This window comes from Streptomyces sp. 5-10, from assembly GCF_014712245.1.
GTDB classification, from domain to species: domain Bacteria; phylum Actinomycetota; class Actinomycetes; order Streptomycetales; family Streptomycetaceae; genus Streptomyces; species Streptomyces violaceusniger.
The window spans coordinates 1-57671 of the sequence record NZ_JACVYG010000057.1 but is presented as its reverse complement, the minus strand read 5'-3'; the positions used below and the strand labels follow the sequence as shown (position 1 = coordinate 57671).

Here is a 57671-nt window from a genome sequence, read left to right as displayed (position 1 = left end):
GGCCAGATCCGCAGGTCGCCGACGGGGGCCGGCCGGGCCGGGCCGAGTCGCCCGGCGGCGTGGCGGGTCCATGCGACGCCCGGAGCCGCACCGGCGGGCCGCGTGTGCACGGTCACCGATCGGCGACCGTGGTCGTCGGGTACGCCGACGACCACCTGGAGGGTGATGGCGGCGCCGTCGGCCGGGAGCGGCAGTGGCTTCTCCAGTGTCAGTTCCTCGACCCGGTCCAGGCCGGTGTGGTGAGCGGCGGTCAGGGCGAGTTCCACGAAAGCGGTGGCCGGCACGATCACTTGGTCGAAGACCGTGTGGTCGGCGAGCCATGGGTGGTCCGACAGCGAGATCCGGCCCGTGAGAGCGAGAGTGTCGGTGTCGGCCAGGGGGACGACGGCCGCGAGCAGCGGGTGATCGGCCGTCTCCAGCCCCGCCGAGGTCACGTCGGCGTCGCCCGGCCGGGGGGCCTCGAGCCAGAAGCGTTCGCGCTGGAAGGCGTAGGTGGGCAGGTCGGTGCGGCGTGGGCGGTGGGCCGCGAAGCGGGCGTCCCAGTCGACGTCGAGTCCGCGGCAGTGGAGGGCGCCGAGGGCGAGTTCGAGGTCTGCGAGGTCGCCTCCGTCCCGGCGGAGGGACCCGACCACCAGGGTCGGGGCGCCGACCGGTTCGGCCGTCTCCCGCAGCGGCGCCACCAGAACGGGATGGGGGCCGGCCTCCACGAAGAAGCGGTGCCCGTCCGCCATCAGGCTCGTGGCGGCGTCGGCGAAGCGGACCGGCTGCCGCAGATTGCGGTACCAGTAGTGCGCGTCCAGTCCCCCGGTGTGCAGGCGTGTGCCGGTGACGGTCGAGTAGAACGCCACCTCCGACTCGCGGGGTGCCAGATCCGCCAGGGCGGTGGTCAGTTCGTCCTCGATGGTGTCGACCTGGCTGGAGTGCGGGGCGAAGGGGGTGGGCTCGGTGCGCACGGCGGCTCCGGCGTCGGTCAGGTCCCGCACGAGCGCGGTGAGGTCGTCGACCGCCCCGGACACGAGTGTGGAGGTGGGGCCGTTGACACCGGCCAGCGACAGGCGGCCGCCGAAGCGCGCGAGGTGGGTCCGCAGGTCGTTCTCCGGCAGCTCGACGGTGGCCAGCGCGCCCTGTCCCGCCAGTCGCCGCAGAGTGCGGCCGCGCAGCGCCACGATTCTCGCGGCGTCCTCGAGCGACAGGGCACCGGCGACGTGGGCCGCCGCGATCTCGCCCGGTCCGTGGCCCACAACCGCGTCGGGCTCCACGCCCATCGAGCGCCACAGGGCCGCGAGCGCCACCATGACGGCGAACAGCATGTGCTCCGTGACATCCGCGTCGTCCGGGTCCGGGGCGCCCTCGGCGCCTTTCGCCACATCGGTCAGCGACCAGTCCACGTACGGCGCGAACGCTCGCTCGCATGCCCGCAGCCGCTCCCGGAACACCGGGGAGCTGTCCCACAGGGGCAGCGCCGTGCCCGGCCACGACGCTTGGTGCCCCGGGAAGACGAAGACCACCTTGCCGGTGACGTCGCGCCGTCCGGACACGGCCCGGGGCGCGGGGTCGCCCGCGGCGACGGCGCGCAGTTGGTCGCGCAGCGCCGCGAGGTCCCGGTCGACGAGCACGATCCGGTGCTCGAAATGAGAGCGGGTGGTGGCGAGGGAGTACGCCAGATCGGCGAGGCTCGGCCGCGGGTGGGCCTCGAGGTGGGCGTGCAACCGCTTCGCCTGGGCGCGCAGCGCCGCCTCGCTGCGGCCGGACAGCGGTACGGGCAGTGGCACGGACAGCGGTACGGGCAGTGGCGAAGGGGCTGGTGGCGCCTGTGGTTCGGCGGCCACCGCGCCGGGTTCGGGCGGTGCCTCTTCGAGGATCACATGGGCGTTCGTGCCGCTCAGGCCGAACGCGGACACCGCGGCGCGGCGGGGCGTGCCGTCGCCCTCCCAGGCAACCGCCTCGTTGAGCAGCCGGACCGTGCCCGCCGACCAGTCCACGTGCGGTGACGGTTGCGCGGCGTGCAGCGTCGCGGGCAGCAGGCCGTTCCGCAGGGCGAGCACCATCTTGATGACGCCGCCGATGCCGGCTGCCGCCTGGGTGTGGCCGAGGTTCGACTTCAGGCTGCCGAGCCACAGGGGCCTGTCGGGGGTGTGCGCCGCGCCGTACGTGGCGAGCAGCGCCTGTGCTTCGATCGGGTCGCCGAGGGGGGTGCCCGTGCTGTGTGCCTCGATGGCGTCGATGTCCGCGGGTGACAGGCGTGCGGTGGCCAGCGCCTGCCGGATCAGCCGTTGCTGGGAGGGCCCGTTGGGTGCCGTCAGGCCCTGGCTCGCGCCGTCCTGGTTGACGGCGGAGCCGCGTAAGACGGCCAGCACCGGGTGACCGTTGCGCCGGGCGTCGGACAGCCGTTCCAGCAGCACCATTCCGGCGCCCTCGGACCAGCCCGTCCCGTCCGCCTCGGCGGAGAAGGGCTTGCACCGCCCGTCCGGCGCCCTCTCGCCGGCCGGACTCGGCTCGTCGAATGCCGAGGGCGTCGCCATGACGGTCACGCCGCCGGCCAGGGCCAGGGGGCACTCGCCCCGCCGCAGGGCCTGAGCGGCGAGGTGCAGTGCGACCAGCGACGAGCTGCACGCGGTGTCGACGCTGATCGCCGGGCCTTCCAGACCCAGGGTGTACGCGACCCGCCCCGAGGCGGCGCTCGTCAGGCGCCCCGTGCTCAGATAGCCCTTGAGGGGTGCCGGAACGGCATCGGCGTCCCGCCACCCGGGCCCGTAGTCATTGTCGTAGAGGCCGACGAAGACGCCGCTCGCGGAACCGCGCAGCGAGGCCGGCGGGATGGCCGCACGCTCGAGCGTCTCCCAGGCCAGTTCCAGCAGCAGACGCTGCTGCGGATCGATCGCGACCGCCTCACGGGGGCTGATGCCGAAGAACGCGGGATCGAACTGATCGGCGTCGCGGAGAACTCCCCCGGCGTACGGCCGACCGTCAGCCGGGCTGTCCCACCCGCGGTTGTCCGGGAAGGCGGACACGGCGTCGCGACCGTCGAGCAGCAGTGCCCACAGCGCCTCGGGCGTGGTCGCTTCACCGGGGAAGCGGCAACTCATCGACACGATGGCGATCGGTTCAGCATCGGGGTGTGCCGGCACGGGGGCCGTCGTCGTGGATTCGCCGGCGCTGACACCCAGTCGAACGCCCAGCTGTCCGGCGAGCCCTTCGACGGTGGGATGGTCGAACACCAGCGTCTCGGGCAGCCGTGCGCCCACCGCGGCGGCGAGCCCGGCCCGCAGGCGCGCGCCGCGCAGCGAGTCCAGTCCGATCTCCCGCAGCGGACGGTCGGGCTCCACCAGGGCCCCCGGTGGCCGGCCGAGAACGGCACCGACCTCACGGGTGACCAGTTCGCGAAGCTCGCGTTCGGCGTCGGCGGCGGGCAGTGCCGCAAGCCGCCGGGCGAGCGGTGAGTCGCTCGGCGCCCCGTGGCCCTCGCCCGCGTGGCCGCTGTTCCCCACGGCCGCGGCCGCCGCGTCGCCGGGCTCGGGCCGTCGCTCGGTCTGTCGTTCGTCCTGTCGCTCCGCCCGTCGCTCGGGCCAGTGGTACACCTCCGGCAGCTCGTCCCTGCGCAACAGGTCCTGGGTGCGTCGGCGCTGCAGTTTGCCGCTCGTCGTCTTGGGCAGGCCCTTCGGCCGCAGCAGGACCAGTTCGAGAACGCTCACCTCGTGCTCGGCCCAGACCGCCTCGGTGATCGCCTCGGCGACGGCGGTCAGGTCGCCGTGCAGATGGTCGCGCGCCACCTCGGCCACGATGCCGAGGCCCTCCCCGCCGTCCGCGGTCACCGCGAAGGCGACGCTGTACCCCGTGCGGATGGCCGGGTGTGCCTCCACTGTGGTCTCGATGTCCTGCGGATAGTGGTTCCGGCCGAACACGATGATGAGGTCCTTCAGCCGGCCGGCCACGTAAAGCTGGCCGTCCCGGAGGAACCCGAGGTCCCCGGTGCGCAGATAGGTGGTCCCGGGGTCCGTGGGCAACGTCGCGCCGAAGACCTCGGCCGAGGCGTCGGGGTTGTCCCAGTACCCCCGCGCGATGTGCGGCCCGGCGAGCCATATCTCGCCCACCTCGTCGGCCGAGCACTGCCGGCGGGTGTCGGGACGCACGATGGCGACGCGCTGCCCGGTCGCGGGGTTGCCACAGGACACCACCTGACGTGCGGCGGGGTGGCCGGCCGCGGAGGTGAGGACCCGGCCGTGCTCGAAGGCCGCCTTGTCGATCCATATGCCGGCGCTCGTCGACAGGTGGTGCCCCGACGCGAACACCGTCGCCTCGGCGAGCCCGTACCCGGGGAAGAACGCCGACCTGCGGAATCCGGCGGGCGCGAAGGTGCGGCTGAATCTCTCCAGGGTCTGCGGCCGGATCGGCTCGGCCCCGTTGAGAGCCAGCTCGAGCGAGGAGAGGTCCAGCCGCGCCACGTCATCGGGATCCGTCTGCAGGCAGCACAGTTCGTAGCCGAAGTTCGGGGACATCACCACGGTCGCGCGGTAGTCCGAGACGGCCCGCAGCCAGCGCACCGGTTTCTGTACGAACGCCGCCGGTGGCATCAGGACGGTGAACAGCCCCTGCCACAAGGACATCAACAGGCTGGCTATCAGCCCCATGTCGTGATGTACGGGCAGCCAGCTCGCGACCCTCGTGCCGGGGTGGGTGCCGAAGCCGAGCCCCATCATCCGGATGTCGGCCGCCAGGTTCTCGTGTGACAGAACCACCCCCTTCGGCCGGGAGGTGGAGCCCGAGGTGTATTGGAGAAAGGCGATGTCGCCGGGCTCGACCCGCGGAGGCGGCCAGGCGGTGGCCGAGGACCGGATGCCGTCCACCGTCCGCCAGGGCAGGTCCCGCAGCGAGGCCGGGGCGTTCCTCAGGACCTTCTCCATGGCGTCCTCGGTCGTCAGGGCGGCCTTGGCGCCCGAGTCCGAGGCGATGACCATCAGCCGGCCGAGGTCGCGCTCGGTGCGGGGCGCGTACACGGGCACGGCGATCACCCCGGCGTACAGGCAGCCCAGAAAGGCGACCACGAAGTCGAGTCCGGACGGGAAGCAGAGCATCGCGCGGTCACCACGGCGGAGTTCCTGCCGCAGACCGGCGGCGGTGCGCTGTGCCTCCCGGTCGAGGTCGGCGTAGGTCAGTCGCTCGGTTTCGTGGTCACCGTCGGCGAGGAAGGCGACCGCCGCGCGATCAGGGGTCTGCTCGCTCCACCAGCGCACCGCATGGACCAGAGTGGGGAACTGCGGATAGAAGGACTGGGGTTCCGGATCCGGCACGGCTCACTCTCTCCTGCGCTGTCGGCACGAACGTCAAACGGTCCGAGGTCACCGTCGAGTCCGGCGTCACCGACGTGCAGACCGCCGATCCATGCGACCACCCCGGCGCCCCCGCGGTCGGACGCTATCGAGAGGGAAACCAGGACAGCACCCCCTACCGCCGCGCGGACACCACAGGCCTCGGCCGGCGGACACCGCAAGATCCCCGGTGACCTGTGCGAGGGGGTTGGCAAGGGCCGTCGTCTGCCGCTACGTTCGAGGGTTCGGGCCGCTCGGGGGGAACGGTTGAGCGCGGGCTGACGTTCGTCACCAGGTGGAGCTGGGTGACGGCGCGGCGGTCGGTGTCAGGCCGCGCCGCTGTGCCGCGCCGCCAGCGTCCTCATTGTGCGCGCCCTAGCCCTCGACGCGCTTCAGGCCGCGCACGGCCGGGATCGCCAGCAGCAGGGCGCAGGCGACGAGCGCCATCGTCGCGGACACGCACAGCAGCGGCACCGTCCCCGCGACGAGCGCGAGCGGTCCCGCCAGCGCCTGCCCGACCGGCTTCATCACCAGCGAGCCGGCCGCGTCGTACGCGTGCACCCTGCCGAGGACGTCCTGCGGGATGTGCGTCTGCACGCTCGTGTGGAACATGACGATCCAGAACGCCATGCCCACACCGCTCACCCCGTAGCACCCGGCGATGAGCGGCGCGGGAAGGCCGAGAGCGACCCCCAACGGCATGAGCGCCCAAACGATCATGGAGAGGGCGCCGGCCCGGAGCGGATACCGCGGGCGGAACCTGATCGCGACGATCCCGCCCAGCACACTTCCCGCCCCGAGGGACGACATGACCAAGCCGAACGTCGATGCTCCGTAAGAAGATCGCGCTGCCCGCCCCGATCAGGGCCAGCAGCACCAGGATCTGCCACAGCTGCGGCGTATGCCGTTGATCCCGACCAAGGCGACAGTGTCGTGTCCCGGCCGTCCCTCAGTCAACGGAATATGTGCGCCGAGCCGGGAGCTTGCCGCTCAGTCGCATCGGCCGCACGGGTATCCACGCCGCACGGCGGACTGAGACGTGGCCAACCCCGGCACGGGCGCCCACCGGCCGCGGTGTGTGCGGGGCGGCGGCGGACCGTACGGCGACTGCCAGGCAGGCCGCTCGGTACGACCCGAGCGGCCCACGTCGCGACGGAGAACGATCGGCAGGCAGGTGGGCACGACCACCCAGTTCTTGGACACAGAGTTACACCGTTTCCAGTGAGAGGACCGCAGCGAAAAGGAGCACGGCGCACAGGTGCGACGCGCGACGGATCAGCGCTTGGGGGTCTCACTTGGTGTACATCGGCACGTCCTTGACGGGGTGATGGTGGGCGGGAGCACGGTAACCGCATACGGGAGCGCGGCTCCACTGATTTTCGACGGCCCGTTGACCTGCCGTCAGCCCCGGCACCCAGGAGGTCTCCATCAACCCGAACGTCGCTGCCGCCCGACTCAGGTGTCGAGGAGTTCCGGCACGACGATGTCCTCGCAGGTCAGCCGGTGCTTCGACAGGCCCTGCTCGTGGTGGTAGCGCAAGAAGGTGTCGATGGCCTTGCGGTTCGCGCCGATCCCGTAGGGCCACCAGTCGTCGCCGAGCAGCCGACGGTTCTTCTCGAACAGCGCGCTGAACCACGGCGTGACGACGCTCATGTGCTGCTTCGCGGCGTCGACGAGGTACTTCCGCTCGGCGAGCTCCTTGGCTTCCGTGAAGGCGTCGTAGACGGCCCGTGCGAGGCCCCGCCGCTGTGCCAGTTCCCTGCGGATCGCGACGATGTGCATCGGGGGGAAGATCCCGGTGCGGCGGTAGTAGTCGCGCTCGACGGCCTCGTAGTCGGGGAACAGTCGGGCGACCTTCGGCGAGCCGTCCAGCACCGCCTGCGGCACATCGATGGAGATCAGTGCGTCGATCTCGCCGGATTCGAGCATGGCGCCCAGGGTCCGGCCGTCCTCGGCGTGGCGCACATCGACGCCGTCCGGGACGGGCCGCGGGATCCAGTCGCAGGCGGGGATGGGGTGATTGGTGCCGCCGATGACCCAGCGGCACTGGTCGAGGGTCACGCCGTACTCGTCGGCCAGGATGCCCTTCGGCCAGATCCCGGCGTCGTGGCCGTAGAGCGTGAACTCGCCGACGGTCCTGCCGACGAGATCCCGCGGCTTCTCGATCCCGCTGGCGGTGTTCACGAAGATCGCCGAGTGGCGGAAGTTGCGGTTCGGCAGGATCGGCAGCGCCAGGAACGGCGCATCGTCGAGGTCGAAGGTGCGCAGGAAGTAGGTGAGACCGAGCTCGGCAAGGTCGTAGTGCCCCTCGATGGCGCGACGGAAGATGTCCGATACGAGGGGTGCCGTCTCGAACACCGCGTCCACCCCGTCGACCGCGACCCGGCCGTCGAACAGTGCCTCGGTGTGCTCGTAGGCGTATACGCCGATGCTCAGCTTCGTGCTCATCAGTGGATCTCTTCCCTGGGAGTTCGTGGGGAGCCCGCTTTCCGCTTCCGTAAATGACCATTCACTTTTATGGTGGTCCCGGAGCGGCCGAGCCGTCAAGGTGAATGGTCATTCACGATGAAAGGGGTCGTCGCCATGCCGCGCATCACAGCCGAGCGCCGCGAGGCCAAGCGCGCCGAGATCGTCGCGGCGGCCCGCCGCTGCTTCTCCCGCGACGGGTTCCACCAGAGCTCGATGCCGGACATCGCCGCGGAGGCGGGCGTCTCGGCCGGCGCGCCCTACCGCTACTTCGCGAGCAAGGAGGAGATCGTCCTCGCTATCGCGGGCGACGCGTTCCGGCTGATCTTCGAACCGGTTGAGCGGCTGGCCGACAGCACCGACGCCCCGTCCGTCGCGGAACTGGTGGCCGCCGCGCTCGACACGATCAGCGGCGAGACGGTGCGGGACGCGGCGGGGCACCCGGTCGCGGTCGACGAGCTGCTGCGCTGCGTCGTGCAGACGTGGTCGGAGGTGCTGCGCAACGACGAGGTGCGGGGCCCGGCCGCGGAGGGCTTCGAGAAGGTCCGGGCCAGTATCGCCGACGCGCTGCGCCGCGGCCGGGCCGCGGGCTCGGTGCCCGCCGCCGTGGACCCGGACCGCGGAGCCCGCGCGGTGATGGGGCTGCTGCACGGATTCCTGCTCCAGCGCGTGGCCTTCGGACTCGCGGACACGGCGGGCTTGGCGGACGACCTGCGTGCCGGGCTGATCTTGTGATGGGCGATGAGCGCGCCAAGCCGACGCGAAGGACGGCGAAGAGTTCATCGTCACGCGGCGAGCGGCAGCGACGCCGGCCGCCACGGCATTGATCTCCACCGCCGGGATTGACGAACTACCGGTAGGATGACGAGGAGAGGCTGACCCTGATGCGATGGGCCAAGTCGATGGCCGGGATGGCGAGTTCGGGGCCGCAGGGCTGACGGCTCCCGCGGAGTCGTACCGGCCGGGAGCGGGTGTCCGCGGGGGCGGAGACGGTCGCTGGAGGGTGGGTCGGACACGACGGGGGGCTCGCGTTGGATCGCCTGGCCGAAGCGGACACCGGACGCGGTGGGCGTGTGACCGGCCGGGCGGCGCCCGCGGTGCTGCCCCGGTCGCTGTGCGGGTGGCTCGGGCCGATCGCGGCCCTCGCCGCGCTGGTGGTCGGCGTGCTCGGGGTCCTGTACGCCGGTCATAGCGAGCCCGGCAGGGTAGACCGGTGGATCGTCCAGCCGACGGCGGACAGTGTGGGGCCGCCCTGGAGGCGCGTCGCCCTGGCCCTGGACTTCTTGGGGGAACCGGCCGGAGCGGCCACGCTGATCGTGGCCGCCGTGACGGGCTGTCTGCTGCTTCGGCGTCCTCGCGCGGCGGTGCTCGTCGTCGCGGGCGCCGCCATGACCGTCGGGGCGGCGACGCTGCTCAAGCATCTGGTGGGACGCACCATCCACGGCGACGGCAATCTGTCCTATCCGAGCGGGCACACCGCCTTCTTCACCGCACTCGCCGTCATCGTGGCGCTGCTCGCGACCGGCCGGTTCGGCCTCGGCAGGACGGCCGGCACGTCACTCGTGCTCGCCGCGGCGCTCGTGGCCGGCGGCGCGATGGGATGGGCACAGGTCGCCCTGGGCGCGCACTATTCGACCGATGTCCTCGGCGGCTGGTGCACCGCGCTGGCGGCGATTCCGGCGACCGCGTGGCTGGTCGATCGGGTGGCCGACTGGCTGGTCGATCGGATGGCCGACGCCCGTCGGCGCGACCGTCGCTGACGTCACATCACGTCACGTCGTCACGTCATGCCAAGCGGCGGAATACGGGCTTCACCGGTCGTCCGCCCAGCCAGGGGGTGGGGTCAGCGGCCTCCAGCGCCTTCCGGTACACCCCACATGCCTGGGCCACCACGGCCACGGTGTGATCGATGTCTGCGTCGCTGAGCGCGCTGCTCACCACGAACGACGGGGCGAGCACCCCGCCCGCGAGGAGCCGGCGCAGGAACAGGGTGCGGTACCGCTGCGACGGCTGCCCGTTCTCGTCGAGGGTGGCGAACACCAGGTTGCTGGCCCGGCCCCGGACGACGATGTGATCGCTCACGCCCATGCTCGCCGCCGCCTCGCGGACACCGGCGGCCAACTTCTCGCCGAGGGCGTGCAGCCGCGCGCTGACGCCCTCTTCGGCGTAGATGGTCTGCACGGCCATCGCGGCGGCCAGCGAATGCGTTTCCGCACCGTGCGTGGTGGACAGCAGGAACACCCGGTCGCCGGAGTGGCGCAAGCCCCCCAGCTCCATCAGATCGCGGCGCCCGGCCAGCGCGGAGACGGCGAATCCGTTACCCAGGGCCTTGCCGAACGTGGAGAGGTCGGGGACGACGCCGTACAGGCCCTGAGCGCCCGCCTCGGACCAGCGGAAGCCGGTGATCATCTCATCGAAGACCAGTACGCAGCCGTGCCGGTCGGCCAGCTCGCGCAGACCGGCGAGGTAGCCGGGCGGAGGCTCGGTGTGGGTGGCGGGTTCGAGGATCAGGCAGGCGACCTCGTCCTGGTACCGGGCGAGCAGTTCCTCCGTGGCGGCCAGGTCCCCGTAAGGGAACGCCACGGTGAGCTCGGTGGTCGCCGCCGGAACACCGGCGGACATCGGCGTGGTGCCGATGAACCAGTCGTCGATGGAGAAGAACGGATGGTCGGCGCAGATGGCCACCCGTGGGCGCCCGGTGGCGGCGCGGGCGAGGCGCACCGCGGCGGTGGTGGCGTCGGAGCCGTTCTTCGCGAACTTCACCATCTCGGCGGTCGGCACCGTGGCCAGGAAGCGTTCCGCGGCTTCGACCTCCACGATGGACGGCCGGACGAAGTTGCCGCCGCGGTCGAGTTCCCGCCGCACCGCCTCGAGCACGCGTGGGTGGGCGTGGCCGAGGCTGACCGACCGCAGGCCGGACCCGTACTCGACGTAGCGGTTGCCGTCGATGTCCCACACGTGGGCACCGCGGCCGTGGCTGATGACCGGGGCCAGGTTCTGGGGGTACTGGTCGTCGCCCTTGGCGTAGGTGTGCGCGCCCCCGGGGATCATGGCGTGCAGCCGCTCGTTCGCCAGCCGCGACCGGGGCAGGCGGAACTCCGCGGTTCCTTCGGTGGATCCGGTGTCCAAGCCGACTTCACCCTTCCTTGTGCTTCAGCACCTCGTGCTTCAGGACCTCGTGCTTCAGGACCTCGTGCTTCAGGACCTCGGCGAGGCTCGGCGCCTCCCGGTCCCGCTGGGACATCGATGTGACCGGCAGCGGCCAGTCAATGGCGAGTTCCGGGTCGTCGAAGGCGATCGTCACGTCCTCGGACGGATCGTGCGGACGGTCGATCCGGTACGAGGTGTCGGCGGTTTCGGTCAGCGCCTGGAAGCCGTGCGCGCACCCCGCCGGGATGTACAGGGTCGCCTGCGTCTCTCCGGACAGTTCGAAGGAGACCCGGCCCAGGTAGGTCGGCGAGTCCGGGCGCAGGTCCACGACGACGTCGAAGATCCTCCCGTACGAGCACCGCACCAGCTTGGCCTCGCCGGCGCCGGAGCGCAGGTGCAGGCCGCGCAGCACGCCCCGGACCGAGCGGGACACGCTGTCCTGGACGAAGGCGTGCGGGTCGAGGCCCACCGAGCGGACCACGTCGGCGTCGAAGGTGCGGCAGAAGAAGCCGCGCTCGTCGGCGTACGGCGTCGGCTCGAACAGATACACGCCGGCGATCTCCGGGACTTCGGTCGCTTTCACGGTGCCTCCCGATGCGCGTGGGCGTGTGCGTGGTCTGTCGTCGGGAACAGGGCGGCGGTCAACGCGGCGAACTGGTGGGCGAGTTGCCGTGCGGCGTCCCGGTTCCGCTCGGTGAGGGTCCGCCGCAGCTCGGCCGAGTGCTTCTCCAGGTCCCGGAACTGTTCGAGCAGCCGGTCGGCGTCGACCTCGCGTGCCGGGTGGCAGTACGCGCCGAGGCCCATCCGGTCCATGAGCGCGTCGCTCTTCGCCGCATAGCAGAGGGCGAGCACGGGCGTTCCGGTCTTCAGCGCGCAGATCAGGTTGTGGTACCGGACGGCCACCACGGCGTCGGCGGCCGCCATCTCGTTCATCAGGTCGGCCAGTGAGGCCGGTTCGGCAGCGCTGACCAGTGGCGAGTCCACCGCGTCGAGGATCGCGGCGACCACCGACAGATCGCACTGGTCGCCGGTGAGCAGCCGGACCGGTCTGCCCTCCTCGACCAGCGCGCGGACGAACCGGATCGTCCCGTCGAGGTAGCGCCGGTATATCTCGTCGGCCCGGGCGCGGTCGTCGTTGCCGCCGTGGAAGTCCATGACGCCGAGGCAGACGGGACCCGGCGTGCCGGTGGGGGTGCTCGCCGGTGGTGTCGGCAGGGAGAACGCGAGATCCGGGTAGACCTCGTCACGCGTGGTGTTCACGCCCATCGCCCGCATGGCGTCGCGGGACTGGGCGTCCCGGTACGACCGGTACGCGGCCAGCCGCGCCGACCAGCGCACCAGGGCCCGGGTCGGCCGGTTGCGGATCTCGGCGGCGCCGACGCTGACCAGCGCGACCCGGGTGCGCAGCAGCCGGCCGCTCGCGCAGAGCAGGAACAGCGAGTACGGGAAGCCCCACGGCCGCAGCGGCAGGGTGGCCTCCAGGACGCCCATGCCCGGCACGATCACGACGTCGTGCCGGCGCACCCAGGCGGCGGTGCGGAAGACGTCGACGAGTTTGCCCAGGCCCTTCGCCGCGATGGCGCCCGCCCGGGACGCGGTCCGGTACTCCGCGCGATTCCAGTGCAGCCGCGTCGCGGGGATCCCGAACGTGGCCGTCACCGCCTCAGGTCCGCCGCACAGCGCGTCCACGACCGCGTCCGGGTGCTCGGCGCGGAGATAGCCGAGCACGGCCTCGAGCGACCCGTCGTTGCCGAGGTTGCCGGAGCCGAGCAGGCCGAACACCCCCACACGTGGCGACGTCCTCATGCCCGCCTCCCTTCCCGCCCGGCGACGAGGGCGTCGACGGAGACCGTGAGCAGCGCCGGGTCGACCGGGGCGCGGTCCTCGACCCGCTCACCGGCGCCCGGCCGGACCCGGCTGGTCAGCCAGGCGGCCAGGTGGCGGTAGCAGGCGCGCCGGTCGGCCGGGGACAACGGGGCCCGCCGGATCGCCGAGGCGAAACCCCAGACGTACTCGGCGAGCAGCCGGGGCGTCGGGTGCAGCGGGCCCGCCCGGCGCGGGTCCAGGTTGACGCACCGGGAGCGCTTGGACGGGTTCGCCCGCTCGGCGCGGGTGGGGTGGTCGCGGCGGAAGTAGAGGAGTTCCGGCACCTGGTGGAAGCGCCCGTGCAGGGCGATCTCGGCGACGAACGTGCGGTCCGCGTGGTGGTAGCTGTCCATCGGCCTCACCCGGCGCAGCGCGGCGGCCCGGATCACCCCGTAGAAGTCGTCACCGCCGGGCTCGAACAGCATGGAGCGGAAGCGCTCCGGCGGGTGCGGTGAGTCGGTGGCGAGCGTGTACTCGTACGGGACCTTCACCTGGCCGTCGCCGTCGATGACCGCCTGGTCGGCGTGTGCGAGGATCACGTCCGGCCGCTCGTCCAGCGCCTGGACGCAAGCCCGCAGCAGATCGCGGGCGTAGAGGTCGTCGTGCGAGGCCCACTTGAACAGCTCGCCGCGGCACTGGGTGAACACGTAGTTGTGGTTCGGCGTGGCGCCGACGTTCCGGGGCAGCCGGAGGTACCGGACGCGCGCGTCCATGGCGGCGTACGTGCGGCAGATGTCCTCGGTCCCGTCGGTCGAGGCGTTGTCGGAGATGACCAGTTCGAAGTCCTCGTAGGTCTGGCCGAGCAGCGCGTCGAGCGACTCGGCCAGGTACTCCTCGCCGTTGTACACGGGCAGGCCGATGCTCAGCCTGGGTTGGGCGGTCATGGCGTCCTCACTTCGGGGATGGAGTCTTGGTGGTGCTCGCGCAGGGCGGACCGCAGGTGCAGCCACCACACGGCCGAGCCGCTGACGGTCGCGGCGGCGACACCCCAGGCCGAGCCGACCGTGCCGGCCACGGCCGCGCCGCCGAGCCCGCCGCCGACGTAAGCGGCGGAGGCGAACAACTGGGAGCGCAGGCTGCGCCGGGCCGCGCCGAGCGCGCGCAGCCCGGCCGCCGCGCCGGTGCCGAGGCCCGCGCCCGCGACACTGAAGGTGATGGCCGCGATGAGCTGCGAGGCGGAGTGCCAGACGTCGCCGAGCACCAGATCGCCGAGCCGGTTCGGCAGCAGGAGCAGCGACCCGCCCCACAGCAGCGCGGCGGCGGCCTGTCCGCCGCCCAGCAGGAGACAGAACTTGCCGAGGCGGTGCGGGGACTGCCGCAGCACCCGTGCCGCCTCCGGGACGGTGACCAGCGAAAGGCCCATCAGTACGGCGAGGAAGGGGCCCATCAGGAGCTCGGCACCCCGCACCGCGCCCACCGCCCCGACCCCGACGATCGCGCCGAGCCCGTAGGCCCGCAGCTGGCTGGCGCCGCTGAGGCTGACGTTTTCGACCAGGTACCGGTAGCCGAGATCGCGCTGCTCGCGCAGCCACCCGCGCGCCTCGGTCATCCGGGGCCGGATGCCGGACTGGAGGCAGCCGTACGCGGCGGCCACCGCGGCGGACGCGCCCCAGGCAAGCACGAACGAGGCCACACTGCCCACGCGGGCCGCCACGATCATGGCCGGGACGAGTGCCACGCACCACACGACGTCGTTGAGGAAGGCCTTGCGCCCGTTGCCCGCAGCGAAGAACGAGAACCGCCAGGCGTCCTGCAGCAGCAGCCCCGGCAGCATGACGCCGAGGCAGACGAACGCGGGCCCCACGCGGCCGCCGAGGGCCGGCCCGACCACCAGACACGCCGCGCCGATGGCCGCGCCCACACCGAGCGCGGTACCCGTCGACCGGGCCACCGCCCCGCGCCAGGACGCGTCCGGCACGCCGCTGAAGCGCACCACGAGCGGATCGGTGGCCAGCCCGCGGGAGACGTTGAGCACCACGCCGTACGTCACCCAGGCGAGGCTGAACACGCCGAACGCGGTCACCCCCAGCGAGCGGGCCACGTAGATGCCCACCGCGAAGTTGGAGATGCTGGAGGCCGCCTGGTCGGCCAGTCCCCAGGACAGCCGGCCGACGAGGGCCCGCTTGGCGGATCCGGCCGGTGGCGCCGTTGGCTGCGGATTCCCTCCCTCGGTGGGCATCGGCGTCATGCCTTGATCAGCCCGGCGCCGTGCAGGGCGCCGGCCGCGTCGGCGACGGTGTCGAACGGCAGCCCGGACCGCTCGGCGACATCGAGCAGACTGTGCTCGCCGTCGGAGAGGTTGAGCACCCACAGCATGGCCATCTGGGCCTGCTTGGTGTCGCTGCGGCCGCCGAGCGCGTCGTACAACCCGCGTCGGCCCAGCTGTGGTTCGCCGTAGGGGCTGAGGTTGAGGTACCGCCGGTTGCGGTCGAGGACGGCGAACGCCTCGCGGCAGACGGCAAGGGTGTCCGCCATCGCCTCCGGGGAGACGAAGTCCAGGTTGTCCGCCGAGGTGTGGTACTCGGGGTAGCCCGCGTACGGGGTCCGGGTGAGCGAGCCCACGCCGAGATCGAACCCGGGCGAGCAGTACTGCCGCTCGTCGTAGCCGTACGGGGTGAACTCGGCAACGGTGTGGGGGCGTTCGGAGGCGGCCAGCACGTGCCGCATCACCCGGTCGATCTCCGCGTCGCCGCGCCTGCTCTGCTTGTACGTCAGTGAGCCGGGGTCGCCGGCGCAGGCCAGCACCAGGCCGTGCTTGACCCGGTCCACCCGCTCCGCGTTGTGGGCCAGCCAGGTGATGGCCCCGATGGTGCCGGGGGCGAAGATGAACCGGTAGGTGTAGTACGGCGTTTTCGCCGCCAGCTCCCGGGCCAGGAACGTCGCCACCGCGACGCCGGCCATGTTGTCGTTGGCCAGCGACGGGTGGCAGACGTGGCAGGAGACGATCACCTCGTCGGCGATCTGCCCGGGGACGATGTGCTCGGCGTAGGTGAGGTGGCCGTCGGCGAGTGTGGAGTCGACGCACACCTCGTACTCGCCGTCCGGCATCGCGTCCAGGGTCTCCTGGGCCAGGCAGAACCCCCACTCCGGTGTGTAGTAGCTGGTGCGGTACGGCACCCAGGACGGGTGGTCCGGCAGGGTGTGCAGGTGGGCGCGGAGTTCGGCCAGCGGCATGGTCCGCGACACCGGCACGCTGTAGCCGAGCACGTGCAGGCTGGACGCGGCGAAGTCGACGACCCGGTTGCCGGCCGTGTCGGCGATGTACGCGTCCCGGATGTTCCACTCCTGCGGCACCGTCCAGTCGAGCACCTGGGTCCCGGTCGGCACCTCGTGCACCTGCAGCGGGATGTACTCGCCGACGATCTTCAAGGTGGCGCGCACACCGTCGCCGGTGATGCTCCGGCAGAGCGGGTACAGCCGCTCCACCAGCGCGTACATCTCCTCGCCGCGCTCGGTCACCGGCGCCACCGCAGGGTGTCGTCGACGGTGCCGGCCTCGGACGCCGCGCGCAGCACGGCGAGCCGGGTGAAGCGCCGGTCGAAGTCCTCCCGGGTCAGGTCGAACTTCCGGTAGGCGTCGGCGAGTTCGAGCGCGCCCCGCTTCACCGTCCACTCGCAGTCGAAGCCGGGGATCGCGGCGCGGAACCGGGAGAAGTCCACCCGGTACGACCGTGGGTCGGCGCCGTTCTCCCCGGTGATCCTCACCTTCGCGCCGGGCACCGCCTCGGCGACCTGCTCGGCGATCTCGGCGACCGTGACGTTGTTGGTCTCGCTGCCGATGTTGAACGCCCGGTCGTGCACCGCGTCGCGCGGCGCGGTCAGCGCGGCCGTGAAGGCGCGTGCGATGTCGACGGCGTGCACCAGCGGGCGCCAGGGGGTGCCGTCGGAGAGCACCAGCACCTCGCCGGACAGCAGCGCGTGGCCCACCAGGTTGTTCAGCACGATGTCGGCGCGCAGCCGGGGCGAGTAGCCGAAGGCGGTGGCGTTGCGCATGAACACCGGGGTGAAGTCGCCGTCGGCGAGCTCGTGCAGGTCGTCCTCGACGCGCACCTTGGACTCCGCGTACGGCGTCACCGGGCGCAGCGGGGCGTCCTCGGCCACCAGCTCGTCGCCGCCGGCGGCGCCGTAGACCGAGCAGGTCGACGCGTACAGGAAGCGCCGCACTCCGGCGTCGCGGGCCAGCCGGGCCAGCCGCACGGACGCGTGGTGGTTGATGTCGTAGGTGAGTTCCGGCGCCAGCGATCCCAGCGGGTCGTTGGAGAGCGCGGCCAGGTGGATCACGGCGTCGACCCCGGCCACGTGTTCGGCCGTGACGTCGCGCAGGTCCACCCGGTGCCCCGGCCGGTCGGCGGGTGTCGGGCCGAGGACACTGTCGGCGAACAGGCCGGAGTCGAGGCCGACGACATCGTGCCCGGCGGCGGCGAGGACCGGGGCCATGACGGTGCCCAGATAGCCCTGGTGTCCGGTCAGCAGTACGCGCAAGGTTCAACCCCCCAGGTTGAGCGTGAGTTTGGTGACGGCGAACGCTTCGGCGTATCGCTCGTGGCATTCGATGCCGCGGATCCGCGCGAGGCCGAGGAAGGCCTCCCGGTCGTACCAGGGCCGGTGGCGCTGCGAGGGGTAGTGCTCCCGCAGCAGCCGCACCTTCTCCTCGGCGATCTCCGGCGACAGTGGCTGGTACGCGGCCATCCGGCCGAGGTCGCCGTCCCATTTGACGATCTCGTAGCCGAGGACCAGGTGGTCGCGGAAGGCGGTGGGGATCAGCCGCGCCAGGCCGCGGTGGTCCTGGTGGGCGTCGTCGGTGCGCGGCGCCAGGATCAGGTCCGGGTCGGTCCGCGCGCGCAGTTCCTCGACCGCGGCCTTGGCCTCTTCCCAGTGCGCGGGCAGCCGGCCGTCGGGGAGCTTGTGCACGGTCAGCCGCAGGTCGGCGCCCGGGCAGAAGGCGGCGAGGGCGGCCTGCTCCTCCTGCTCCCGCTCGCTGCCGCCGCCGGAGAGCACCAAGGCGTCGACGCGCAGCCCCGGCCGTGCGAGGCACATCGCGAGCAGCGTGCCGCCCGCGCCGATGGCGATGTCGTCGCAGTGCGCGCCCACCGCGACGATCCGGTCCGGGGGCCCGGCCCCGAGCCGGATCACGCCCGTGCTCCGGCGCTGTCCCGCTCCCACACCGCCCACGGGCGGTCGCCCCGGGCGTAGGCGGCGTCGAGCGCGGCCCGCTCCTTCACGGTGTCGGTCGGCTTCCAGAAGCCGCGGTGCTGGTGCGCCACCAACCGGCCCCGCTTGGCCAGTTGGGCACATCCGTCGGCCACCAGGTCCCCGTTCTCGGGGATGTGGTCGAAGACCTCCTGGCGGAGCACGAAGTAGCCGCCGTTCTCCCACAGTGGCAGTTCGCTCACCGCGGTGATGCCCCCCACCAGGCCGTCCTCGCCCAGGTCCACGCAGTGGAACGAGGACTGCGGCGGCACCACCATCATCGACGCACCGGCGTCGCGCCGCGCGAAGGAGTCGATCATCTCCGGCAGCGGGGCGTCGGTGAGCACGTCGGCGTAGTTGGCGAGGAACATCTCGTCGCCGTCCAGGTGGTGCCGCACCCGGCGCAGTCGCTCCCCGATCGGCGACTCGACGCCGGTCTGCGCGAACGTGATCGTCCAATCCGAGATGTCGGTGGACAGCAGCTCGGTCCGACCGCCTCGCAGCACGAAGTCGTTGGACGTCGTCTCCTCGTAGTTGAGGAAGAAGTCCTTGATGTGATGGGCCCCGTATCCGAGGCAGAGGATGAACTCCGTGTGCCCGAAATGCGCGTAGTAGCGCATGACGTGCCAAATCAGCGGCCTGGGGCCGACCATCGCCATCGGCTTGGGCACGTCGTCCGCGGCACCGCTGCGCATCCGCATCCCGTAACCGCCGCAGAACAGAACGACCTTCATGCTGTGCCCTTTCACGACGCGACCTGGACAATGCTCAGTTCGGGGATGGGAAAGACCAGTCGGCCGCCCCAGTCGTGCACGAAGGACAGCTGCTCGACCAGCTCGGCCCGCAGGTTCCACGGGAGGACGAGCACGTAGTCCGGCTTGTCGGCGGCTATCCGCTCGGGCGGCAGGATCGGGATGCGGGTGCCCGGGGTGAACCTGCCGTGCTTGTAGGGGTTGCGGTCGACCGTGTACGGGAGCAGGTCGGGCCGGATGCCGCAGTGGTTGAGCAGGGTGTTGCCCTTGCCCGGGGCGCCGTAGCCGACGACCGTCTCGCCGCGCTCGGCCGCTGTGATGAGGAACCGCAGCAGGTCCCGGCGCACCTTGGCCACGCGGTCGGAGAACTCGGTGTACCCCGACAGCTCCCGCAGCCCGGCGGCCTTCTCCCGGGCCAGCACGTCCGCCACCCGGCCGGTCGGCTCGCCGGCCACCTCTACCGGCCGGGCCCACAGCCGGATGGAACCGCCGTGCGTGGGCAGCAGCTCGACGTCCACGAGGGCGAGTCCGCCACTCGCCAGCGCCCGGATCGCGGACGCGACCGTGTAGTACTGGAAGTGCTCGTGGTAGATCGTGTCGTACTGGTTCTCCTCGATCAGGGTCAGCAGGTGCTGCACCTCGATGGAGACCCAGCCGTCGTCGGCGACCAGGGCGCGCAGCCCCCGGGTGAAGCCGACCACGTCGGGGATGTGCGCATACACGTTGTTGGCCACGACCAGGTTTGCCGGGCCGTGCTCTTCGCGGACGGCCGAGCCGGTGTCCGGGCTCAGGAACGCCGTGAGCGTGGGCACACCCGCCTCCCGCGCCGCGGCGCCGACGTTCACCGACGGCTCGATGCCGAGGCAGCGGATCCCGCGGTCCACCACGTGCCTCAGCAGGTACCCGTCGTTGCTCGCGACCTCGACCACGAAGGCGTCGGCGCCGAGGCCAAGGCGCTGTACCGCGTCGGTGACGAACGTGCGCGCGTGCTCCACCCAGGACGTCGAGTAGGAGGAGAAGTACGCGTACTCGCTGAACGTGTCCTCCGGCGTGATCAGCGGAGGGATCTGCGCGAGCCAGCAGTCGGTGCAGACCCGCAGGTGCAGCGGGTACGCGGGCTCCGGCTCGTCCAGTTGGTCCGCGGCGAGAAAGCTCTCACATGGCGGCGTCGCCCCGAGGTCGACGACGCTCGCCATCGCTTCCGAGCCGCAGAGTCGGCATCGTGTCATCTACTGTCCCCATCCCCCCTGCTCGCGCGGGAGTCCCCGCCGCGAGCCAGTGCTGACCGACCCGCGATCGCGGTGCGGTACTCCTCCAGCAGGCGCTCCAGCCCGACGGCCGGGCTGAAACCCTGTTCGTAACGGAGCCGGGCCGCCTGGCCCATCTCCCGGCCCAGGGCCGGCTCGGCCGCGATCCGGCGTATGCGGGACGCGAGCGAGGCGGCCTCGCCCGGCCGGTGCAGCAGCCCGGTCACGCCGTCCTCGACGAGTTCGACGAAGGCGCCGTGGCCGGCGGCGACGACCGGGACCCCGGCCGCCATCGCCTCCACGGCCACCAGGCCGAACGCCTCCAGCCATGTCGAGGGAGCCACCACGGCGACCGATCGCGCGATGGCCTTGGCGCACTCCGCCGGGTCCAACAGGCCGACGTAAGCCACGTCGTCCCGGCCCGCCGCCCAGGCGGTCACCTCTGGCTCCAGTGGCCCCGCACCGGCGATCACGAGCGGTACGCCCACACCGCCGCCCGCCGCGAGCCCGTCCCACGCGGCCATGAGCAGCCGTACCCCCTTGGCCTCCGCGAGCCGGCCGAGATAGAGCAGATGCTCTCCCCCGCCCACTCGGCGGGCGCCCGGGTCGGGCACGAAGTTGTGCTTCACCGCCAGCCGCTCGGCCGGCATACCGGCCCGCACCAGGACGTCGCGCTGCGCCGCGGAGATGCAGAAGAACCGCTCCACACCGGACCACCACCGCCGCCGGTTGACCGACAGGCTGACCGCGAGCGGCACCGTCGCGAGGCGGGACTTGCGGTAGCAGCCGTGCCGGACGGCGGGCAGCGGCACCTTCGACCCGACGCACTCGGCGCACGGCCGACCATCCCGCTGCAGCGTGCCGGGCGGGCAGACCTGGGCGTAGTTGTGCAGCGTGGCGACGGCGGGCACGCCGGCGTCGGCGCAGGCGGCAACCACCGCGGGCGACAGGAGCGGGAAGACGTTGTGGATGTGGACCACGTCCGGCCGCTCGGCGCGCAGCCGGGCGGCGAGCTCCGCGCGGACCGCCGGGTTCCACGGCACCCGCAGGGGCACCGCGGCCTTGGCGAGCAGGGACATGGCGGCGATGTCGTCGCTGCGCCGCTCGAACACCCCCACCTGATGGCCGGCCGCGCGCAGCAGCTCCACCTCCTGGTCGACGACCTTGTTCTCCCCGCTCGGCTGGGCCGAGGCGTAGCGGTTGTGCACCACGAGGACGCGCATGCTCAAGGAACCTCCGATCTCCGGGCCCAGCGCGGGATGTGCCGTCGAGGGACGTCGGGCGTCGCGAGGGGCGCGGCCTCGGCGGGTGCCGCCAACAGCGAGGCGGCCAGGGCCAGATGCAGCAGATACGGGGAGGCGTCGCCCAGACCGGCCTCGGTGTACGACGCGATCGCGCAGTAGCTGATCAGAAAGATCGCGCAGGCCCTCTGCAGCGACGGCGGCCGCAGCAACGCGACGCCGCCCAGCACGATGATGATCGCCGCGACAAGGGTGACGCCGACCAGACCCTGCTCGTTGTAAACGGCCAGCCAGCTGTTGTCGATCGGCAGCCCGCCGAACGACTTGTCGCCCAGGCCCATGCCGAACCACCTCTCCCCGGTGGTCCGGGGCGCGGCCAGCAGGGCGTCCCAGACCTTGGCCCGGCCGGTGAGGCTGGAGAAGTTCTCCTTGCTCTGCCCGCGCAGGAACCACGCCTGGAGCAGGGAGGCGAACCCCACCGCGGCCACCGTGGCGCACAGCACCGCCCAGCTGAAGAAGCGGCGGGCCGCGCCGCTGGTGAGGAGGAGGGAGCCGATCGCCAACACCAGCCCGAGCAGCAGGCCGAGCGTGGCCGTCCGGGTATGGGTCAGCGCGAGCAGGACGAGTGACGGCACGATGACCACCACCGCACTGGTCCTGTCGGTCCGGCGGCCCAGTACGAGCAGCACGGTGAGCCCGGTGATCACCGCGGCGTACTGTCCGATCTGCGGCGGGGTGAGCGGCCACAACGCGCCGACCAGCCGTCCGCCGTAGAGGTCGGGCAGGGCCGCGCCCGGTGAGGCGACCAGGCCGGCGGCCACCGACCCGAGCACCGCGAAGTACATCCGGATGTGGTGCCGTACGAACGCCAGGCCGCCGTCCCACCAGCGGCTGAGCAGCCACAGCGTGGAGACGAAGAGGGCCAGCCGGAAGCAGCGGAACAGCGCGCCGAACCCGGACTCCAGGTTCACGCTGGAGATCACGCTCGTCACCAGCAGCAGGGTGAGCAGGAACACGTACGCACTGGCTCGGATGCGCAGCCCTCGGATGCGCAGCCGGGGATTGATCAGGAGCGCCAGCGCGAACGCGGCGACCAGCGCCCCCATGGTGACCATCTGGATGAGGGAGCGGGGCAGCGGGACGATGGTCTTCGCCCCGGCGGAGCCGAGCGTGTTGAGGACCAGCAGCCCCCAGACCGCCCCAACGATCTTCGGTGTGTGCCCCTCGCCCATCTCAACCACCGTCCCGTGCGCGGAAGGTGCTGCCCGCGTCCTGCCGGTACGGCGTGGCCTGCCACTGCCCGAAGTCGAGCACCCGGCTCGGGTCGTGGGCGACGAATTGCCATGGCCCGACGTAGACGTTGTCGTGCCAGCGGTTGTGCTGTTCGGTGGTGATGGCGTCGGCCACGCGCTCGCCCTGGTACGGCGACCAGTCCGGATAGGTGCCGTAGTTGGCCAGCACCGCCATGCGGTCGCACTTCACCGTGCACTTGACGACGGAGGTGTCCAGCACGAAGCGGTTGTCGTGGATGTCCACCCGCTGGGTCTTCCACCGGCAGCCGGCGTAGAGCGGTGGCTTGGCGATCGCCGGCTTCGCGCAGCGGTCGGTGTCCCGGACCAGCAGGGTGCAGACACCGGACGAGGTGTTGGCCGGGCTGTTGCAGAACCGGTCGGCGTTTTCCCACAGGGTGATCCCGGACCAGTTGTTCTCCAGTACGTTCCGGTAGATCTCGATCTTGTCGGTGCGGGCTTTGACCCGTGGTTCGCCGCCGGACTCGGACACGTAGACCGTCGGATACGGGAAGCTGTCGCCGCGGTCGGCTTCCCTGCGGCCCTCGACCCAGTTGTTCCGCCGGATCGTGTTGTTCCGGATGACCGCGTTGTAGCTGGTCTCGTAGATCAGCGCGGCACCGTCGTTGTCCTCGAGCACGTTGTTCTCGATGCGGAAGTCGTTGTTGTTGGTGTCCGCCCACAACCCGGTTCCACGGTTGTCGTGCACCCAGTTTCCGCGTACGTCGGCGCCGTTGACGGCCCAGAACTTGATGCCCCCGGTGCAGCCGCAGCCCTTCCGCCGCCGCTCCCAGTCGCCGGTGTTGTTGCCCACGATCTCGTTGCCCTCGACCACCAGGCCGCTGATACGGCCTTTGGCCTTGTACGCGTTCACGCCGTACTGGCCGTTGTCGCGCAGACAGCTGGCGCGGACCCGCTGGCGGGCGCCGGCCATCAGCCCGGCGCCGGAGTTGTCCTGGATCGTCGCGTGCTCGATCACCCACCCGTCGGCCGAGTCATGGTTGACCACGCCCTCGTCCGGCGGCGCCACGAAACGTCGCACGGTCAGGTAGCGGATGGTGACGTCGCGGGCGGTGCCGCCGAACGCGTACTGGTTCTTCTTCCGGCCGTCGAGCACCGCGCCCGGCGCGCCGAGGTAGCGGTTCCCCTCCTTGGGGATGACCTGGGCGTAGCGGTCCGGGTCGAGCCTGTGCTTGCCCGGTCGAAGCCAGAACGTGGTGTTCGGGGGGCTGCTCTTGGTCTTCGCCGCCAGGTCACCGACCACCGCGGGGTCGACCGTCACCGCGCCCTTCGGCGCCTTCGCCGGCCCGGCCGCGGGATGGGCGCACACCCGGGCCACGGACCGGGCCGCGGACATGGACGGCACGGCGGTCGGCTCCGCCGCCGGGGCGTCCGACGTGCTCACACAGCCGGTCGCCGCCAGCAGGGCGAGCGCCGACGCCGCCACCGGTAACGCCCAGCTCCGCCACTTGATCACCACGCGTGCCCCCCCTAGCCGCGGAACCTGAGTACGGTGGTGAACCCCTGCGCGCCGTCGGCGAAGCCGGTGCCGACCAGTGTGGTGGTGGGTTCCTTGCGTCCGAAGCCGGCGGAGTACCAGCCCAGCGGCGGTCCGGTCTCGCCGCGATGGGCCCGCCAGGACAGCTGCCCGGGCAGGTCGAGCACCGCGGAGCGGTCCTCGCCGTCCCGGGTCCAGGTGAGCTGTGCCCGGTTGTCCACCAGGTCCGCGGCGATCGCCGGGCCGAGGTGGAACGCCAGGTGCACGTCCCGGCGCGGGCCGCGCACCTCGTCCACCACCCTCAGCTCCTTGAGCGCGGCCGTCAGTTCCACCCGGCGGCGGTGCACGGAGCCCTGGTAGCCGTCGTGCTCGGCACACCAGCGGGCCACGCCCTCGCCCGATGTGTGCGCGGCCAGGACACGGCTGCGGGCATGACGGGTCCACAGGAACGGGCCGCCGGAGACGGACTGGTCAGCGCCGTCCAATTGCAGGGTGTTGTGGCCGAGGGTCGACCGGAAGTACTGCCGCCACTCGGGCTGCCCGTGGTAGCAGTACGTCCCCGGGTCGGCGAGCACGTCGACCCCGTCGTGCCGGACCTCCACGGACAGCGCGTCCGCGTGAGCGTGCGCGGCGATGGACAGGAAGCCGTGCGGACCCCCGTCGCAGCGGCACCAGATCTCTCCCGGGCCGCGCAGGATCGTGAGCCCCGCGTCGGCGAAGTGGGCCGGTCGGCTTGGCGGGCGGGTCACCGACGGTTCAGTGGGTTTGATGAACGCGGCCAGCAGCGGGGTGCGCACATCGGTGCCGGTCACCGCCGGCCACCAGGCGAGCCGGCCGAACACGGCGTCCCCGGTGGCCAGCAGCGAGGCCCAGCGGTCGGTGCCCGCGCCGTCCACGACCAGACCGTGCCCGTCGTCGGCGTCCCCCTGGCGCGGCGGCCGCAGCCGGCTGTCCACGATGGCCGCGAGCGCGTCGGTCATCCGCAGCAGCACCAGCCGGATCGACGCGGGGACCGGCACGCCCGCGGCATCGGCCTCGGCCACCGCGGCCAGGCCGAGCTCCAGCACCAGTCCGTGATATTCGGTGGCCAGCTCGCGGTTGAGGCCGGAGCCGAAGGTGTTGCCGCGCAGATGCCGATCCAGCGACCGCAGCGCGTCGGCGCGCCAGCGCGCCGAGGAGGGGAACCACCCGAACGCGCAGGCCGCCGCGAACTGCCCGGCGGCCTCGGCGATGGCGTGGTTGTTCGCCGAGGACCCCCGGCTGGGGAAGGCGGCCAGCCAGCGCTGGTGGTGCCAGATCTGGTTCCGCGCCACCGGGTTGCCCTCGAACAGCCCGGCCGCGCCCGGCCAGCCGTCGAGGAGCCGGCGGATCCACACCCAGGACAGCAGCCGGATGCCCAGCTCGATGCCGCTGGTCCAGTGCACTCCGCGCAGCGGCGCGTTGGCCGTCCACCACGACCGCAGGTGCTCGGCCACGCGCTCGGCGTACCGCTCGTCCCCGGTGATCGCGTAGGCGGCGGCGAGCTGGGTGAGGTACTGATGCCGGGATGGCTCCCAGATCTGCTTGATGTCCCCGACCGCGTCCTCGTTCCGGTACGGCACGTCGAAGGCGTAGCCCGAGGGAGCCCGTCGCCCGGTCTTCGGGTCGTACCACCAGTCCGGGTCGGCCAGGTCGTCGCGGTCCACCCCGAAGTACTCGGCGTGCCCGGCCATCAGCCGGTCCGCCTCGGCGATGAGACGTTTCGCGGCGTCGGCGGGTACGGCGGCGATCGTTCCGGCGGGCAGGACGGCGGTGAACCGGGCGCCGGTCACGCTCGGGCAGTCCGGCCGCGCCGACCGCCACCGCCGCCTGCGCACCGCGTCGCCCACCCGGCCGCCGACCTCCCGCGGTCCCATCCGGGACAGCCGCCGCAGGTACCAGCCCGCGCTCATGCTCATCGCGCCCTCGCCAACGTCACCGGCGCACCACCGGCCAGGCCTGCCCGCACGGCGAGGGTGGCCGCCGTGGTGGCGACCAGCGACTGAAGCGGCACGGGCATCGGCCCGCCGGTCCGCACGGCCTTGATGAACGCGGCCAGCTCGGCGGACTGACCCTTGTCCCGGGCCTTGGGCAGCCGCGAACTGACCCACCGGTTGCGGCGGCCGTCGTACACGGTGGCACGGACGAAGTCGTCGAGCCGCAGCACCTTGCCGTCCGCGATCAGGTCCAGCGTCTCCTTGGGGAAGCCCGGCGAGCCGGTGGTGACGTAAGCGATGGTGGCGGTGGACCCGTCCGGGTAGCGCAGCATGACCTGGAGGTCCTCGTTGCCGGGCGTGGCGACCGCGTACACCGAGACCGGGTCGGCCCCGAGCAGCCAGCTCGCCGTGTCGATGAAGTGTCCGCCCTCGCCGGCGAACCGCGAGCCCTCGGTGCCCTGTTGGAGGTACCAGCTGCCGTGCTCGAGGCGACCGGCGTTGACCAGGTAGCGGAGGTTCGCCGGCCCGGTCCGGGCGCCGAACCGCTTCCTGGCCTCCTGGAGCAGCGGCGCGAACCGGCGGTTGAAGCCCACCTGGAGCCGGTCGTTGCCGGACTCCTCCACCGCCGCGAGCACGCCGGCCAGCTCGTCCTCGGTGAGGGCCAGGGGCTTCTCCACGAACACCGCCTTGCCGGCCCGCAGCGCCCTCATGACCAGTTCGGCGTGCGAGCTGTGGCGGGTGACCACGAACACCGCGTCGATGGACGGGTCACCGAGCACGGCGTCGAGATCGGTGGTCGCCTCGGCGAAGCCGAACTTCCGCCGCGCGTTGGCCGCGGACAGCGCCGTAGTGGTGACGACCGTGGACAGGTCGACGCCGTCGCGCCGTTCCAGGTGCGGCAGCAGCATCGACGTCGCGTAGTTTCCCGCGCCGACGAACGCCAGCCGGACCGACGCGTTGGCGTACCGGGCCGGGGTGGACACTCCGCCGCTACGTCGCACCGCGGGCACGGCCACCTCCGGGGCCTGCGTTTCCCCGGCTGGGTCGGGGTGGCCGGGGTACCGGAACAGCACGGCCACGGCCTTCAGGTCACCGTCCTTCAGGCGCCGGTACGTCTCGACGGCGTCGTCGAAGTCGGCCGTGTGGGAGATCAGGGGCTCCACGTCGACGCTGCCGTGGGCGAGGAGATCGAGGAAGCACGCCAGGTTGCGGCGCTCGGTCCAGCGCACATAGCCGATCGGGTAGTCGCGCCCCTCGAGCTCGTACTCCGGGTCGTAGCGGCCGGGGCCGTAGCTGCGGGAGAACCGGACGTCGAGCTCCTTCTCGTAGTACGCGTTCCACGGCAGGTCAAGGCGGCACTTGCCGATGTCGACGACCCGGCCGCGGTCCCGGCTCAGTCGGGCGGCCAGCTCGACGGGCTGGTTGCTGCCGCCGCCGGCGGCCAGATACACCTGGTCCACGCCCAGGCCGCCGGTGAGTTCGGCGACGGCGGTCTCCACGGCCGTGGAGGCGGGATCGCCGCAGGCCGCCGCGCCCAGGCCCTCGGCGAGCTCGCAGCGCACCGGGTCGGGGTCGGCCCCGATGACGCGAGCTCCGGAGGCGGCGAGGAGCTGCACCACCAGCTGCCCGATCAGCCCGAGGCCGATGACCAGCGCCACGTCGCCGAGCTGTGGCTCACCGCGGCGCACGCCCTGCAACGCGATCGACCCGACGGTGCCGAAGGCCGCGTGCCGCGGCGCGAGGCCGTCCGGCACCCGGGCGTAGAGGTTCTTCGGCACCCAGTTCAGCTCGGCGTGCAGCGCGTACTCATTGCCGGCGCACGCCACGAGGTCGCCGACCTTCACATCGTCGATCCCGGCGCCGACCTGCTCGACCACCCCGCACAGCGAGTAGCCGAGCGGCGTGTAGGAGTCCAGCTTGCCCATCACCTTGCGGTAGGTGGCGGGCACCCCGTTGGTGGCCACGCTCTGCACGACCTTGGCCACCTGGTCGGGCCGGGAGCGGGCCTTGCCCAGCATCGACATGCCGGCCTCGGACACCTTCATGAGCTCGGTCCCGGTGGATATCAGCGAGTAGGCGCTGCGGACCAGCACACCGCCCGGCTTGCACCCCGGCACCGGCACGTCGAGCAGGGCCAGCTCGCCGTTCTTGTAGTTCTGCACAACCTGTTTCACCCGAACTCCTGAAGATTCCTAAGCCGTCAACCGAGTGCTCTTGCCGGACCCAGAGGTCGCGTCGCGGTACCAGTACTCGAGGGTCAGCACATGCCACAGATGCTTGGAGAAGTCCCGCTGCCCGGCGGCGTCCTCGGCGACCATCCGCGCCAGCGCGTCGCGGCGCAGGAACCCGGAGCGGACGAGCTCGCCGTCGTTGACCACCTCGCGCACCAGCGGTGCCAGATCCCGGCTCATCCAGGCGCGCAACGGGGCGCTGAACAGGCCCTTGGGCCGGTACACGATCTCCCGGGGCAGGATCGAGGTGGCCGCCTCCTTGAGGACGGCCTTCCCCTGCCGCCCGACGATCTTGCGGTCACCGGGCACGGCGAACGCCGCCTTGACCACCTCGACGTCCACGTACGGCACCCGCACCTCGGTCGACGCGGCCATGCTCGAGCGGTCCGTGTACGTGAGGTTCAGGCCCGGCAGGAACATCCGGGCGTCGCCCAGGCACATGCGGTTGACGAAGTCGTCGAGGTCGTTGTCCCGGTAGACATCCGCATGCTCGGTCAGCACGTCCTCGACCGTGCCGACCAGGTCCGGATCGATCAACGCGAGCAGCTCGTCCTGGTCGTACATGGTGTAGCTGCGCCGGAACGCGGTCTCCTCCGGCAGATCGGCGAAGGAGAGGAACCGCTTCGCGAAGCGCACCGACCGGTACCCCCGGCGGGCCGTGGCCACCGGCAGCCGGTCCACGGCCCTGGACACCCCGCGCCGCAGGGGCCGCGGGACGCGCTGGTAGCGCAGCGCGATCAGGTTGGCCAGGTGCTTGCGGTAACCGGCGAACAGCTCGTCGGCGCCCATCCCGGAGAGCATCACCTTGACCCCGGCCTCCCGGGCTGCCGAGCAGATCAGGAACGTGTTGATCGCGGCGGGGTCGCCGATCGGCTCGTCCAGGTGGTACGTCATCCGCGGCAGCAGGTCGAGCACGTTCGGAGCGATCTCGATCTCATGCAGGTCGACGCCGAACCGCGTCGCCACCCGCCGGGCGTAGCGCAGGTCGTCCGGCATCGCCTCGAACCTGGCGTCCTCGGCGCGGAACCCGATCGTGTAAGCGGAGATCCCGGGTTGGTGGCGGGCCGCCAGCGCGGTCAGGTAGCTGGAGTCGAGACCGCCGGAGAGGAAGGTCGCCACGGGCACGTCGGAGAGCAGGTGGCGCCGGGTCGACTCCTCGACGATGGCGGCGAGGTCCGGCCGCTCGCCGCTCCGGGCCCGCTCCCGGCCCTCGGCGGCGACGTCCCTGAGGTTCCAGAACCGGCCGCGCTCCACCCGGCCGTCGGGCCGGCACCGCAGCCAGCTCCCGGGCGGCAGCTTCTCCGCTTCGCGGAACGCGCAGCGCGAGTCCGGCACCCAGTAGTACAGCAGGGAGGCCACCAGCGCCGCGTGGTCCACCTCCAGCGACCGGCCGGTCACGGCGGCGAGCGCCTTGAGTTCGGAGGCGAACACCAGGCCCTCGCCGCGCCGGAGCAGGAACAGCGGCTTGATGCCGAGCTGGTCGCGGGCGAGCACCAGGTCACCGGTGCGCTCGTCGAAGATGCCGAACGCGAACATGCCGCGCAGCCGGGGCAGGCAGTCGGTGCCCCAGCGCCGCCACGCCTCCAGCAGCACCTCGGTGTCGGAGGTACCGCGGAAGCGCACCCCGGCGGCCGCCAGTTCGGCCCGCAGCTCGGGCGCGTTGTACAGCTCGCCGTTGTACGTCAGGACGAGGCCGCCCGAGACCATCGGCTGGGCGCCGGTCCCGGACAGGTCGATGATGGCCAGCCGACGGTGTCCGAGGTGCACTTCGCCGTCGCCGGCGGGGTGGCTGTACCGGCCCGTGCCGTCCGGACCGCGGTGGGCGAGGGTATCGGTGAGCCGGTCGGTCACGGCCTTCCCGTCCGGCCATCGGTACGTGCCTGCGATGCCGCACATGTCCTACCGCGCCTCCTGGTCGCTTTCCGGGACTCGTGCGGCCCACATCGGCGGCCGCTCCGTCCGTAATGGGTCCATCCCGTGTCGCCGGGCCGGCCGCTCGCCATGGCCCCGCAGCGCGATGTGCAGCCCGTCCCACAGCGTGCCGTCGGTCCGGTCACGCGGATCGGGGTCGATCAGCACCACACCGATCACCGGAATGCTCTGGTCCGCGAGCTGCCGCGCCACGGTGTGCAGCCATGCGGCGCTGCCGTGCCCGGCACGCACGACGAGCACGGTCCGGGTACCGAGATACTGGAGGTCGGTCCACGCGGTGCCGGGCGCGACCGAGCCGACGCCGAACCGGCGCTCCTGATGCGACACGGCGGCGGCATGCTCGCCGCCGACCACGGTGGGGTCTCCTGGCTTGGGGCGGCGCCCCGCGAGCTGCTGGCCGGGCAGACCATCGACGATGGCCACTGGCCCATCCGCCGCCAGTGCCCTGCCGAGGTCCAGGGCGATCACGCTCGTGCTGCGCGCACAGCCCAGTTCCAGCAGCGACACCGGTTCCTCGGAGCCGCGCACGGTGCGGGCCAGGGACGCGGTGAGCCTTGTCCGTGCCGCCCGGATCCGTCGGCGCTGCCACAGCCTGCCCGAGCGGCGGGGCAGCTCCGCGATGACCGAGGCGCCCAGGTTCGCCGCGATCTCCCGGCGGAGTATGGGACGGTCCGCCACCACCGTGCCGACCGCGGCCACCGCGAGCCCGAGGGCGAGTCCGAGGACGAGGCCGATCGCGGCGTTGGTGGCAGCGGCCTTGGGCAGGGACTGCCGCACCACGCGCGGGGCGTCCACGATCTGTGTGCCGGCGATGATCCGGGGCGTGCCGGTGCGCGCCTCCGCGGCGCGTTGGTCGAAATCGGCGATCCGCGAGTTGAGCTCGGCCCGGCGGGCGAAGAGCGACTCGGTGCTCGCCGACGCTTCCGGGTCGCTGCCCGGCGATCGGCCTCCGATCGCCTTGTTGACCTCGGCGAGTTCCTTCCGCACGCGGTCACGCTGGTCGAGCAGGGCCTTGGACTCGGCTTTCGCGGCCTCCCGCATCCGCCGCACATGGTCCGCGACGAACGCGTCGGCCAGCGCCTTGGCTCGGGCCACCGCTTCCGCGTCGCTGTCACCCGTCACATCGATCCGCAGCAGGTTGTTGGTCAAGCCGGTGCCCCGGTAGTCCCGCATGAAGTCTTCCGGTTTTACCGGGGACTTGAGGGACCGCAGGGCCTCGCCGGCGATCCGCGAGGTCCCCAGCAGCGCGACATCGGTGCGGATCAGCGTTCCGGTGTCGTTCGGCTGGTCCTCCTGATGCGCGACCAGCACTTTGGTCACCGCGGTCGGCGGCGGTGGCAGCAGGATCGCCATCGCCGCGCCGGCCAGCAGCCCCAGCAGAGCCATGGAGCACCAGAGGCGGCGGCGCCTGCGCACCGCCACCACCAGCGCCTGGAGGTCGAGGAGCGGGGTGGCGGCCGACGACTCCGCGGTCTTGCTCGTCGTCACGGTGAACCTCCCGTCGCGGGGCCGCGCACCGCGAGAGCCAGCGTGGCCTCGTCCGACGGACGGTCGGGGGTTCGCGTCGGACGGGTCCGGACCGTTCCGGCGACGACGATGCCGACGATCTCCTGCCTGGCGTCCGCACACGCCTCGGCGATGCCGGCGAGCTCCTCCGCGGTCCAGCTGCCCGCGCTGAGGACGACCAGGGCACCGGACTCGGTGTCGCGGTCCGGCACGATGGGCCGGTCCACCGAAACCTCCACCACCCGCAGCATGGGGTATCCCCTGCTCGGCGAGGAGGGGGAAGGGTCGCCCTTGGACTCGGCGACGAGTTGCTCGGCGGCCCGGCGGGCGATCTCGTCGCCTTCGGGTACGACCACCAGCAGCCGCCGGGGGGCCGGCAGCCGGTCCCGGAGGCGGGCGCACACCCGGCGGTAGCGGAGCCGCCTTCCGGCCTCGTCGCCGGACCTCTGCGGGGTCGGTGTGTCCCACCGGGTGTCCACGCCGAGGAGCCGGCGGATCCAGGCCCGTGGGCCACCGCCTTCCGGCCGGTGCGCGCGCCGTTCATGGGTTACGTCGACGGTGCCCAGCAGCGGCGAGCCGAGCGCCGCGGCGATCTCCGGTTCGGTGCGCGGTCGGCGGCTCATCCGTGCGGCGGTGAGATGGCCGATGACCGCGAGCAGGAAGAACAGCAGCGCTCCGGCGACGATGAGCTGCGTCCTCGTCGGCGGTGCCTCGCCGGTCGGCCGGGCCGCCGGGCCCATGACGACCATGTTGGACTTGTTGGTCACCGGGTCGGCCTCGTCCAGCTTCTTCATGGCGCCCTGCAGCGCGGTGCGCAGCTTCTCGAGCTCGGTGCGGCCCTGCACGCTCTCCACGGTCTGCCCCGGATCGGCCGCGTCGGCCAGCTCGGTGATGCGGCGGCTGGTCCGCACCACCAGCTTCCGCAAGTCCTCGGGCCCGGCCGACGCCTGGGAGCCGGTGTCGTCGCCCGCGAGCCGCGCGGCGAAGGCGACGAATTGCTGGGCCACCTGGTCGGAGAGCTTCTGCGCGCGCTCCGGGGTCTCGGCCGTACCCGAGATCTTGATGATGTTCCCGTCGGCGGCCTTGGCGCTCACCCGATCCCGCAGCTCGCTGCCGCTGACCCCGGTCCAGCCGAGCGTGGCGGCCGCGCGGTCGACCACCACCGAACTGGTCGCGATCTCCGCCTGAGTCAGCAGCTCGCGCTCCTCCCACGCCCCCGGCAGCAGTACCGATGCCGACGTCGTGTAGCGCGGTGGGAACAGCAACGAGGTGCCGTAGCCGACGAGCGCCCCCACCACGGCGAGGATGGTGAGCAGCCGCCAGCGCCGACGGAAAATCCGCCCGATCGTGACCAGGCGTATCGTGTCATCGCTCAACGGCGCGGCCTCTTCCCTGCCCGGTCCGGGTCGCCCGCCGACGCGTAGGCGGCGAGCAGGGACGCTTGCGAGTTCCGCCAGGAGAGCGGCCCGCTGATCCGCTCCTGGCCGATCTTGCCCATCCGGGCCCGCTTCTCCGGATCGTCCAACAACTCCGCGATGAGTCCCGCGAATTGGGCCTCGTCGTTGGCGGGCGCGTAGACGGCGGCGTCACCTGCGGAGACGCGCGCCTCCTTCAGGTCGAACGAGACGATCGGCCGGCCCATCGCCATGTACTCCAGGACCTTGTTCATGGTCGACACGTCGTTGAGCGGATTGCGCGGGTCCGGGGAGAGGCACACGTCCGCGGTGGACAGGTAACGCACCAGGTCGGCGTCCGGAATGCGCCCGGTGAACCGCACCTGCTCGGACAGCCCGAGCCGCCGGGACAGCTCCACCATCGCGTCGAAGGCGTCGCCGGAGCCGACGAACACCGCGTGCCAGTCGGTCCGCCCGAGCTCGTCGCGCAGCTTCGCGAGGGACCGCAAGGCGTAGTCGACGCCGTCCTGCGGGCCCATGACGCCGAGGTAGCACAGCAGATGAGGCCTGCCGCGCTTCAGCTCCGGTTCGGGCGGCACCGGTTGGAACCGGTCGACGGCGGGCGCGCTGCGCACCACGAAGACGTCCTCCGGCCGTTTGCCGCCTCGGCGCACCGCGACGTCCCGGTAGCTCTCGTTCGTGGCGAGCACGACGTCCGCGGTGCGGTAGGTCCGGCGTTCCAGCGCGCACACGGCGCGGTAGAGCAGGTCCTCGCCGCGGTCGAACCGGGAGAGGTACAGCTCGGGCACCAGGTCGTGCTGGTCGAAGACGAACCGCGCGCCGCGCCGCTTCAGCCACAGCGCCGGCAGGAACAGCAGATCGGGCGGGTTGCACGCGTGGACCACGTCGACCGGGCCGACCTTGCGGACCAGCCGGGCCGTATGCCACAGCGCCGATCCGTACTCCTTCAGGTAGCCGGCCGGTCCTCCGGTGGCCGCGCGCAACGGGTAGCGGTGGATCCGCACGCCGTCGATCTCCGCCTCCGGCTCCGTGTCCCGCTTGCTCCCCCGGGGACAGATGACGTGCACCGTCCAGCCCGCGTCGCGCAGTGTCGTGCACTCCTGCCACACCCGCCGGTCGAACGGCACCGACAGGTTCTCCACCAGGATCAGCGCGCGCCGGCCCGACCCGTCACCGCTGATCGCGTTACCAAGCAAGGCCCATGTACCCCGGTTCGGCCCGGCGCGCCTCGGCGTCGGGGAGGCGGATGAGGTCGACGATCACCGGGCCGTCGCCATGGGGCAGCGCCGACAGCACGGCCGGATCCCTGGTCCCGACCAGGCACACCTCGGCGTGCTCGAGCACCTCGTCGACGGAGTCCGCGAGCAGCTGCGCGAGGTGCGGCAGCCGGGTCTCGATGTACTCGCGGTTGGCGCCGAGCAGCCGGGAGAGGCTCACGTTGGCGTCGTGGATCTTGAGGTCGTACCCCTTGCCGAAGAGCCTTTCCGCCAGCTCGACGAGCGGGCTCTCGCGGAGGTCGTCGGTGCCGGGTTTGAAGGACAGCCCGAACAGGCCCACCCGGCGCTTGCCGGTGCGCTCGACCAGCTCCACCGCGCGCTGCAGATGGTCGGAGTTGGAGGGCAGCACATGGGCGAGGATGGGCACCGAGACATCGGCCCGACGCGCCGCGTGGACCAGGCTGCGCAGGTCCTTGGGCAGGCAGGAGCCGCCGAAGGCGAAGCCGGGCCGCAGGTAGGCGGGGCTGATGTTCAGCTTGCGGTCGGCCAGGAACACGTCCATCACCTGGTGCGAGTCCACCCCGAGCGCCTGGCACACGGCGCCCAGCTCGTTCGCGAAGCCGATCTTGAGGCCGTGGAAGGCGTTGTCCGCGTATTTGATCGCCTCGGCCGTCGGGACCGGCACCCGGAACACCTCGCCGGGTAAGCCGTCGTACAGCGCCGTCACCGCGTCGCCGCTTACCGGGTCGAGCTCGCCGATGACGGTCTTGGGCGGGTCGAAGAAGTCCCGCACGCTCGTGCCCTCGCGCAGGAACTCCGGGTTGACCGCGACCCCGATGTCCACCCCGGCCGTGCCGCCGACGTTCTTCTCCAGGATCGGCACCAGCAGGTTCAGGCAGGTGCCCGGGAGCATGGTGCTGCGGAACACGACGGTGTGCCGGCCCCCCTGCTCGGCCCCCTCGGCCAGCGCGAGCCCGATCTGCTCGGTGACCCGCTCCAAGTACGTGGTGCACAGGCTGCCGTTGGGCTCCGACGGCGTGCCCACGCAGACCAGCGACACCTCGCTGTCCATGATCGCCTCGCGGACGTCGCCGGTGGCGCGGAGCGCTCCGGTCCGCACGACCTCGGCGATGAGCTCGCCGATCCGCTCCTCGACCACCGGGGCCTTGCCGTCGTTGACCAGGTCGACCTTCACCTGGTTCACGTCCACCCCGATGACCTCGTGCCCCATGCTGGCCAGGCACGCGGCCGACACGCAGCCCACGTAGCCGAGCCCGAAAACGCTGACTCTCATGACCCGTTCCTCCCCCCAGGCAAGCCCTTCCGGCCCGCCTTCCGTGCGCCGACTGGACGACGCCCCCCACGCATCAGTAGGCCCCCTGCCCCTGGAGCACCGCACGCAGCGTCTTCCACAAGATCACTGTGTCCAGGGCGAGCGACCAGTCCTCCACGTACCGCAGGTCCAGCCGGACCGCCTCCTCCCACGGCAGGTCACTGCGCCCGCTGATCTGCCACAAACCGGTGAGCCCGGGCTTGACCAGCAGCCGCCGCCGGATGTCCGGGCCGTACGCGGCGGACTCCTCCGGCAACGGAGGCCGCGGGCCGACGAGCGACATCGATCCGGTGAGCACGTTGAAAAGCTGCGGGAGCTCGTCGATCGAGTACCGGCGCAGCACCGCTCCCACCCGGGTCACCCGCGGATCCCGGCGGACCTTGAACAGCAGCCCCGCACCCTCGTTGCGGTCGGCCAGCTCGGCACGTGCCCCATGGGCCCCGGCGACCATGGTGCGGAACTTGACGATGGTGAACTCGCGGCCGTCCTTGCCGACCCTGCGCTGGCGGTAGAACGCCCCACCCCGGCTGTCCACCAGCACCAGCAGCGCGACGAGCACCATCAGCGGCGCGAACAGCACCAGCAGGACCGCCGAGCCCACCCGGTCGACGACCCCTTTGACCGCCCGGCGGCCCCCGGTGAAGGCCGGCATGCTGACCCGCAGCAGCGGGATCCCGAGCACCGCGTCGATGTGCAGCCGCGGGCCGGCCACCTCCATCAGCACGGGGGCCACGACCATCTCGGCGTCGCTGCCCTCGAGGTTCCAGGCCAGCCGCTGCAGCCGGTCCGGTGTCCAGTGCGGGTCCGGGGTGACCGCGACGACTCGGTAGTCGTCGTGGCGGACGTACTTGGCGACGTCCGTCAGCCGGCCGACGACCCGCACTCCGTCCAGTTGGTCACCGTCTATCCCGCGACCGTCCGTCGTGCACACCGCCTCCACCCGCCAGCCGAGGTGCGGGAACTTGCGGGTTCGGGTGATCAGATCGCGCACGGTGGCCGGGCTCCCGGCAGCGAGCACCGGTCGCAGGCACCGTCCTTCCTTCCGCTGTTTGTGCAGCCAGAGGCGCAGCAGATACCGCGCGGTCATGGTGATGAGCGCGATCGCGGGGATCGCGACGAAGATCCAGAGCTTGATGTTGCGCGAGGTGAGGGCGATCCCGCCGAGCGCCAGTACGACGGTCGCCGCGAACAGTGAGCGTCCGAGCCGGCGGAATTCCTCGGCGCCCTGGCCGAGCACGGCCGGAGCCCACGACCGGCTCACCGCGAGCGCCCCCAGCACCAGCAGCTCGGTGCCGAAGGCGAGAATTCCCCACTTCTCGTGCCAGTTGGCCGCGTCCCGGGCCCCGAAGAAGTTGCCGATCGCCGCCACCACGACGGCGGTGGCCACGGTATCGCTGGTGATCACGGTACGGCGGTACCGCTGCTCCCAGTCGTTCGCGGGCTGTCTGATCGCCCCGTCCGCCAGACGCCCGCGCGCCGGCGGAAACGGGTTGACTAATCCCCCTTGCACAGAACCCCCCCAGGTCCCCAGTGGTTCGACGTATTCGCCTCACACTGTTGCTCGGGAGGCCCCCGCCTCCCGTACTGTTCCTCCCCTCGGGGCCCCGCCCCCGCCCTGTTACTCCTCGCGGGAGGCCCCCCGGCCCCCGCGCCGCGCTGTCCCTCCCCGCGAGGGGCCCCCGCCCCCCGCGCATGACGTCGCGGCTATCTCAGAGCTGCTCGAACTACCCACCCTGGCGGCAACGGACTCGCATGTCCCGCCAGACTCTCGAGGTGCGCGGGAGCCCGTCGAAACCTCGGGTGCTCCCCGCACCCAAGGCCCCTCTCGGGCCCCAAGAACTGATCACCCCCATGTCTGGCTCCGGTGACGCGACGGCTGGCTGACCGTGGAGCCGGACCCATAGATCATCATTTGTCGCCTGGTGTCCAAACATGTGAAGCACCGTCAATCTAGACCATCGGCGCCGATCTGAAGAGAGGATGTGTGTAATTTGTGTTCAAACTTTGAAGTTGGATCCACCGAGGGGTGACCGCCCGCGGGTGCTCTGACAAGTGGTCCACGACGAGCGCAGCTAGCACCAACCGCCCACACCATGAACGGCGTTCGACATACCGAAAGATCCACAGATGCTTACCGGCCAGGGCAGCGGGGCGCACCTGTTCGACACCCGCAGTGCCTGACCTGGGACAGGTCCGGTCAGGCACCGTCATCCATCGGGTACGCGCCGGGGCGTGCGGTCGCCTTACGGCGTGTAGACGGCGTTACCGCCGTACAGCTCCCTGGTGAACGCGGAGACATCGGCGCTGCGATCGGCGCCGTCGAGGTTGTACGTCAGATAGACGCCGTACCCCTCGCTGACGGTGCGGCGGGCGAGGCTGGCGGCCACGCTCTGCGAGGTCCGGCCGATCTCGACGGCCGCCGGCGACAGCTTCGACTTGGGCAGCGCCACGCGGGGAACCTGCCAGGTGCCGTAGTACGGGTTCCAGGCGTAGTCGAACTTGGACGAGACGTCGACGCCGCCGTAGGAGAGGCGCGACGCGGCCGGGCCGATGTTGTAGAGGCTGATGATCTTGCCCGGCATGTTCGCGCGCAGCGCCGTCACCAGGTGCACGAACGAGCTGTCGTTGGGCTGCCCGGTGCCGTTGTTGCCGTACTCCGCGTACTCGTCGTCGAAGTCGATGCCGTCGAGGCCGTACTTGGCCACGGCGTCCGACAACGTTTTCGCGAACGCCGAAGCCGCTTGCTGGGAGGGGAAGTTGGCGAAGCCCGCGCCCTGGTGGTTGCCGAGCACCGAGAGGACGACCTTGATGCCCTTCTGCTGCAACGGCCGTATCTCCGTGGCGGCGTTGTCGAGGACGCGCTGCACGTTCTCGTTGAAGTGCAGATACGCCGCCTTCGTACCCGTGTCGTAGTTGATGTTCGCCGCGAAGATCACGGCGACGTCGAAGACGTTGCCGCCGCCGTTGGCGAGGGTGTACTTGCCGACGTTGCGCATGCTGTTGTTGTTCACCTCGACGTACGCCACCGAGGTCGGCCCCTGTTTCGCGGCAGCGGGAGCCGCTGCCGCGCCGGTCGTGGCGGTCGCGGTGGTCGCGGCGGTCCCGGCGAAGGCGAGGGCCGCGACCGCCGAGAGCGCGAACGCGGCCCTCCGTACTCTGCTCCGTACCAGAGTGAACATCGTTGCCCGGTCTCCCCTCCATGGGTCGGCGCCCGACCTGTTCGAAAGCGCCGAGTGAGCCCCCAAGTCTTCCGCTCCCGTGAGGCGTTCACAACGGGCCCTGCTGGTCACTCCGCCTTGGGCCGCGAGCGCACTGAACGCGGGGTTCGGGACACCCTTGCGACTGCCTCCCGTCGGTTGCCGCCTTGTCGGAACCCCATTCGATGCGTAGTCTCAGGCCCGCCTTCAAGGGCTGCGGCGCGTCTGAGCCGGGGGGTTCACGCGAGTTCTCGTCGCGCGGCCCTGATTCCCCAGCAGTGGAACGGAAGCATGCACACATCGGCACAGCAATCCGCCCTCCCGCGCCGCCGGCGCCCGGGAGCACGTGGTTCAGCACTCGCTCTCACCGTGCTGTTGTCAGCGGGCGTCCTCACCACTGCGTGCGGCGCCGACGGGGATGACGCGAGCGCCGCCACGGCACCGCCCTCCAGGGCTTTGAACGCCGCGGAATCACCTTCCTCATCGGGCACTGGCGAACCTTCCACGTCAGCGGAAGGAAGCTCTCCCACTCCTCAGACGGCTGAGCAAAGAGCCCAAGAGGAAGCGGGCAGAGAACGGGCCGCAGCGGCTCCAAGCGGCGTGCCGGTCACACCGGGGAGGCCCAAGGAGAATAAGCACTTCAGGCATCCCGTGACGACCCAGGGGGACGTGACGGTCTTCAAGCCCGTCCGCAGCGGATCCGCTGTGACGGTGCCGATATTGGTCACCAACCGTGGCGATCAACGTGCGTTCTACGAGGTCGCTGTCCGCATTACCGGCGATCACGGATTTGATACGACGGTTCGCATGAAGAGCGAAGCCGTCGGCCTGTATCCCGGGACTTCGTGGCCCGCCGAACTCACCGCACGGGATCCTGGGAGCCCGGTCCCGGACAACCCCCAGGTGACCATCGTGAAGAGCACGAAGTCAAAGCACACTCGCTGATAAAGCACACTCGCTGATAAGGAAGGCCGACGACCGGATCCCGGGGACGTCGCCCACGGGGACGTCGCGCTCGACCGTATCGTTCGAGGACGGCTCGGCGCATTCGCAGTATCGAGCTGATGGCGATGCGCGGACTGCTGGATCGCATTCTCGAACACGGAAGAAAGCGTCCGGCCGGCGGATTCTTCGCCGCCATCAACACACCCGCGCCCCAGGGCCTGGATTCCGCGCACGCCTATCTGCTGGGCCGACGGGGAACAGCTGCGTTCGCGCTATCTCGTCGGCTGCGACGGTGGGCACAGTACGGTGCGCAAGGTCCCGGAACGGTCAGTTCTCCGTTCCCGCGGCCCAGAGCACGGTGTCGCCGGACTTGATCACGACATTTCCGTCGGCCTGGAACACGAGGACCGCTCCTGGGTGGCCATCGGTCCGTGAGGACCAGAGGTGCTGCCCGTCGCTGTTGTAGACGACCAGGTTGCCGTCCGCCTGGAAGCGGGCGGAGTTGCCCTCGCCCTTGGTCATCGCGGCCCAGCGTGGCTTGTTGTCCCGGTCGTGGACCACCAGGTTGCCGTCCTCCTGCATGATCAGGCTCCTGGCCCCGGCCGCCACGGACTCTCCGGTGGCCAGGTCGAAGGTGGCCTTTATGACCTTGAGTGCCGCGTCCGGCTCCTGAGGCTTCTGGGGCTTCTGAGGTTGCTGGGACTCCTTGGCCGACGCGGACGGCGTCTTCCCCGCGGTCGCCGAGGCGGCCGAGCCGGACGGCCGCCCCTGCGCCGACGGGGAGGACTCGGCCGAGGAACGCTGCGTACCGAAGTGGACGGCGGCCACCACCGCCACCACGACCGCGACCGCCGCGACGGCCGTGGTCAGCAGCCAGGCGGGCCGACGGCCCCGGCCAGGCTCGGCGGGCTCGGCGGGGGCGGCGAGGACGGTGTCGGACCTCACCGCCGCCCCGGCCGAATCCTGACCGGCGGAGGCCGAGACGGGGGAATGTGCGAGGTCGGCCAGGGTGCGTGCCGAATGCTCGGCCTCGGTCAGTTTTCCGGCGAGAACCGTGGGGCATTCCTCGGGCCAACGCCCGATCCTGCCTCCCCTCTCCTCCAGCCATCCACTCAGCTGAGCCGCCGTCGGGCGCGCGGCCGGGTCCTTGGCCAGACACGCGGTGAGCAGCGGCGCCAGCTCCGGGAGGACGCCTTCGAGATCGGGCTCCTCGTGGACCACTCGGTACATCAGGGCGGCCGCGGGGATCCGTTCCCCCGCGTGCGAGAAGGGCCCGTGTCCGGTCGCGGCGTACACCAGCACGGCGGCCAGCGAGAACACATCGGCGGGTTCGGCGGCGACACCGCCGATGGCCTGGTCCGGTGCGAGATATCCGGGCGAGCCCACGGAGACGCCGAGGCGGGTGTGCCTGCTGTCGTCGGCGGCCCGGGCGACACCGAAGTCGATCAACCGTGGACGGTCGCGGGCCAGCAGGATGTTCCCGGGCTTGACGTCCCGGTGCGCAAGGCCGGCCTGGTGCACGGCCTGCACCGCGCCGCACAGTTCGGCGGCGAGTGAGAGCAGCGCGGACTGCGGCAGCGGACCGTGGGCCGCGACCCATTCGGCGAGCGACGGCGCGGGCACATACTCGGTGGCCAGCCACTGCGGGCGCTGACCCGGCGCACTGTAGTCCACGACGGTCACGGTCCACGGCGAACGGACGCGGTCGCTGTTGCGTATCTCGCGGGCGAACCGCTCCTCGAACCCCGGCTCGGAGCTGAGATCGTCGCGGATCGTCTTCAGCGCGAGCAGCCGACCCGAACCCGTACGGGATAAGAACACCTGCCCCATGCCGCCCGCACCGAGCCGGCCGAGCAACGGATAGCCGCCTATGGACGTCGGGTCCGAAGGCTGGAGGTTATTCATGACGACTGTTCCCCGGAAGTGTGCATCAGCGCTCGAAACGCGCTGGGCCTTGGCCTGCCCGCTGGCGAGCAGGGTGGTCCGCGCTCGCAAGTATGCCGGACGGGTCCCTCCTTCGCCGTTCTTTCCAGCTCATCGGCGAACCAGGTCACCGGCCTCACCCCAGCGGCCCGGCCACGACACCGGTACGCGGCCCCGCCGCCTGCAGCGCATCCCGACGTCCCCGGCTCTCCACGGCGCGATACAGTTCAGCGATAGCCGTACTACCGCGAATTCCTGCAGCGGCGGCCCCACGACAGGCCCAGGAACGGACCCTTTTCGGCCCAGGCGCCCAGCCCGGGTCCGCGCCCACCGGATCTGCGCAATCGCGCGACGACAGCTGCCCGCCGTGGCAAAATCTCCCGCATGGGGGACGTGCATCTGACTTTCGACGACGGCTCCACCGTGCGCCTTCATCTCGCGCCCACGGCCGGCTCCACTCAGGCCCCGGCGGATGGTTCGCAGCACGGGAGCAGGACAGGCGAGCCCTCTGATCTGGAACTGCCGGAGGATTTCGGCAGCGCCCAGCCAGTGAGCGTCGGCAGCCGCGCCGCGCAGGCACTCACCCGCGGGGGCGAGGTTCTGACCCAGGCTTTGAACCCACTGGGCGGCGTCCTCAGCAGTATCCATCAATCCTTCTCCCAGTTCCCCGTACGCCCTGACGAGGTCACCGTGGAGTTCGGCGCCACGCTGGGCAGCGACCTGAGCCTGGGCGTCTTCTCGGGCAAGGGCGAGACGAGCTTCACGGTGAGCGCCACATGGAACCTCGCCGAGCGGCCGACTGCCGCTCCCCCCTCGCAGTCCGGCGGCTCCTCCACCGGAGCATCGCGTCCCGTGACGTCGTGACGGGCGGAGGCCGAGCGTGAGCGGGGCACCATCCGACGCGGCGTTGCACCAGGCTTTCGTATCGGTGCGAAGCCAGGTTCAGCCCGTCGGCGCCGGCGTCCTCATCACCCAGAATCTGGTACTCACCTGTGCGCATGTGGTCAACAGCGCACTGGACCGGGATCGTTTCACGCAGGCAGTGCCCGACCGGAACCAGGTGGTCAGGCTGCGCATGCCGCATGTGTCGGCCGGACAGGAGTTCCACGGTCGCGTCGTCCCGGAGATGTGGCGGCCGCCGAGGGCCAAGCGGAGCGGGCCGGTCCAGCCGCCTGCACCGGGCGTGCTCCCCTACTACGGCGATCTGGCAGTGCTGGAACTCGACATACCCGCGCCCTCGGGCGCGGAGCCCGCCCCCTTTCTCGCCCACCGGGACGGCGGCGAGGTCGTGGCCCTGTGGACCAGCGGTCATGAATTGCCCACCGTGCGCGCGGTGCCCCGCGTTTCCTCCGGGCCATGGATCGCCCTGGACGTCGTCGGAGGCCGGGTCGCGAAGGGATTCAGCGGAGGCCCGCTATGGGATCGGGAACGCCAGGCCGTGGTGGGGGTGGTGGTCGCCGAGCACGGGGTCGGCGACGCCCGCACGACGGACGCGACGCGGGCGGACCGCGATGGCCACCTGAACACGTCGGCGGTTCTCCAGGCGATGTACGCCATCGGATTGCCCACCATCGAGTCGGAGCTGCCCGAGCTTCCGCCGGTGGCGGTTCCGATGGCGGCGCGCGGACGACAGCAATTGCTCGCCGCACTGGAGCAGTTGCTTCCCAACCCTCAGTCGGTGGCGGAGTGCACTCGATGGCTGTCGACGCGCCTGGGCCGGGCAACCGGTGACATCGCGGTCACGGATCCGGCCCGCCTCGTCGGCTTGGCCATGGGTGTACGGCGCGGCATTCCGGAGCTGCTGGACGTCGTCCGCACCCAGCTTTCCGGACGCGCCCCCTCCACCGACCCGTATGGAACGCCGGGCTGGGCACAGCTGCTCCGGGTGGCCCGGGTGGTGAGCCCCCGCGAAATACTCACCCTCCGTCAGCAGCGCGATCTCACCGGGCTGCTCGCTCACTGCCGCACGACCGACCCCACCTCTCTGCTGCGAAAGGTCCTGCCATACGCCGACGGGCTTCCGGCCGTGTCCTCACCCGCACACGCGATGGAAGTCCTCGAGGGATACGAAGCGCCCGCCGGGCAACCGATGCCGCCCCTGCTGCAGGGCGCCGTCCGCGTCAGCCTGGAGGAGCGCGAAAGCGGGGCCCACCCCTCGGACGACCTGGACGCCTGGGTGGACATGGCCGCCGCCCGTTTCGGTATCCCGCTCGCGGGGGTCGAGCAGTTCCGCGCGGACGTGGCCGCCGAGGCACGGCCACCCCGTCGCGCCGACGCGGGCCGCGAGCCGCACGCACCCCGGGTTCAGGTTGAGCTTCTTCCGGTGGCTCCGGGTAACCGGTTCACGTATCAGATCTGGGTCTGGACCGACGGGGGCAGACACGACGTCGTCCTCACCCAGGACACCGAGGTCTCCAGCCATCACGTGGTGGAGTCCATCCGGCATGTGCTGCGCACCGAGGTGGAAGAGCACCCGGAGACGGCGCTGGTGGAGTACTTCGTCGCGTCGGCGTGGCTGCGGCTGGAAGTGGACACCTGGCAGTGCGGCGAAAATGGTCCCGACGGCGCCTTCCTGCCGGGGATCACGCGCCGGGTCGTGCTGCGCAGTTCGCAACGGACGCGCGAGACATACGCCGGCTGGAAGCGGCGCACGAAGGCGCTCGCCGCCTCACGTCACCTGGTGCTCGACGGGCGGAGCGCGGACCCGGCGGTCGCCCAGGCGGTACTGGAGATCAATCCGGACGCCGGAGTCGTGATCGTGTGCTGCGACCGGCAGCGTCAGAGTTCCGTCCTCCAGCAATGCATCCAGGCCGGAGTGCACACGGTGCTCTGGCACCGCCACGGCGACGGTGAGGACATCGCGGCCGAGCTGGTGAATCTTGTCGAAGGTGTCGACCACCACGGCATTCCGGAAGCCGTGCGCATGGAGCGTGCCAAAGCGCTCGCGTGTCCGGAGACCCCCGTTCACCACGGCCGACAGCTCTCGCTCCTCCACGACGGGCCGGATCACAGACCCCCACCGCTCGCTCCCGACGCATGGACGCTGACCCACCCCGACCGGAACCACCCCTGACCGGAACCACGACACACCGGAACCACGACCGTGACGAGAACCATGACCGCTGGACCACCGAGGAGACCGTGACCGTGTCGCAGCAACCGCCCGCACCGCCGGACGACCACGGCGATCGGCCCGAGGAATGGTGGGTGTTCCGCGGCCCGGCCGAGCTGCCCGCTCCACCGCCCTGGCGGCGCGTGCCGGCGTCCCGGCGCTCCGACCGGCCGCGGACGTATCTGCTCAACCGCGACCAGGTGGCGGTGGTCAACGCGGCCTTGCACCTGCGCCGCCCCTTGCTCGTCACTGGACGCCCCGGGACGGGCAAGACGTCCCTGGCACATGCCGTGGCGGAGGACCTCGGCCTCGGCGAGGTGCTGCGCTGGCCGATCAACAGCCGCTCCACCCTGGCAGACGCCCTCTACCGGTACGACGCGGTGGGCAGACTCCGCGAGGCGTCGCTGCGCCGGGAGCGCGAGAGGGCCAGACACGCACGGCACAGGCTCCGGCAGCGCGGCTCCCGGGCATCCGACATCGACGACTATCTGCGGCTCGGCCCACTGGGCACCGCCCTCGCTGCCACGGGCGCCCCGCGCGTGCTGCTCGTCGACGAGCTGGACAAAGCGGATATCGATCTGCCCAACGACCTGCTGGTGGTCCTGGAAGAGGGCGAGTTCGAAATCCCCGAACTGGCGCGGCTGCCCGAGCACCGGCAATCGGCCGACGTGCTCACCACCGGCAGCAGGAAACGCGCCCACGTCGAGCGGGGAATCGTGTCCTGCGAACACTTCCCGGTAGTGATCATGACCAGCAACGGGGAACGGGACTTCCCGCCCGCGTTCCTGCGTCGCTGTGTCCGGCTCGACCTCCCGGACCCGGACGAGTCCAAGCTTCGGGACATCGTCCGCCACAACTTCGGAGAGGCAGCCCTCACCGAGGCCAATGACCTCATCGAGACCTTTCTCCACCGCACCGCCACCCAGACGCTCGCGACGGACCAGCTTCTCGCCGCCATCCACCTGCGGCTCACCGGCGCCGATCTGAGCCATGAGGAGCTCGTCAACGCGGTGATGCACCGCTTGGACGAAGCGCTCTCGACATGATCGAACGGCTGCGACGCATCCTGGACGGCGTCGGCTATGACGTGGGAGCCACCGAACTCCTCGACGTCCTGTGGCTGGCGCGGGCCATGAAAGGCGGGCACGAGCTGGGCGACGGCACCCACACCGCGGATCCGCGGACAGCCGCGACCCACACCGCGGCGGACACCGACTCCGTGGATCTTCCACCGGCGTCGCCCCGGCCAACGGGCCCCTCCGAAACGGCCGCCGGCCCCAACGCCGCAGGCGGCCGCGAGGTGTTCGGCACCGGGAGCGCCGAAAGCGCATCCGGCACGCCCGCACGCGCCGTACGCGTCCCGGGCCCGCGAGCCCTGCCCGGCATGCACGGCCTGGCAGGAGCGATCCGCCCGCTCCGCGGCCACCGCGACCACCCGTACCGGGTCGTCACCGACATCGAGGCGACGGTACGGCAGACAGCGGAGTCCGGGGTCCTCGACGTGGTGTCGCGCCCCCTCCAGGAACTGCGGTACACCGCCGTACTGCTCGTGGACGACAGCCCGTCCATGCGGGTCTGGCGCGCGACGGCGCGGGAAGTGAAGCGCCTTCTCGAGCGCAGCGGCGTCTTCCGCGACGTCCGGGTGCGGCGGTTCACACCCGGGAAGCGGGAGCCTTCCGTCGCCGCGCCACACTCGGACCGCTCTGTGGTGTTCGTGTTCACCGACGGTGTGCACGCGGCCTGGCGGAACCCGGCGATCGGCACCGTCATCGCGGCGTGGGGCCGGACCGGACCGGTGGTCGCGCTGTCTCCCCTGCCCCGCCGCATGTGGCGCGGCACCGGCCTCGCCACCGAGCCCTGTCTGCTCACGGCCGCTCGCCCATTCCCGGGGAACGGGGATGTGGTGGCGCGGGATCCCCTGTCCCATGTCCCGGTGGAGCCCGTGGGTCCGTCCGCGCTGCCGGTGGTGACGCTCTCCGCCTCGTCACTGGCCACCTGGGCCCGCTTCGTCGCCGGGCCCGGTGTGCCTCGGCTCATCGAGACGGCGTGGCCCGGGCAGTCCGGCGACGAGCGAGGCCGATGGGGGAACGAGGAGCCCGCGGACGGGGCCTCCGCCGAACAGCTCATCCGGCGGTTCCGCGGCTCCTTCTCACCCGAGGCATATCAACTCGCCGTGCGCCTGTCCGCGATCCGGCCGCTGAACGTCCCTCTCATGCAGTTGGTACGGGCCGCCGCACTGCCGGCGAGCACACCGGCCCACGTAGCGGAGCTGCTGCTCGGCGGTCTGGTCATGCCCTCGGAAGAGGAGGCGGAAGAGGGAGCAGAGGAGCGCCGGCAGCGGCAACCGCCGGTGTCGCGGCTCCTGTGGGCGGAAGAATCCGGTTATGAGTTCAAGCCCGGTGTCAGGGAACTGCTGTCGGCCGGTCTCAGCACGGAACAGTGCATCGATCTCGCCGAGACCGTCGGACGTGCCTTGGAGCCTTACGTCGGCAGGCTCCCCGCCTTCGCGGCACTGATCGCCGACCCTCATGGCCAGAGCACCATCTCGGAGGGGACATCAGCGTTCGCCATGCTGGTGGGTCCCGTCCTGGAGCGGCTGTACCCCGTCCAGGAGCCGGCGGTCACCCCTGATGCCGCCCGGCCCATGGCACGGCCCGCAGCCCCGGCCGAGCCGCGCGCGAAGGCGGTGACCCCATACGCGCCCGTGGCCCCGCTCCGATTCACCGTTCTCGGCCCACAGCTGGTGTGGCGCGGCAGCACCGCGGCGGACGCCGGCCCCTCGCGGCAGCGCGCGGTGCTCGCCGCCTTGCTGCTGCGCACCGGGCGAGTCGTCACCGCTGCCGAGCTGATCGACGGTGTGTGGGGCGACGAGCCTCCGATGTCCGCCCCACGGATCCTGCGCGGTTACATCGCGCGGCTGCGCGAGTTGCTCGCCCCTGACGTATGCGTATCCCACGAGTTCGAGGGCTACCGGCTGCGGAGCCCCACCGGTGACCCCGTGGAACTCGATCTCGATCTGACAACTGTCGAGCAGCTGGAAAGCGAGGCTTCCCGCGCCCGGCAGGCCGGGGACCTCACCGCGGAACGCGACCACCTGGCGGATGCCCTCTCGCACTTCGGCGGCGAACCCCTCGCCGGGGTACCGGGGCCCTTCGCGGAGGGACAGCGCGCCCAATTCATGGAGTGGCGGCTCAATCTCCAGGAGCGGCTGTTCGCCGTTGAGCTGGAACGGGGGCGGCATACGGACGTCCTGGAAGAACTCGGCGTCCTCTCCGCGGAGCATCCACTGCGTGAACGCCTCAGAGCGCTGCTCATGCTGGCCCTGCACCACAGCGGGCAGCCGGCGGAGGCACTCGCCGTCTACGACGAGACGCGCCGGATGCTCCACGAGGAGTTGGGAATCGATCCAGGGCCCGAACTCGTCTCGGCACACCGGTTCGTGCTGGGGCAGGGTGACCCACCACAGCTCTCCGCGCCGCCCGCGCAGCAGTCAGGGCCGACACCACGGACGTGGCTGGCCTGGCGCAGGACGGAGGGCTGGCATTTCACCGTGCTTGGGCCTGTGCGGGCCCATCACGACGGTCAGCAGCGCAGCGCCGGCTCGCCCCAACAGCGGGCCGTGCTCGCTGCCCTGCTGCTGCGTGAGGGCCGCTCGGTGACGGCCGCCGAGTTGATCGACGGCGTGTGGGGCGAAGAGCCGCCCGACGCCGCCCACGCGGCGATTCGGACGTACGCGTCCCGGCTGCGCAAAGCCCTCCAGGACTTTCCCACACGCGACCCAGAAGGCTATGCGATACGGCTCAAACCGCATGAGCTGGACCTCACCGTGGCACGCGAGCTGGCGGAGGAGGCGCGGGCCGCCGAGGCAACGGGCAATCTGCCGCACGCCATCGCCCTCCTCGGCCATGCCCTCGACATGTGGGACGGCGAGCCGCTGGCCGGCCTTCCCGGCCCATACGCCGCTGGCCAGCGCATGCGCCTCCAGCAGTGGCGGCTGGAGCTCCTGGAGCAGCGTCTCAGCCTGGAGCTGGAGGTCGGAACCCCTGCCGAAACAGTCCCCGCACTGACCGCGCTGACTGCCGAACACCCCTTGCGCGAGCGGTTGTGCGAGCTGCTCATGCTCGCGTTGTACCGCAGCGGGCGCCAGGCCGAGGCCCTCGCGGTGTACGCCCACTTCCGGCTCCTTCTCGCGGACGAACTGGGCGTCGATCCTGGTCCGGCCCTCGCCGAACTCCAGCAGCGCATCCTGCGAGCCGACGAACGGCTGGCCGGACCGATCCGTACGGCGCACGCGGCCGTGCCTGCGCCGACGACCCTCGGCCCGGGAGACTTGGCGGAGGCGGGTACGTCGCCAGGAAGCGGCCAGGACCGCCGACGGCCATGGCGGTTCCGTATGTCCGACGACATCTCGGGCACGCCGGTGGTCGCCGGGAACCTGCTCTACGTCACGTCGTTCGAGGTGCACGCGCTCGATGTGGCCACCGGGCGGCGGCAGTTCAAGACGCGTGACGTGGCATGGGCCATGGCGGTCGCGGACGGCCGTATCCATGCCTCCGACGGCCCGACTCTGTACGCGCTCGACGCGGAAAACGGCGCGAAGCGGTGGCGGCTGTCGACGGGCGGCTGGGTCTACTCCCTCAAGGTCGACCGGGGCACGGTCGTCACCGCTACGCGCGGCGGTGGCGTCCAGGCGTGGGAGGCGGCCAACGGCGAGCTGCTGTGGGAGACGGAGGGCGCGCAGACCGAGTTCGAGACGGCCGATGACGGGCCGGTCGTCCACGACGGCACGGTGTATGTGTGGGCGGACGCGCGGCTGCGGGCCCTGGAGGCGCGCACCGGCGCGGAGCGCTGGTCGTACCCGGTGGGCGACGCGGCGTCGTGCGGCGGGGTGCCGCTGCGTCTGCTGGCGGCACCGGACGGGGTGGTCTACGTCTCGGCGGGGACGCGGGTGCTCGCGCTCGACATCGCCCGCGGGGACGTGCGGTGGCGTTTCGAGGCGCCCGCCGTCTTCCTGTGCGCCCCCGCGTACGCGCCGGGGCCCGCGGTCACCGGCGGCGGCGTGTACATCGCCGACTGCCTCGGCACGGTCTACGCGATCGACGCCGCCAACGGCCGCGACCGCTGGCGCATCGCCACCGAGGCCCGGCAGTCGATCGAGCCGGTGCTGGTGGCCGACGGNTCCACTTCGGCTCGGCCGACCACTGCCTCTACACGGTGGACGCGGCGGGCGGCCAGCTGCGCTGGAAGCTGGCGACGGGCGGCGAGATCACCGGATCCCCGATGGTCGCCGAGGGCGTGGTGTACGCGTGCGGCAAGGACCGCTGCGTCTACGCGCTCGACGCGGCCAGAGGCACCGGCCGGCCACTCTCAGCCCGCCGCCAAGCGGCCGGGACCGGGTCCCCCGACGGGCTGAGAGGTACGCGGTGACGATCTCGGAGTCATGGGCCTCGGAACGAGTTCGGCCCGCGACAGCCGGGCAGGTTGGGCGGCGCCCGGGTTGCTCCGGGCGGACGGATAACCTAGGTCCGTCAGCGAAGATCGCAGAAGGGCGGAGCACATGGTGGACATCGTGGAGACGGCGGCACGGAAGGTCTTCGACCGCTACGACGTCGATGGGGACGGCCTGGTCACGGCGGACGAATACCGCAGGGTCGTGGCGGAGTTGGAGGGCTCGGAGATCACCCAGTCGCAGGCCCAGGAGCTCATCGACTCGCTCGACACCGACGGCGATCGCCAGATGTCCTTCGAGGAGTTCTGGGCGGCCATGAATGCCTGACACCGCCGGGTCCGGCACGTGAGCGTGCGGCAGGCGGTGCGGCCCCTTCCCGCCACCGCGTGGCGAGAAGGGTGGGCCCTCTCGGCGGCACGGCACCGAACACTTGATGCGCTCGACCGCCGTCTGTCTCAGCGTCGGCGCTGGTCGGTGCGGAGCTCAAAGTCGCCGTAGCTGTTGTCGGCGGGGTTGACGGTCACTCCGGGGACGCCCGGGTGGTTGATGACGAGGGCGACGGCCAGCTCGATCAGGGTGAGGCCGGATTCCTCCGCCAGGGCCGCGAGCTGTTCGACCGCGTCAAGCTTGCGCTGGTTGGCGGGGGTGCTCATGTCGAAGCGGGCCGCGGGCCGTGCCGCGGAGGCCGGGCCCGAGGTGTTGTCCTTGCGGTAGCGGCCCGACAGCCAGCCGCCGGCGAGGTTTCCGCGCTCCAGCCGGATGTAGTAGTCCACGCTCATGCCCGCGAGCAGAGCGACCTCTTCCCGGCGCAGGCCCGCGACGCGGCGTTTCCCGCCGTAGACCGGCAGCCCGGCCTGCTCCGGGGTGATCCGGGCGCGCCGGGTGCCCAGGAACTCGCGGACCTCCGCGGCCACCGCGTGAGCCAGGCGCCGTCAGACCCTCTCGCGCCCGAGCTTCGCGTAGCTCTCGGGACGCTTCTCGCGCAGGTAGAGGGCGTAGAGCACACCACCGATGAACAGCGCGAACGTGAACGTCATGAAGATCGCCGTCAGCAGCATCGACCCTCCGATGAGTTCGGGGTAGTTCCGGATGGCCAGGTATGTCACGGCGCCGAGGAACACCATGCTGATCGCCGGAGCGACCACCGTATTCCACGGCGATTCGGGATTCGTCCGCCGCCGGCGGAGGAAGTAGACCAGCACCGCGATGCATACGATGAACATGAGCAGCAGCACGTTGAAAGTGCCGCTACCGCTGGCGATCGCGTAGAGGTCGTCGGGACGAACCCGGAGCACGGTGAACACGATCGTGGCCACGGCCCAGACGATGCCGACCGTCAACGCCGAGACGTAGGGTGAGCGATGGCGCGGGTGTACACGGCCGAGCACCTTCGGCAGCACCCCGTCCTTCGCGAGCGAGAAGCTGTAGCGGGCGGCGATGTTCTGAACGGAGAGCATCGACGCGAGGACCGACGTGATGAGGAGCACCGAGATGACGTCGGCGAAGACCGTCCCGACCAGCTGCCCCGCGGAGTTGTTGAACAGGCCGATGGTGTCCGTCCGTGCGGCCCTCTGCGCCCGGTCCGCGCCGAGGAACGCGACGTACCCCCACGCCGCGACGACGTAGAACACGCCGATGCCGACGACGGCGAGGTACGTCGCACGCGGAATGGTGCGATCCGGGTTCTTGACCTCGTCGCGGAAGATCACGGTCGCCTCGAAGCCGAAGAAGTTGCCGATCGCGAAGAGGAGCGCCAGCCCGAGCCCGGCGTCTCCCAGCCACGGCATCGAGAACCCGATCCCGTGAGCGACGCGGTCGCCGCTGGTCGAGAACGACACCACGTCGAAAACAAGGACGATCACGACTTCGAGAATCATCGCGACCGTGAGCACCTTCGCCGAGAGATCGATGCGGCAATAGGCGAGCAAGGTGGTGACGGCGATGATCGCGAGCGCGTACCAGTACCACGAGACTTCGGGTCCATGGAGGGTCTTGGTGACGAACCCCTGCAGCGTGACCGCGAAGAACGGTGGCGCGAAGAAACCGATGAAGAGATAGCCGACGAAAGCCAGGAACGCGCCGCCGAGGCCGGCCGGCTTGCCGAGACCGGCGGTGACGAAGGAATAGAATCCACCGGGGTTCTCGATCGAGCGGCTCATCTTCACGAAGCCCACCGAGAAGATGAGCAGCATCACCGTCATGATGATATAGATGCCCGGCGTGGTCTTACCGCTGTACATCATGAGCACGGGCATGGTGCCCGCCACGGTTGCCAGGGGTGAGGCGAATGCGAGCACGCTCATCGCGAGCTCTCCGACTCCCATATTGCCCCGGAGTCGAATCCCCTCGGTCTCCGGGACCTGCGTCGCTGTCTCGGTAATGCCGGCCATATGAACCCCATCGTCGAATGCTCCGGAATGGCACGACGCTAGTGGCGAGCCTTTACGCCCTTCTGTGCCAAGGTGAGACACCTCGCGGGACACGCTGAGGCATGCGTAAGTGCCGGTTCGCCGTCGGGCGAACCGGCACTTACGCGCCGCGCGCTCAGGGTGCGGTCGACGCCGGGGCGGTGACTCCGAGCTCGCGCAGGTCGACGACGTCGCGCAGCGGCTCGCCGGCCTTCCAGCGGCGCAGGTTCTCTACGAAGCGGTCGACCACGCGACCGCGCCAGCCCACCAGGTCCCCCGACGCGTGCGGCGACACGAGGATGTTGTCCCGACTCCAGAACGGACTGTTGGCCGGCAGAGGCTCCTGCTCGAACACATCGAGGGCCGCGGCATCGAGGTGATCGTCATCCACGGCGGCGAGCAGGTCGTCCGCGACCACCACGGCGCCCCGTCCGACGTTGACCAACCGGGCGCCCCGTCGCATCTTCTTCAGCCGGGAGGCGTCGAACAGGCCGCGGGTGTCCTCGGTCAGCGGCAGGGTCAACACGACGTCGTCTGCTCTGGGGAGCAGTTCGTCGAGGTCCGCGATGGCCGCGACGGCACCGAGCGCCGGGTCCTGTCGGGCGGTACGACCCACGACGGTGACATCCATTCCCGCGGCGCGAAGGAGCAGCACGGTCTCCCGTCCCACCGGGCCGGGTCCCACGACGAGCACCTTCCGGCCCAGGATGGGTTCGGTCTCCCTGTGTTGCCAGCGGTGCTGGCGCTGGAGCTCGATCGTGCGACGCAGGTCCTTGGTGAACATCAGCAGCACGCCGAGTACCCATTCCGCGATCGGACGCTCGCAGACCCCGCGCGAGTTACTGGCCACGACATCGCTGTTCACGACCGATTCGGTCAGGAGCGGATCCATGCCGATGCTGGAGGTGTGGATCCAGCGCAGCCGCCCCGGGCCGACCTCGCGCAGCAACGTGCTGCGGAAGTCGTTGAGGAACAGGATCTCGGCGTTCTCCTGGGCGGCCCGCAGCTCGTCGGCCGTGCGCACGACGAGGACCTCCGCCTCGGGTTCCACCGCCGCGAGCGGCGGCACTTGTCCTCCCTGAGGCACGATGACGATCACCTTCGGGCGATGCATATATTCTCTCCACTTCGAGCGGCGTCCCGTTTCGCGGCGCCGCGTCCCTTTCATCGGTGCGGCTACCAGCCGCCCTGCCATCCGCTGGTGAGGCCGTACGGAAGCCGCTGCGGCTCTTCATCCGGCAGCTTCCGCAGGAAGTCGAAGTCGCATCCTTCATCGGCTTGTGTGACGTGGTCGATGAAGAGCCGGCCGTAGCCGCGGCGGTACTTCGGCGCAGGCAACTCGACATCCGCGAGACGCCGTTCGATCTCCTTGTCCGGGATGTCGAGATCGAGACGCTGGTTCTCCACGTCGAGCACGATGGGGTCGCCGTCTCGCACGGCGGCAAGCGGTCCGCCGATCGCGGCCTCGGGCGAGACGTGGAGGACGGTGGTGCCGAACGCGGTGCCGCTCATGCGTGCGTCCGAAATGCGTACGATGTCGCGGATGCCGCGACGGAGAAGTCGCTCGGGGATCGGCAGCATCCCCCACTCCGGCATGCCGGGCGCGCCCGCGGGACCGCTGTTGCGCAGCACCAGCACCGAGTCCTCGGTGATGGGGAGGCCGGGGTCGTCGATCCGACGCCCGAGGTCGTAGATGTCCTCGAACACGACCGCCGGCCCCCGGTGCTTCAGCAGCTCGGGCGACGCGGCGCTCCTCTTGATGACCGCGCCCTTGGGGGCGAGCGACCCGCGCACGACCGCGATGCCGCCCGAGGCGTCGAAGGGCTGCTCGAGCTTGCTGATGACCTCGCCGTCCGGCTCGGCCGCATCGCGGTAGCCGTCGGCCAGCGTCTCGCCGGTGACGGTGATTGCCTCGCCGTGCAGCAGGGGGGCGAGCTCCTTCAGAACGGCGGAGATGCCGCCGGCGTGGAAAAGTTGCTTGATGAGATGCTCTCCCGAGGGGCGTACATTCACGATCCGCGGGGTGCGCTTCGAGATCTCATGGAAGCGGTCGAGCCGCAGCTCGTAGCCGACCCGCCGCGCCAGCGCCAGCAGGTGCACGACCGCGTTGGTCGAGCCGCCGACGGCCATGAGCAGGGTGATCGCGTTGTCGAACGCCTGCTCGGTGAGCACCTCGCTCGGCCTGGGCCCCTGCGAGACCGCCATCTCGACCGCTCGTCGACCAGTGGCCTCGGCAGCCGAGGCTCTGCGGGAGTCCACGGCGGGGATCGAGGCGGTCCCGGGCAGGCACATGCCGAGCGCCTCCACGAGGGAGGTCATGGTCGAGGCCGTGCCCATCTCGCTGCAGTGCCCGGCGGTGGGCTTCGCACTGGCCTCGAGGTCGTTGAAGTCCTGCTGCGTGATGGTTCCCGCACGGAGCTCGTCGGCGTACTTCCAGGTGTCGGTACCGACACCGAGCTGACGACCGCGGAAGTAGGCGGGTTCCTGAGGCCCGCCGGTGAGCATGATCGTCGGAACGTCGGCGCTGGCCGCGCCCATGAGCTGAGCCGGAACCGTCTTGTCGCAGCCGCCGAGCAGCACGATCGCGTCAAGCGGGTAGGCCCGGACCGACTCCTCGACGTCCATGGCCATGAGATTGCGGAACTGCATGGCCGACGGCTTCATCAGGCTTTCGCCGAGCGAGATGGTCGGGAACTCCAGCGGCAGGCCGCCCGCCATCAGCACGCCGCGCTTGACGGCGTCGGCCAGCAACTTGAAGTGGATGTTGCAGTTCACCAGCTCCGACCACGAGTTCGCGATGCCGACGACCGGCCGGTCCTTGATGGCGAATTTCGAGAAGCCTTCCGCCTGGATCGCGGTTCGGTGGATGAATCCCGTGAGATCGTGCGGGCCGAACCAGCGCGCACTGCGGAGTTCACTGGTGTTCGGGTCGGACATGTGTGTGGTGCTCCTTGAGCGGGGCTTGGTGCGGAATGATCCGCGCGGAGGCGGGACGTCTCGGATGGGGGCGTGGGTCAGGCGGCGGTGGTGCCGCCGTCGAGGGCCATGCTGGTGCCGGTCGCGAAGGCCCCGTCGATCGCCAGGAACCAGATCGCCCGCGCCGCCAGAGCGCGGCTGAGCCCGACGACACCCGCCTTCGCGGCGCTGTCGTGCGCCAGTCCCGCGACCCCATGCTGTCATCGCCGGAACTCCCTCGTGACTCAGCAGGACCGATGCGAGTCAGTACAGCAGCGCGGCGAGGGTCAGCGATGTTCCAGATTGGCACACCGCTCCCCGGGTCGGCATTTCTAGGCTGGCTCACACGACGCGCCGGAATCCCGCCCGGGAGCGCCCGTCGGAGCATTCACGAGACCCGCGTCAGACGAAGGAGTCACCTTGCCAGAGCAGAACCGCATCGGTGTCGGACTGATCTCCGTCGGAGTGATGGGGCGGCTCCACGCGCGCTCCTACCTTCAGAGCCAGCAGTTCTTCCCGGAGCTGCCGACGCGCGCGGAACTCGTGATCGCCGCCGATCCGGATCCGAACGGACGCGCCTACGCGACCGAAGCGCTCGGATTCCGCGAGACGACGAACGACTATCGCAAACTTCTCGCGCATCCGGACGTGGACGTCGTGTCCATCTGCTCGCCGAATTTCCTGCACCACGAGATCGCGCTCGCGACCATAGACGCCGGCAAGCACTTCTGGATCGAAAAGCCGATGGGCCGCAGCGCCCGCGAGTCCCGGGAGATCGCGCAGGGCGCGGCCGCGGCGGGACTCTTCACTGCCGTCGGCTTCAACTACCGGCATGCTCCCGCGGTCGCCGAGGCGCGCCGCCTGATCCGGTCCGGAGAGCTCGGGCGCATCACCAACCTGCAGATCCGCATGATCACCAGCTACGCCTCCGACCCGACCCAGGGCTTCACCTGGCGGTACGAACAGGCACAGGCCGGTTCCGGAGTGCTCGGCGACGTACTGAGTCACGGCTTCGACCTGGCGCAGTTCCTCGTGGCCCCCATCACCTCGGTGAACGCGGTCACCGAGCGCTTCATCCCGCGGCGTCCGCTCCCCGAAGGCGGTTCCCGCGAGGTCGAGAACGAGGACTACGCGGCCCTGCTCGCTCGCTTCGACGGGGGTGCGATCGGCATCTTCGAGACCACCCGCGTCGCGATCGGACCGCACGCGGAGTACATCATCGAGGTCTACGGCACCAAGGGTTCGCTGCGCTGGAACTTCGACCGCATGAACCAGCTCGAGCTGGCTGACAACGGCACCGGCTACCGCACGATCATGACTCCCACCTCCTACGGCGAGTTCGGCCGCTTCCAGCCGAACGCCGGACCCGGCATCGGCTTCAACGACCTCAAGACGATCGAGGCGGCGCTGTTCCTGCGCTCGGTCGCGGAAGGCGTGCAGCTCGCGCCGTCGGCGGCCGACGGCTGGTCGGCCTCCGAGCTGGTCGATGTGTCGCTTCGCAGCGCCGAGTCCGGCCAGTGGGTCGACGTCCCCGCTGTCACCGGCGCGACCACGACGCAGGCATAGACCGCGGAGCACGCGGAAAGGGCCGGAGTCCCCCGATCTCCGGCCCTGCTGTCTGCGCGACCCCGACCGGACCACGGCCTGGTCGGGGTCGCGTCTTCATCGTGGCGATGGCACCGGAGGCCGCACGCAGCACGACCGGTCACCGCCGACCCGATATCACGCCGCGGTGTACGTGCCGTCGATGACCAGTTCCGCGCCACTCATGTAGCCGGCCTCGTCCGAGGCGAGGAACACGACCGCGGCGGAGATCTCGGACGGCCGCGCCCAGCGGCCGAAGCGCGACGACTCGGGAGGTAGCGCCGTCGGATCCGCGCGGAGAAGAGGGGTGTCCGTCTCGCCGGGGAAGACCGCGTTGACCCGGATCCGGTGCTCGGCCAGCTCGAGCGCGGCCGCCTTGGTCATGCCGCGCACCGCCCACTTCGACGCGACATACGCGAAGTTGTCGGTGAAGCCGACCAGGCCCGAGGTCGAGCAGATGCTCACGATCGATCCTCCACCGGCCGCCTTCATCGACGCCACGACC

Annotated in this window: 40 protein-coding genes and 3 pseudogenes (1 of these 43 running past the window's edge); 11 read left to right on the top strand and 32 right to left on the bottom strand. The window is 71.1% G+C overall.

What is annotated here, in order from left to right:
• The 3 genes from IEJ02_RS39890 to IEJ02_RS39880 all read right to left on the bottom strand — a co-directional run.
• On the bottom strand, positions 1–5288 hold the 5' portion of the coding sequence (locus IEJ02_RS39890) for a type I polyketide synthase (RefSeq protein ID WP_191069263.1). Its footprint begins 2263 nt before the window's first position; the window shows 5288 of its 7551 coding nt (coding positions 1–5288); the start codon lies at positions 5286–5288; the stop codon falls past the left edge of the window.
• A 393-nt stretch (positions 5289–5681) separates the two neighbouring features.
• Positions 5682–6008, bottom strand: coding sequence for an MFS transporter (locus IEJ02_RS39885; RefSeq protein ID WP_223865215.1), 327 nt, complete (start codon positions 6006–6008; stop codon positions 5682–5684).
• Between the two features lie 753 nt (positions 6009–6761).
• The gene (locus IEJ02_RS39880) at positions 6762–7754 is read right to left on the bottom strand and encodes a 4,5-dihydroxyphthalate decarboxylase (protein ID WP_191069262.1); all 993 of its coding nucleotides are present in this window, start codon (positions 7752–7754) and stop codon (positions 6762–6764) included.
• A 135-nt stretch (positions 7755–7889) separates the two neighbouring features.
• Here IEJ02_RS39880 and IEJ02_RS39875 point away from each other — a divergent pair, with 135 nt between their 5' ends.
• Together IEJ02_RS39875 and IEJ02_RS39870 are read left to right on the top strand one after the other, a co-directional pair.
• Entirely contained in the window at positions 7890–8507 is a 618-nt protein-coding gene (locus tag IEJ02_RS39875) for a TetR/AcrR family transcriptional regulator (RefSeq protein WP_137976949.1), read from the top strand.
• Positions 8508–8845: 338 nt separating this feature from the next.
• Positions 8846–9532, top strand: a complete 687-nt coding sequence (locus IEJ02_RS39870; RefSeq protein ID WP_191069261.1) for a phosphatase PAP2 family protein — start codon at positions 8846–8848, stop codon at positions 9530–9532.
• 25 nt (positions 9533–9557) lie between these two features.
• On the opposite strand, the gene IEJ02_RS39865 is transcribed toward IEJ02_RS39870, so the two are convergent.
• From IEJ02_RS39865 to IEJ02_RS39760, 22 genes are all read right to left on the bottom strand, one after another.
• Positions 9558–10901, bottom strand: coding sequence for a glutamate-1-semialdehyde 2,1-aminomutase (locus IEJ02_RS39865; RefSeq protein WP_191069260.1), 1344 nt, complete (start codon positions 10899–10901; stop codon positions 9558–9560).
• Between the two features lie 7 nt (positions 10902–10908).
• Positions 10909–11505 carry a dTDP-4-dehydrorhamnose 3,5-epimerase gene (rfbC, locus tag IEJ02_RS39860; RefSeq protein WP_191069259.1) on the bottom strand — a complete coding sequence of 199 codons (597 nt, stop codon included), beginning with the start codon at positions 11503–11505 and terminating at the stop codon, positions 10909–10911.
• Complete coding sequence (locus tag IEJ02_RS39855; protein WP_191069258.1) at positions 11502–12728, bottom strand: polysaccharide pyruvyl transferase family protein; 1227 nt, start codon at positions 12726–12728, stop codon at positions 11502–11504. Before IEJ02_RS39855 ends, rfbC begins: the two co-directional genes overlap by 4 nt.
• Positions 12725–13672, bottom strand: a complete 948-nt coding sequence (locus IEJ02_RS39850) for a glycosyltransferase family 2 protein (RefSeq protein WP_191069257.1) — start codon at positions 13670–13672, stop codon at positions 12725–12727. The genes IEJ02_RS39855 and IEJ02_RS39850 overlap by 4 nt, the downstream gene beginning before the upstream one ends.
• Entirely contained in the window at positions 13669–14976 is a 1308-nt protein-coding gene (locus IEJ02_RS39845) for an MATE family efflux transporter (RefSeq protein ID WP_370467195.1), read from the bottom strand. Before IEJ02_RS39845 ends, IEJ02_RS39850 begins: the two co-directional genes overlap by 4 nt.
• Positions 14973–16256, bottom strand: coding sequence for a DUF4910 domain-containing protein (locus IEJ02_RS39840; RefSeq protein ID WP_191069255.1), 1284 nt, complete (start codon positions 16254–16256; stop codon positions 14973–14975). Before IEJ02_RS39840 ends, IEJ02_RS39845 begins: the two co-directional genes overlap by 4 nt.
• The gene (locus IEJ02_RS39835; RefSeq protein ID WP_191069254.1) at positions 16244–17269 is read right to left on the bottom strand and encodes an NAD-dependent epimerase/dehydratase family protein; all 1026 of its coding nucleotides are present in this window, start codon (positions 17267–17269) and stop codon (positions 16244–16246) included. Before IEJ02_RS39835 ends, IEJ02_RS39840 begins: the two co-directional genes overlap by 13 nt.
• Positions 17270–17272: 3 nt before the next feature.
• Complete coding sequence (locus IEJ02_RS39830; protein WP_191069253.1) at positions 17273–17920, bottom strand: PIG-L deacetylase family protein; 648 nt, start codon at positions 17918–17920, stop codon at positions 17273–17275.
• Positions 17917–18711, bottom strand: a complete 795-nt coding sequence (locus IEJ02_RS39825; RefSeq protein ID WP_191069252.1) for a glycosyltransferase family protein — start codon at positions 18709–18711, stop codon at positions 17917–17919. Before IEJ02_RS39825 ends, IEJ02_RS39830 begins: the two co-directional genes overlap by 4 nt.
• An 11-nt stretch (positions 18712–18722) precedes the next feature.
• Positions 18723–19958 carry a class I SAM-dependent methyltransferase gene (locus IEJ02_RS39820; RefSeq protein ID WP_191069251.1) on the bottom strand — a complete coding sequence of 412 codons (1236 nt, stop codon included), beginning with the start codon at positions 19956–19958 and terminating at the stop codon, positions 18723–18725.
• Positions 19955–21199, bottom strand: coding sequence for a glycosyltransferase (locus IEJ02_RS39815; RefSeq protein WP_191069250.1), 1245 nt, complete (start codon positions 21197–21199; stop codon positions 19955–19957). The genes IEJ02_RS39820 and IEJ02_RS39815 overlap by 4 nt, the downstream gene beginning before the upstream one ends.
• 2 nt (positions 21200–21201) lie before the next feature.
• Positions 21202–22449, bottom strand: a complete 1248-nt coding sequence (locus tag IEJ02_RS39810; RefSeq protein WP_191069249.1) for an O-antigen ligase family protein — start codon at positions 22447–22449, stop codon at positions 21202–21204.
• Between the two features lies 1 nt (position 22450).
• Positions 22451–23986 carry a right-handed parallel beta-helix repeat-containing protein gene (locus IEJ02_RS39805; protein WP_191069248.1) on the bottom strand — a complete coding sequence of 512 codons (1536 nt, stop codon included), beginning with the start codon at positions 23984–23986 and terminating at the stop codon, positions 22451–22453.
• An 11-nt stretch (positions 23987–23997) separates the two neighbouring features.
• Positions 23998–25941, bottom strand: coding sequence for an alginate lyase family protein (locus IEJ02_RS39800; RefSeq protein ID WP_191069247.1), 1944 nt, complete (start codon positions 25939–25941; stop codon positions 23998–24000).
• Positions 25938–28133, bottom strand: a complete 2196-nt coding sequence (locus IEJ02_RS39795) for a bi-domain-containing oxidoreductase (RefSeq protein WP_191069246.1) — start codon at positions 28131–28133, stop codon at positions 25938–25940. Before IEJ02_RS39795 ends, IEJ02_RS39800 begins: the two co-directional genes overlap by 4 nt.
• 18 nt (positions 28134–28151) lie before the next feature.
• On the bottom strand, positions 28152–30086 hold the full coding sequence (gene asnB / locus IEJ02_RS39790; protein ID WP_191069245.1) for an asparagine synthase (glutamine-hydrolyzing): 1935 nt from the start codon (positions 30084–30086) through the stop codon (positions 28152–28154).
• A gap of 3 nt (positions 30087–30089) precedes the next feature.
• Complete coding sequence (locus IEJ02_RS39785) at positions 30090–31610, bottom strand: Wzz/FepE/Etk N-terminal domain-containing protein (protein WP_191069244.1); 1521 nt, start codon at positions 31608–31610, stop codon at positions 30090–30092.
• On the bottom strand, positions 31607–33004 hold the full coding sequence (locus IEJ02_RS39780) for a Wzz/FepE/Etk N-terminal domain-containing protein (protein ID WP_191069243.1): 1398 nt from the start codon (positions 33002–33004) through the stop codon (positions 31607–31609). Before IEJ02_RS39780 ends, IEJ02_RS39785 begins: the two co-directional genes overlap by 4 nt.
• On the bottom strand, positions 33001–34239 hold the full coding sequence (locus IEJ02_RS39775; RefSeq protein ID WP_191069242.1) for a glycosyltransferase family 4 protein: 1239 nt from the start codon (positions 34237–34239) through the stop codon (positions 33001–33003). The genes IEJ02_RS39780 and IEJ02_RS39775 overlap by 4 nt, the downstream gene beginning before the upstream one ends.
• Positions 34229–35554, bottom strand: a complete 1326-nt coding sequence (locus IEJ02_RS39770) for a nucleotide sugar dehydrogenase (RefSeq protein WP_191069241.1) — start codon at positions 35552–35554, stop codon at positions 34229–34231. The genes IEJ02_RS39775 and IEJ02_RS39770 overlap by 11 nt, the downstream gene beginning before the upstream one ends.
• Before the next feature lie 73 nt (positions 35555–35627).
• Positions 35628–37103 (bottom strand): sugar transferase, encoded by a 1476-nt coding sequence (locus tag IEJ02_RS39765; protein ID WP_191069240.1) that lies wholly within the window; start codon positions 37101–37103, stop codon positions 35628–35630.
• Positions 37104–37836: 733 nt separating this feature from the next.
• On the bottom strand, positions 37837–38772 hold the full coding sequence (locus IEJ02_RS39760) for an endo-beta-N-acetylglucosaminidase H (protein WP_191069239.1): 936 nt from the start codon (positions 38770–38772) through the stop codon (positions 37837–37839).
• A 687-nt stretch (positions 38773–39459) separates the two neighbouring features.
• Here IEJ02_RS39760 and IEJ02_RS39755 point away from each other — a divergent pair.
• A complete protein-coding gene (locus tag IEJ02_RS39755; RefSeq protein ID WP_191069238.1) occupies positions 39460–39735 on the top strand; it encodes a hypothetical protein in 276 nt (91 codons plus the stop codon).
• Between the two features lie 101 nt (positions 39736–39836).
• Positions 39837–40053: pseudogene (locus IEJ02_RS39750) on the top strand (FAD-dependent monooxygenase); the annotation flags it as partial.
• 9 nt (positions 40054–40062) lie between these two features.
• Here IEJ02_RS39750 and IEJ02_RS39745 read toward each other — a convergent pair.
• Positions 40063–41640, bottom strand: coding sequence for a protein kinase domain-containing protein (locus IEJ02_RS39745; RefSeq protein ID WP_191069237.1), 1578 nt, complete (start codon positions 41638–41640; stop codon positions 40063–40065).
• A 402-nt stretch (positions 41641–42042) separates the two neighbouring features.
• Here IEJ02_RS39745 and IEJ02_RS39740 point away from each other — a divergent pair, with 402 nt between their 5' ends.
• The 6 genes and pseudogenes from IEJ02_RS39740 to IEJ02_RS39710 all read left to right on the top strand — a co-directional run bounded on the left by IEJ02_RS39740 (position 42043) and on the right by IEJ02_RS39710 (position 50546).
• The gene (locus tag IEJ02_RS39740) at positions 42043–42522 is read left to right on the top strand and encodes a CU044_2847 family protein (protein ID WP_191069236.1); all 480 of its coding nucleotides are present in this window, start codon (positions 42043–42045) and stop codon (positions 42520–42522) included.
• A 16-nt stretch (positions 42523–42538) separates the two neighbouring features.
• Positions 42539–44731, top strand: a complete 2193-nt coding sequence (locus tag IEJ02_RS39735) for a VMAP-C domain-containing protein (protein WP_191069235.1) — start codon at positions 42539–42541, stop codon at positions 44729–44731.
• A gap of 74 nt (positions 44732–44805) precedes the next feature.
• On the top strand, positions 44806–45816 hold the full coding sequence (locus IEJ02_RS39730; RefSeq protein WP_317986037.1) for an AAA family ATPase: 1011 nt from the start codon (positions 44806–44808) through the stop codon (positions 45814–45816).
• Positions 45813–49862: pseudogene (locus IEJ02_RS50055) on the top strand (SAV_2336 N-terminal domain-related protein); the annotation flags it as partial. The gene IEJ02_RS39730 and the pseudogene IEJ02_RS50055, both read left to right, overlap by 4 nt.
• Positions 49754–50197 (top strand): outer membrane protein assembly factor BamB family protein, encoded by a 444-nt coding sequence (locus tag IEJ02_RS51470; protein ID WP_498067125.1) that lies wholly within the window; start codon positions 49754–49756, stop codon positions 50195–50197. The pseudogene IEJ02_RS50055 and the gene IEJ02_RS51470, both read left to right, overlap by 109 nt.
• A 130-nt stretch (positions 50198–50327) precedes the next feature.
• Positions 50328–50546, top strand: coding sequence for an EF-hand domain-containing protein (locus IEJ02_RS39710; RefSeq protein ID WP_191069233.1), 219 nt, complete (start codon positions 50328–50330; stop codon positions 50544–50546).
• A gap of 128 nt (positions 50547–50674) precedes the next feature.
• Here the strand turns inward: IEJ02_RS39710 and IEJ02_RS50910 are convergent, their stop codons facing one another.
• The 5 genes and pseudogenes from IEJ02_RS50910 to IEJ02_RS39685 all read right to left on the bottom strand — a co-directional run bounded on the left by IEJ02_RS50910 (position 50675) and on the right by IEJ02_RS39685 (position 55564).
• Entirely contained in the window at positions 50675–50974 is a 300-nt protein-coding gene (locus IEJ02_RS50910) for an aldo/keto reductase (RefSeq protein ID WP_343299687.1), read from the bottom strand.
• Positions 50951–51133: pseudogene (locus tag IEJ02_RS39700) on the bottom strand (transcriptional regulator); the annotation flags it as partial. The pseudogene IEJ02_RS39700 and the gene IEJ02_RS50910, both read right to left, overlap by 24 nt.
• Positions 51134–51151: 18 nt before the next feature.
• A complete protein-coding gene (locus tag IEJ02_RS39695) occupies positions 51152–52522 on the bottom strand; it encodes an APC family permease (protein WP_191069232.1) in 1371 nt (456 codons plus the stop codon).
• Positions 52523–52763: 241 nt separating this feature from the next.
• The gene (locus IEJ02_RS39690; RefSeq protein ID WP_191069231.1) at positions 52764–53741 is read right to left on the bottom strand and encodes a D-2-hydroxyacid dehydrogenase; all 978 of its coding nucleotides are present in this window, start codon (positions 53739–53741) and stop codon (positions 52764–52766) included.
• 62 nt (positions 53742–53803) lie between these two features.
• Positions 53804–55564, bottom strand: a complete 1761-nt coding sequence (locus tag IEJ02_RS39685; RefSeq protein ID WP_191069230.1) for an IlvD/Edd family dehydratase — start codon at positions 55562–55564, stop codon at positions 53804–53806.
• Between the two features lie 438 nt (positions 55565–56002).
• On the opposite strand from IEJ02_RS39685, the gene IEJ02_RS39680 reads away from it, so the two are divergent.
• Complete coding sequence (locus IEJ02_RS39680) at positions 56003–57148, top strand: Gfo/Idh/MocA family protein (RefSeq protein ID WP_191069229.1); 1146 nt, start codon at positions 56003–56005, stop codon at positions 57146–57148.
• Between the two features lie 156 nt (positions 57149–57304).
• Here the strand turns inward: IEJ02_RS39680 and IEJ02_RS39675 are convergent.
• Positions 57305–57671 (bottom strand): SDR family oxidoreductase (locus IEJ02_RS39675; protein WP_191069228.1); only part of this gene is annotated, 367 nt, incomplete at its 5' end.

Bases quoted from the DNA above. Each gene is read 5' to 3' on its own strand.
- IEJ02_RS39885 (WP_223865215.1), bottom strand. From the start codon at position 6,008: ATGCCGTTGGGGGTCGCTCTCGGCCTTCCCGCGCCGCTCATCGCCGGG.
- IEJ02_RS39880 (WP_191069262.1), bottom strand. From the start codon at position 7,754: ATGAGCACGAAGCTGAGCATCGGCGTATACGCCTACGAGCACACCGAG.
- IEJ02_RS39875 (WP_137976949.1), top strand. From the start codon at position 7,890: ATGCCGCGCATCACAGCCGAGCGCCGCGAGGCCAAGCGCGCCGAGATC.
- IEJ02_RS39855 (WP_191069258.1), bottom strand. From the start codon at position 12,728: ATGAGGACGTCGCCACGTGTGGGGGTGTTCGGCCTGCTCGGCTCCGGC.
- IEJ02_RS39850 (WP_191069257.1), bottom strand. From the start codon at position 13,672: ATGACCGCCCAACCCAGGCTGAGCATCGGCCTGCCCGTGTACAACGGC.
- IEJ02_RS39845 (WP_370467195.1), bottom strand. From the start codon at position 14,976: ATGACGCCGATGCCCACCGAGGGAGGGAATCCGCAGCCAACGGCGCCA.
- IEJ02_RS39825 (WP_191069252.1), bottom strand. From the start codon at position 18,711: ATGAAGGTCGTTCTGTTCTGCGGCGGTTACGGGATGCGGATGCGCAGC.
- IEJ02_RS39820 (WP_191069251.1), bottom strand. From the start codon at position 19,958: ATGACACGATGCCGACTCTGCGGCTCGGAAGCGATGGCGAGCGTCGTC.
- IEJ02_RS39815 (WP_191069250.1), bottom strand. From the start codon at position 21,199: ATGCGCGTCCTCGTGGTGCACAACCGCTACGCCTCGGCCCAGCCGAGC.
- IEJ02_RS39810 (WP_191069249.1), bottom strand. From the start codon at position 22,449: ATGGGCGAGGGGCACACACCGAAGATCGTTGGGGCGGTCTGGGGGCTG.
- IEJ02_RS39800 (WP_191069247.1), bottom strand. From the start codon at position 25,941: ATGAGCATGAGCGCGGGCTGGTACCTGCGGCGGCTGTCCCGGATGGGA.
- asnB (WP_191069245.1), bottom strand. From the start codon at position 30,086: ATGTGCGGCATCGCAGGCACGTACCGATGGCCGGACGGGAAGGCCGTG.
- IEJ02_RS39770 (WP_191069241.1), bottom strand. From the start codon at position 35,554: ATGAGAGTCAGCGTTTTCGGGCTCGGCTACGTGGGCTGCGTGTCGGCC.
- IEJ02_RS39760 (WP_191069239.1), bottom strand. From the start codon at position 38,772: ATGTTCACTCTGGTACGGAGCAGAGTACGGAGGGCCGCGTTCGCGCTC.
- IEJ02_RS39745 (WP_191069237.1), bottom strand. From the start codon at position 41,640: ATGAATAACCTCCAGCCTTCGGACCCGACGTCCATAGGCGGCTATCCG.
- IEJ02_RS39740 (WP_191069236.1), top strand. From the start codon at position 42,043: ATGGGGGACGTGCATCTGACTTTCGACGACGGCTCCACCGTGCGCCTT.
- IEJ02_RS39710 (WP_191069233.1), top strand. From the start codon at position 50,328: ATGGTGGACATCGTGGAGACGGCGGCACGGAAGGTCTTCGACCGCTAC.
- IEJ02_RS39695 (WP_191069232.1), bottom strand. From the start codon at position 52,522: ATGAGCGTGCTCGCATTCGCCTCACCCCTGGCAACCGTGGCGGGCACC.
- IEJ02_RS39690 (WP_191069231.1), bottom strand. From the start codon at position 53,741: ATGCATCGCCCGAAGGTGATCGTCATCGTGCCTCAGGGAGGACAAGTG.
- IEJ02_RS39685 (WP_191069230.1), bottom strand. From the start codon at position 55,564: ATGTCCGACCCGAACACCAGTGAACTCCGCAGTGCGCGCTGGTTCGGC.